The sequence below is a fragment of the Bacillus infantis genome, assembly GCF_008180445.1.
In the GTDB taxonomy this organism is placed as follows: Bacteria; Bacillota; Bacilli; order Bacillales; family Cytobacillaceae; genus Bacillus_AB; species Bacillus_AB infantis_B.
On the sequence record NZ_VTER01000012.1, the window covers coordinates 57,672 to 114,466 of the forward strand.

Sequence of the window (56,795 nt, forward strand, 5' to 3'; positions counted from 1 at the left end):
GGATCACATAAATGAGTTTGTCCAGGATTTGGCCGGCAAGCTCGACAGCATCTGCCTCGCCGGACACGAAAATCGTTTCTCCCCGTGTGACGACAGACACATTCAGTTCCTGTTCAATTATTTTCAGGTTGGCATCCGAATTCCCGATCAGTGCTATTGCTTCATTAGGATCTTCCAGATGAACATTCATGGTTTTTAAGTCTTCTGTCATTCTGTGTCTCCTTGGATAATGGATTGTCCTTCTGCAATATTCTCAATAATTTGGAAATGTATTGCTATAAATACTTTACCATTCTCTACGGATTGGTGCAAAATATTTTCTCCCTTGATCTTAGCATCCTCACTCAGGCTGTTTTTTATATCTTTTCTGGCCAAATCTTTTGCCACTTCAAAGGCTTCCTCATTGGAGTAAATCCTTGTAACGGTTTCACTTTCCCGCATGGTCCTGCTTGTAAAGCCGAGAGGGAGAGTCCATTTCAGGAATTTGATGTCCTTTCTGTTCTCTTCTATCTCATATTCACTGAATTCCGGTTTGCCAAACCCCCAGACAGGAATTGAAAAATTTCCTATGTCAAAATAATATTTCCTTTTTTCTTCTCCGCTGAACACCTGGAGGGTGCTCTTAAGCGGAAGTTTCACCTCGGATTTATACCAGGTTTCCCCCCAGATTTCCCCTTTTGCCGGTACTGTCTGTGTTTGGCCATCCTGGCCGATGATGCCTGAAACCAGAAGCTGGCCAGGGATGACATGGTCATTTAAGCTGACAACAGGCTTGCCTTCTTCCACGAACATGTCCAAAATCACAGCCTTCTTTTTGGCAACCAGGTGTCTTGGGCTCAAAAGCTCCGGCTTATCCGGCTCGTTTTTCTCCACCACCTGGAAGTGGTAGGTTGTCCCCTTGAGCTCCACACCTACCCAGGTGATTTCATCCACTTCGTTGGATAGCTCACGCTGGATTCCTTCTACATTTTTGACAAAAAACTGAAGTTTGCCTTTGTGGATGCCCATTTCATCAAGCTGCCTGCGGATTTTATATTCAGTAGCAGGATCTGCCCCTTTGATTTCAATTCCCCATACCATATTGGACAAAAGGATCAGAATAACTAGGAAAGAGGCGGCACCAAAAAGAAAACCGCTGTTTTTGAGGCTTCTTTTCATCAGAAAGGGCAGGCCTGCACGATGAAGGAATTCAATCCTGCATCCGCTCTTCCTTACTGACGCACGGAGCCGCTTCACGTCAGTCAGCTTTATTTTAAAGGTAACCGCTTGCTCTCCATGCCTTTTTACCTGCCAGACCATGATGCCGTTCCTGGTCAGTGAGTTGATCAGCCGTTCAATGCCGGAGCCCGCAGCCTTTACAGTGATGATTCCAGAATAAAAAGCAATCCATTGATTCTTCATTTTCCTTCCCTCCGGATCCTCTTTTTCAGCCAGCCCAGCGGTTCAAAAGAATCACCCGCATGGCGGCTGGCCATTACTCGTCTATATACTGCACCTGGTCGATTTTGCCTTCCAGCAGTATCTCTTCAGGGAGTATGGTCTTAATGACAAAAGTGCTTCCTTTGATGAGCAGCTGCCCTTGCTTGAGCAGAAGCCTCAGCTCTTTATCACTAAAAGCAATCAGTCCGCGGTGGTTCTCAATATATATATGAATTTGCCCAATCATGGTTATCCGGGGTAAATCCATCATGACATCTTGAGGAAGCTCCATTTGGTTGGTCATCCAGCTGCGAATGTATTGTCCCCACTTTTTAGCCATAAAAAAAAGAACCCCCTTTCATCTCATATGTATGAGATGGAAGGAGGTTCTAGCACTCTTTTTATTCGTTAATGCCATCCGTTCAGCGTCTGTGCAGCCTGCGCGGGTTCTTTGACCGGGGCGGGCCGAGGATTTCTGACCAGATTATTGCGTCCGCCAGCTTTTCCCGGTTTACAGCAGCCCGTCCTGCAGGTTCAGCTTTGATGCTCTTCTCAGGTTTTCCAGCAGCATTGCGCGCATTCTGAACCCTTCTTTCCAGCAGATCCTGCCTTTCAGAAAGCCTCCTTGCGCGTTCTTCTGCCTGCACTTTTCTTTCCTGATAGTAAGACTCCATGCTTTCGAGCGTTTGCCGTCCTGCTTCCTGAACCGGTACAGCCTGTTTTTCCTCCGGCTCATACCCGGCATCGGCATACGGTCCCGGTTCAGGCTCCACATTCCCCGGCTGCTGTACCGGGCCGGTATTGCCGCCGCGTTTCGCCTTGCTGAAAAGCGAGGAGATGATGCCGATCAGTACAACAAGAATAAATGGGTTTTCCAATAAGAATCCCAAGGAGAATCCTCCTTTCCCGGCATATACCCGGCTAGTTAGTCTTTATTTTTCCCATCCATGCCAGGATCTGTCGTTCTTCCAATTGAACCCCTCATATCCGTATCAGCGGATATATTCTGGATGTTCATATAATCCATCACTCCGAGATTCCCTGAACGGAGAGCTTCTGACATGGCAAGAGGGACTTTGGCTTCTGCTTCGACAACCTTCGCCCTCATTTCTTCTACTTTTGCTTTCATTTCCTGCTCCTGGGCAACGGCCATTGCACGCCTTTCTTCAGCCTTAGCCTGGGCGATCTTCTTATCTGCTTCCGCCTGCTCAGTCTGAAGCTCGGCACCGATATTCTTGCCGATGTCAACATCCGCAATATCAATGGACAGGATTTCGAATGCTGTGCCGGCATCAAGGCCCTTGGACAGGACAGTCTGAGAAATCATGTCAGGATTTTCAAGTACTTTCTTATGATTATTCGAAGAACCGATGGTCGAAACGATACCCTCGCCTACACGGGCTACGATTGTTTCTTCCCCGGCCCCCCCTACCAGACGCTCAATATTTGCCCGGACCGTAATCCGTGCTTTTGCTTTGACTTCTATTCCATCCATTGCCACACCGGCAATGAACGGTGTTTCAATCACCTTAGGGTTGACGCTCATCTGTACGGCTTCCAGAACGTCACGTCCCGCAAGGTCGATAGCAGCGGTTCTCTCAAAGCTCAACTCAATATTGGCCCTGTGTGCGGCTATCAGCGCGTTGACAACCCTATCCACATTACCACCGGCCAGGTAATGGCTCTCAAGCTGATTTGTTGTAACATCCAGACCCGCTTTATGGGCTTTAATCAAAGGATTGATGACCCTATTCGGGATGACCCGGCGGAGCCTCATTCCAATCAATGTGAAGATGCTGACCCTGACGCCTGCCGCCAGGGCGGAAATCCAGAGTGCCACTGGCACGAAAGTAAACAGCACCGCCAGCAGGATAACTGCCAGAACCACGGCTACTAAAATAAATACAGTTCCTTCTCCTAACATTTTGTTCCTCCTTAAAATCTATTTGTCTTCCCTGTTTTCACGGGAGTCCATTCATTGATCAGCTTTTTTTTCCATATCAAGCATTTCTCTCACAACAATCCGGGAGCCTTCTGCTTTTACGACCCTTATCCTGGCCCCCTTCTGGATAAAGCCGCCTTCGCTGACAACATCGATTCTTTCATCCTCGAGCACAGCCGTCCCGGCCGGCCTTAAGGCGGTCAGAGCATAGCCTTCAAGACCGATAAGCTCGGCACGTGTCTTGTTTGAGATATACCCTTTCTCAGTGCTTGTCGAATCGCTCAATATAATTTTCCTGAAGAATTTCATTTTTTTACCAAACACCTTTATCATTAAGATGGATACCAAAATGGAAATGCCAATGGCAATTAAAATGGAAACGGCCGTATGGACAACGTTATCAGTTGCAAGAAACAAGCTTCCAACAACCGAAACAAGGCCTATTGCCCCGGCAATCCCTCCTGGAAGGAAAAACTCCAGTATGATCAGCCCCAGGCCGACCAAAAACAAAACGATGGACTCATATCCTGCCAGGCCTGCAACCATATGGCCGTAAAAAAACAGCAGGAGGGCAGCAAGCCCCATCGATCCCGGGATGCCGAATCCCGGCGAGTAAAGCTCAAGCACAAGTCCCAGGCTGCCGACAGACAAGAGAATCGGCACAACAACCGGGTGGGTGATAAAACGGGCTATTTTCTCTGCAAAGCTTTCATCCAGGCTCCTGATCTCCGCCCCTGAGTAGCCAAGAGTGTCCAGCAGTTCATCAAGAGATGAAACTGTGCCTTCAGAATAACCTGCCTGCTCTGCCTGCTCAGATGTCAAAGTGAGAAGCTTCCCTTTTGGGGCGCCATATTCCGGCAGATCAACCGACTCATCCGCCATGGCCAGTGCTATCTCCGGATCCCTGCCAGACTGGTTAGCAGCACTCTTCATTGCGCTCAGCCAATAGGATTCCGCTTTCTTTCCTGCGGTGTTCCCTGATTGATCGATAATGGCGGCAGAGCCCATGACAGCACCCGGCACCATATATATTTCATCCATATTCAAAGAGATATAGGCACCGGCCGACAGGGCCTGATTATTGACAAAGGACACCGTCTTCAATTCTGTTTCCGCAAGCAGCTTGCCTATTTTCCCGGCAGCATCCACTGCGCCCCCAGGTGTATCCATTTCAAAAATAATGGCAGAAGCCCCATTCTCTTCAGCGGTGCTGACAGCCCTGTTCAGAAATGCATAAAGGCCTTTTTCCACTGTTTCTTCGATGGGAACAACGTATACCACTTCATTATCAGCATTCCCTTTTTCGGGAATAAGCATAATCAGCAGGATGCCCAAAAACGCCAGCAGAGTGACTGCCCTTCTGAGAGCCACCATTTTCTCCTCCTTTCACAAACAAAAGTTAATCTTCTTTTACTTACGTTTAAAAAAGAAAAAAGATTCATTTTCAGCACATTTTCTGTTTTCGGCCTTATTTTTTCCTATGTAATAGTCTTTAACAGCGGCACACCTTCCATACGTACCCTGAAATTTATTGCAGTATGCCGTTTATATGCATAAAAAGACCGCAGGCAGATTGCTTGCGGTCTTTTGGCATACTTTTTCATGAAAGGTGTTGTTGTACAAGTTTATTTACAAGTGAGCCGTCCGCTTTGCCTTTTACTTTAGGCATAATGGCAGACATCACTTTTCCCATATCGGCTTTTCCTGATGCTCCAGTTTCTTCGATTGTCTCCTGGACAATCTTTGATACTTCATCCTCGGACAGCTGCTTGGGCATATATAGCTCGACGAATACCAATTCGTTCCGCAATTTTTCAACAAGGTCTTCACGACCTGCTTTTTCAAATTCATGGAGGGAGTCCTTGCGTTGTTTCACTTCGCGAGAAAGGACAGTTAACTCCTGCTCTTCGTTAAGCTCTCCGCCAAGCTTGATGGCTTCATTCTGCAGAGATGCTTTAATCATCCGAATGACAGTGAGTTTATCTTTTTCTTTGTTTTTCATCGCTTGTTTCATATCATCATTTAAACGCTCGAGAAGACTCATAGTTGATACACCCTCTCTTAGAACTTACGTTTTCTAGCAGCTTCGGACTTCTTCTTGCGCTTTACACTAGGTTTTTCGTAGAATTCGCGCTTTCTCGCCTCTTGTAAAGTACCTGTTTTAGATACAGAACGTTTGAAGCGACGAAGAGCATCTTCAAGCGATTCGTTCTTTTTAACGACTGTTTTAGACATTCTCTTTCCCTCCCTCCGAGCACAACACACTTACATCAGAAACATAGATTTCCATGTACCTTGCAATTATAATATAACAGTGATACAAGGTCAACTGTAATTCATCACGGGCAGGTACAGTTTTTTTTTTGCATGCTCTGTCCTTTCATTTAATTTACCATAGAAGCGGTAAAAATAAACCCTTTTCGCAAGGCATGTCCAGTCCCGTTCCTTCATAGAGTTTAATTGAAGGAGTGAGAACGCATGCTGCTGATTATCCTGTTTTTATTCTTGATTATTTTTTTCATATACGGAATGGCACTGTTAAGATCAGGGCTATACGGACTTTCCGGTGATTCATTCAAGCGGAAGATTGCCGCTTATACCCATTTCCCCTGGCAGGGGATGCTGGCAGGAATGCTGATTACTGCTGTCCTGCAAAGCAGCTCTGCTGTTATGGTATTGACTATCGGCCTTATTTCCGCCCGGATCCTGACCTTCCCCCAATCGATCGGCATCATCTTGGGGACAAATATTGGAACAACATTTACAACAGAATTCATCACCTTCAATATCGAGTCTCTCATCATCCCCCTGGCAGCAGCCGGGTCGTGCCTCATCTTATTTGGCAGAAAGGCACTGAAGCATATTGGCATGGGAATCCTTGGCATCTCCATTGTGCTTTCCTCGATGAAGGGCTTTGAATTTATGGCTTCCCCGCTGCAGGGTGTCCCTTTGCTGACCGGTATTCTCGGGGTCATGGAGAACAGCCATCTGACCGGTGCGGCAGTTGGCATAGTGCTGACAGCCATCATCCAATCCAGCACTGCGGCTGTGGGGATCATCATGGGGTTTCTGAACGGCAGGATCATTGAATTGGATACAGGCATAGCCTTTATGCTCGGAGCCAATATCGGGACATGCCTCACTGCCTATCTTGCATCCATTGGCGCAGGGAAGGAGGCGCGCCTCACTGCCTTTGCACATATCTGGCTGAATATAGCGGGAGCGGCCCTTTTCCTCCCTTTCATAGGCTCCCTTTCCTCATTCGGCGAATGGGCAGCCGCCGAGCCGGATGTCCAGCTTGCACATGTGAGTGTATTATTCAATGTGCTGACTTCTTTAATGGTACTTCCATTTGCTGAACATTTTGGAAGGTTAATTATGAAGATCCATGATAAATAAAAAAAACAGGCCAGCAATTGATGCTGTCCTGTCTCTTCCATAAGGTAATCAGTAATCTGAATCGCTCGTTAACCCATTAACGATCGCCACACCGGAGCTTGCACCGATTCTTGTAGCTCCTGCTTCGATCATTTGCTGGGCATCTTCGGTGCTGCGGACACCGCCTGATGCTTTAACACCGATTTCAGGACCGACTGTTTTTCTCATCAGCCTGATATCTTCAATGGTTGCGCCTCCGGTAGAAAAACCAGTAGAAGTTTTGACAAAATCTGTGCCTGCTTTTACAGCCAGCTCACATGCCAGGACCTTCTCATCCTCTGTAAGGAGGGATGTTTCAATAATGACCTTTGTAAGTGCCTTCCCTTTTGCCGCCTCAACGACTGCACGGATATCCGATTCTACAAGATCACTGCTGCCGCTCTTTAAAGCGCCGATATTAATAACCATATCTACTTCAGTTGCGCCGTTTTCAATGGCATTTTTAGTTTCAAATGCTTTTACCTCAGATGTTGACGCCCCCAGCGGGAAGCCGATGACTGTGCAGACATCTACGCCTGAGCCCTCCAGCAGTTCACTCGCGTAGCTGACCCACGCAGGGTTAACACAGACAGACGCGAAACTGTATTCTTTAGCTTCTGAACATAGTACCTCAATCTGTTCTTTTGTCGCATCTGCTTTCAATAATGTATGATCGATCATTTTTGCTACATTAGTTGCCATATCAATGGTTCTCCTTTCAACAAACAAGTTGTCCGTACCTCTACATCATACCATTGTCTTTCCGAAAAATGTAGCTGAAATTATGGGTTTTAATCGTTTTTTGCAATCGTTTTCTTCATTCCTGTCTATTTTTTCTAAATTAAAGGGGAAATATGTAGCCCGAAGTGTACTCAGGCCGATTTTTAACATAAAAAAGAATGGGGATACTCCCCATTCTTTTTTATCACATATTTAGACAGCCGCCTCTTCGTATACAGCATCCTCGTCAACGACCCGGACAAACTGTCCTTCATTAAAAGGATAGCCTGCCTTGGATATCTTGACTTTCACGATTTTCCCTACCATCTCTTCTGATGCAGGGAATACGACTTTCAGGTAGTTGTCAGTATACCCGACATAAAGGCCGCTCTCAGGATCTTCCTTGTAAATTTCCTCTGGAATGACTTCAAGCACCTCATTTTCAAACTGTGATGCATATTCCTTTGCCAGCTGGTCGGAAAGGGAAATAAGGCGGTGCACCCGCTCATTCTTGATTTCCTCATCAATCTGGTCTTCCATCCGGGCTGCAGGTGTCCCGGTCCTTTTTGAGTAAGGGAACACATGCAGCTCAGAAAATTTATGCTCTTTAATGAAATTGTAGGTTTCCATAAACTCTTCTTCAGTTTCACCAGGGAAGCCGACAATAACGTCAGAAGTGACGGCAAGGCCGGGAAGCGCCTCTTTTAGGCGGTCAAGGCGCTCTGCAAAGAATTCCATTGTGTACTTTCTTCTCATTCTCTTAAGTACAGTATTAGAGCCTGACTGCAGAGGTATGTGCAGATGCCTTACGACCACTTCAGACTTGTCCATCACCTCAATCACTTCATCAGTGATCTGGCTTGCTTCGATAGAGGAAATGCGCAGACGCTTCAGGCCTTTTACCTGTGCCTCGAGATCCCTTAGCAGCATGGCAAGATTGTAATCCTTCATGTCTTCTCCATAGCCGCCTGTGTGGATGCCGGTCAGGACAATTTCCTTATAGCCTGCATCGACAAGCTGCTGCGCCTGGCGGATGACTTCCTGCGGATCGCGGGATCTCATCAAGCCCCGCGCCCACGGGATGATGCAGAATGTACAGAAGTTATTGCAGCCTTCCTGAATCTTCAGGGAAGCGCGGGTCCTGTCCGTAAAGGCAGGAACATCCAGTTCTTCGTAAACACGGTTTTTCATAATATTTCCGACAGCATTGATCGGCTGTCGTTCTTGTTTATACTGTTCGATATACTCCAGCATTTTGACCCTGTTCTGTGTACCCACGACGATATCCACACCAGGTATGGCCATGATTTCTGCAGGCGAGGTCTGGGCGTAGCAGCCTGTTACACAGATCACGGCATCAGGGTTCTTCCTGATCGCCCTTCTGATGACCTGGCGGCTTTTTTTATCACCTGTGTTCGTTACTGTACAGGTATTGATTATATATACATCGGAAGCAGATTCAAAATCTGTCCGTTCGTAGCCTTCTTGCTTAAACAATTGCCAGATTGCTTCTGTTTCATAATGATTCACTTTACAGCCAAGTGTATGAAAAGCAACTGTTGCCATTGTATTCACCTCATTAGTTCAAAATGATAAGAAACAGCCGCAAGCGCATATAGCGGCGCTGTTTCAGTACGCAATATCCTCGGGCCAAGTCCGCATGACACAAAACCATTGTCCTTTAAGAGTGCAACTTCCTTTTCCGAGAGGCCGCCTTCCGGACCAAACACCATGAGAAGGGACTGCCCTCTTTCCATGCCCGATAAAAGTGATGCAAAAGCAGAGCTTTCCCCATCTTTGGCATCTTCTTCATAGGCAATCACTTTATGGTCATAGCCCTTGCCCAGGTCTATCAGCTCTTTCATGCTCACAGGCTGGAGCACATCCGGCTGCATATCTCTATGCGACTGCTCGGCCGCTTCCTTGGCGATTTTCTGCCAGCGTTCTGTTTTCTTTCCCGCTTTCTTCTCATCCCATTTTACAATCGAACGGGCTGCAGTAAAAGGGATAAACACTGAAGCTCCAAGCTCTGTCCCTTTTTGGATGATCAGCTCGAGCTTATCCCCTTTAGGCAATCCGCTCGCTATTGCAGCCTTCACCGGAAGCTCTGAGCTCGCTTCCTTCCATTGTACTACTTCTGCAATCACTTGTTCATCGGTAATTTCTGCAATCCGGCATACCGCACTCCTGCCCCCGCGGACCGCACAGATGATGCTGTCCCCTTCCTTCATGCGCATGACCCTTGTGATATGGCGGAAGTCGTCGCCTGCTATGCTGAATCTGCCATCCTTATCCCGATCTGTGAAATATCGCTGCATGGCTGCACCTGCCTACCTTTCATATTTGCAAATGCCCTACGGCTGCAAATCCGCCAAACGGAAAAAAGGGACTTTGAAGGACATGGGTGTATCCCAGCTTCAAGTACTCCCGTTTTTCCCGCCCAGTCAGATATTTGTCTTATTTATTCTTGGCAATGATGGCGACCCAGTCTTCCATCTGCAGGATTTCTTCAATTTCGAACCCGGCCTCGATGATTGCCTCTTTGACCTGCTGCTTTTTCTGCTGAATGATGCCAGATGCAATGAAGCGTCCGCCTTTTTTCACTGTTTTGGCCACATCATCTGTAAAGCGCAGGATGACTTCGGCCAGAATATTGGCAACTACGACATCGGCCCCTTCCTGCACTCCGTTCAACAGGTTGTTCTGCGAAACACTTACAGTCTCATGCACCTTATTCAGCTTAATGTTAAGCCTTGCAGACTTAACAGCCACTTCGTCAAGATCAAGTGCTTCCACTTTTTCCGCCCCGAGCATGGCAGCAGCAATGCTGAGCACACCTGAACCGGTTCCGACGTCAACGACTCTGTCCCCTTTTGCCACCGTACGCTCCAGCGCTTGGATGCACATGACTGTCGTCGGATGTGTCCCGGTGCCAAAAGCCATGCCCGGATCAAGCTCGATAATCAATTCATCGCTGCTTACAGGCGTATAGTCCTCCCAGGTCGGCACAATGGTGAACCGTTCAGATATTTTAACAGGATTATAATATTTTTTCCAGGCAGTGGCCCATTCCTCTTCGTTCACTTCACTGATCGTCACTTTATTGAGCCCGATATCAATATTGTAAAGGATAAGGCCGTTGATGGCTTCCTTAATTTCATCAACCGTCTCGCCCAGGAAGCTGTTGACCGGAAGATAGGCTTTCACAATAACGCCTTCCTCTGGGTAATCTTGCGGATTGAGCTGGTAGATTTCACCGAATTGATCTTCTCTGTCTTTAATCAAATCAAACGGATCCTCAATGACTACTCCGCTTGCTCCGGCTTCATGCAAAATGTTTGAAATCGGTTCAATCGCCTCATTTGTTGTATGAATGCTGATTTCTGACCATTTCATTCTCTACCAACTCCCATTCCTTTATTCACCCTTAAAGGCTCTTTTCACCTTTGCGAAAAAGCTTTCTTCCTGTTCACCCTGCGGCACTTGGCCGCTCACTTCGCCAAACTCCTGCAGAAGCTGTTTCTGTTTTTCTGTCAGTTTTGTCGGCGTGACAATCCGCACAAGTATGTGCTGGTCGCCATTTCCATAGCCCCTCACATTCGGCACGCCTTTTCCCTTCAGGCGGAAGCGGGTGCCTGTCTGAGTCCCGGCAGGAACCTTCAGTTTCACTTTTCCATGAAGGGTCGGCACCTCGATTTCATCACCAAGTGCTGCCTGGACAAAAGTGATTGGCATTTCACAGTAAATATCGTCAGCTTCACGTTCAAAGAATTCATGGCCCCTGACATGGAATACTACATACAGATCTCCTGGAGGACCGCCGTTTATGCCTGGTTCCCCTTGTCCGGTCACGCGCAGCTGCTGTCCGTCATCAATGCCGGCCGGAATTTTTACATGGATTTTCTTTCGCTTGGTCACTTTGCCTGTGCCGCCGCAAGTTTGGCATTTTTCTTTGATTTCTTTGCCTGTTCCGCTGCAGTACTGGCAGACCCTTCTGTTGACAATCTTGCCGAACGGCGTATTCTGCTCAACATTCAGCTGGCCGGAGCCATGGCAATGCCGGCAGGTTTCAGGCTTAGTGCCAGGCTTGGCCCCTGAACCGTCGCAAGTCTCGCATGTTTCTTCCCTCGGTATTTCAATATCAGTTTCTTTTCCGAATACCGCTTCTTCAAAAGAAAGGGACATTGTATATTGAAGATCGGCCCCCTGCCTTGGTGCATTCGGGTCCCTTCTCCTTCCGCCGCCTCCGAAGAAAGTACTGAAGATATCCTCGAAGCCGCCGAAGCCGCCTCCGAAATCTCCTCCTCCAAAGCCCTGGTTGGGATCTGTATGGCCAAACTGGTCATAGTGGGCGCGTTTCTGATCATCACTCAAAACTTCGTACGCTTCTTTTACTTCCTTGAATTTCTCATCTGCATCCGCTTCTTTATTAATATCAGGATGATATTTTTTTGAAAGCTTGCGGTAGGATTTCTTTATTTCATCCTTGCTGGCACTTTTGCTGACCCCCAGGACCTCATAATAATCCCGTTTGCTCATGAATTTCACACTCCCCGGTCATTTCACATAAAGATTATTGTATCACTCTATAAAGAAAAAGTGCAATAGTTAAACTAAAAGCGCAGGCGGCTTGTTCAGGCCCGACAAGCTTAAGACAAGCAGAGCGGAAGGTTGTTCTTTAACCTTCTGATCTGCTTGGCTTAAGACCTCGAGGGCCTAGCCGCCGGAGCTGGATAAACTAAAAGCGGAGGGCGCTTGCCCTAATATGGAACGCAGGCTAATCACCTGCCTATTCACTGCTCCAGATAAAGAAAAAAAGCCAAAGCCAAGCGGAACCTGACTTTGACTTTTATATCCTGCTGCCTGCTATTATTTTTTGTCGTTGTCGTTTACTTCTTCGAATTCTGCGTCCACGACATTGTCATCTCCGCCTTGGCCTTCAGCACCCTGAGCTGCCTGAGCCTGCTTCGCTGCTTCTTCGTAGAGCTTCATAGAAAGATTCTGGACGATTTCCTGAAGGGCATCCTTCGCAGTGCGGATCTCTTCCAGCTCATTCTTTTCGATTGCTGCCTTCAGTGCATCCTTAGCTTCGTTCGCTTGCGCAACTTCCGCTTCATCCACCTTGCCTTCAAGATCTTTCAAAGTCTTTTCAGTCGTGAAGACTAGCTGGTCTGCCTCATTGCGAAGCTCCACTTCTTCTTTGCGCTTTTTATCTGCTTCTGCATTTTCTTCTGCTGCCCTGACCATTTGCTGGATTTCATCGTCAGAAAGGCCTGTGGAAGATTTGATTGTAATTGTCTGCTCTTTGTTTGTTCCAAGATCTTTGGCGCGTACATTGACGATGCCGTTTTTGTCAATATCGAAGGATACTTCGATTTGAGGTATGCCGCGCGGTGCCGGCGGGATATCAGTCAATTGGAAGCGGCCAAGAGTTTTATTGTCAGCTGACATTGGGCGTTCACCCTGAAGCACATGAATGTCAACAGCAGTCTGGCTGTCAGCCGCTGTAGAGAATACCTGGGACTTGGAAGTCGGGATTGTTGTGTTGCGCTCGATCAGCTTCGTGAACACTCCGCCCATTGTTTCGATTCCAAGTGATAATGGCGTTACATCCAACAGGACTACATCTTTAACATCTCCGGAAATGACTCCGCCCTGGATCGCTGCGCCCATAGCAACAACTTCATCAGGATTCACGCCTCTATGAGGGTCTTTTCCGACTTCCTTCTTGATTGCTTCCTGAACGGCAGGAATACGGGTTGAACCGCCGACAAGGATGACCTTATCGATTTCTGATGGAGAAAGGCCGGCATCTTTGAGCGCCTGGCGCGTAGGTCCCATTGTACGTTCTACAAGCCCCGCTGACAGTTCATCAAACTTCGCTCTGGAGAGTGTAACCTCCAGGTGAAGAGGACCTGCATCCCCTGCAGTGATGAACGGAAGGGAGATTTGTGTAGAAGTGACGCCAGACAAGTCTTTTTTCGCTTTTTCAGCTGCATCTTTCAAGCGCTGAAGCGCCATTTTGTCTTTTGAAAGGTCGATGCCGTTTTCTTTTTTGAACTGTTCTACTAGATAATCAATGACTGCCTGGTCGAAGTCATCCCCTCCAAGACGGTTGTCGCCGGCAGTTGATTTAACTTCAAAAACGCCGTCGCCAAGCTCGAGGATGGATACATCAAATGTACCGCCGCCAAGGTCATAAACAAGGATTGTCTGGTCTTCGTCCATTTTGTCAAGACCGTATGCAAGAGCCGCTGCTGTAGGCTCGTTGATGATGCGCTCTACTTCCAGGCCGGCAATCCTGCCTGCATCTTTTGTAGCCTGGCGTTCAGCATCATTGAAATAAGCCGGAACTGTGATAACAGCTTTCTCAACCTTTTCACCAAGATAATCTTCTGCATAGCCTTTAAGATACTGAAGGATGATAGCAGACATTTCCTGCGGTGTATATTCCTTGCCTTCTGCTTCCACTTTATGATCTGTACCCATATGGCGTTTAACAGAAATGATCGTATTTGGATTTGTAATGGATTGGCGCTTAGCTACCTCGCCAACCTGGCGTTCGCCGTTTTTGAATGCGACAACTGATGGAGTTGTGCGGTTTCCTTCCGGATTCGGAATTACTTTAGGCTCTCCGCCTTCTAGAACGGATACACATGAGTTTGTAGTACCCAAGTCAATGCCAATGATTTTGCTCATGTTCCTTACCTCCCGATATTATGTAGTTTTATTATTGGTTTACTTTTACCATTGCCGGACGGATGACCCTGTCCTTTAGTATATAGCCTTTTTGGAATTCTTCCACAACTGTGTTGGATGCAAAGTTTTCGTCTTCAACCTGCATGACAGCCTGGTGCAGATGCGGATCAAACTCTTTTCCGACAGCCTCGATTGCTTCGGCGCCTTCTTTTTTGATCGCCTCCGCAAGACTCCGGTACACCATTTCCATTCCCTGCTGGAGCGTTTTGGCCTGCTCATTGTCAGTTTCCATTTTCAGCGCTCTTTCGAAATTGTCAAGGGCTGGAAGAAGTTCAGTGATCAGTTTTTGTGCTCTATATTTTTCAGCCGCCTCCTGATCAAGCTTTGCCCGGCGCCTGGAATTATCAAAGTCTGCCTGAAGACGGAGATAGCGGTTTTCTGCTTCCCACAATTTGGCCTCAAGCTCTGCAATCTTTTCATGTGCAGCCTTCAGTTCTTCGGAGTCTTCCTGGCCCATAGATGACTCTTCACCATTTTCACCAGTTTCAGATGGTGAAGCTGATTCTCCAAATACTGCTTCGATCGGCTCATTGCTTCCTTCTGCAGCGGCTGCTTCTTGTTCTTCTTCCTTTAAAAAGTCCTTATTGTCTGCCAACTAGTTCACCTCCCTTAAAGGTTAAGCATGCCTGGCGTGACTTGCATGCCATAGGACGCTGATTGGATATAAATATTTACACGCAATGAAAGGGATGGAAGACAGCTTCCACCCATCATCAATATTACCTGCGTCAGCTCTTTTGATACAGCTTCGTCAGGACGTCAGTGAGGTCTGCGCTGATAATCTGCAGCAGGCTGATCACCCTTGAATACTCCATCCTCGTCGGCCCAAGGACCGCGATGGTCCCCAGCTGCTCTGCACCCATTGAATAGGTGGCAGTAATGAGGCTGCAGTTTTCCATGGCCGAGTTCTCATTCTCTCTGCCGATTTTAATATTGATTCCTGATTTATCTTTGCGTATTAAATCATAGATGCTTTCTTCCTGCTCAATCATATTCATCAGATTCCTGATTTTATTGATATCATGGAATTCCGGCTGGCTGAGCATATTCGTTTTGCCGCCGAAAAAGAGTTTTTCATTGGCTGACAGCTTTAATATGTCAGCAAAAGAATAGAGCAGGAGATCATAGTGATTGACATGCTGCCTGAGCAGCACAGCCACTTCTTTATAGATTTTATCGTTGAGATTATCTATAGGCACACCGGCCAGCCGCTCATTCAGGATATTGACCAGTTTTTCTATTTCCCCAGGATGGATATTCTCGGGTATGCTGAACATTTTGTTTTCCACATGCCCTGTATCAGTCACAATGATGGCTATGGCCGTATCCTTGTTCAGAGGAACAATCTGAATTTTTCTCAGTTTGTTTTCTTTAACAGCTGGACCAAGGACAATTGACGTATAGCTCGTCAATTCTGACATGATTCTGGCAGATTTCTGCACAATCTTTTCGAGCTCATAAATCCGCTCTGCAAAGAGGGACTTAATGGTGAATATATCCTGCTGGTTCAGCTTCTGGGGTGACAATAGATGGTCAACATAATAGCGATAGCCTTTTTCAGAAGGAACCCTTCCGGATGAGGTGTGTGTTTTCTCGATAAAACCCAATTCTTCTAAATCAGCCATTTCGTTTCGGATAGTGGCCGAACTGAAAGAAATTTCTTCTTTTTTCGACAGGCTCCTTGAACCGACTGGCTGGGCAGACCGAATGAAATCATCAACAATCACCTGGAAAATCAATAATTGACGATCTGTTAACACGTTTATCACCTCTGTTAGCACTCTTCGTTAGCGAGTGCTAAATCTAATAATAAATTATCAAATTTATAGGCGCGATGTCAATCATTAGATTACACCGATGAAGGATTGAAATACTTCGTTCCCAAGAAGGCGCCCTTTTCGCGTCAGCCGGATCGACTTCCCGCCAGCTTCTATCAGCTCTAATGTCTGAAGCCTTTCCAGCTCGCTCCTGAACAGCAAAAGCGGATCTTCTTCAAATTTCTCCATAAAGCGGGAAACTTCTACACCTTCCGTCTTTCTTAGCCCCAGGAACATTTCCTCTTCCATCTTTTCAGCTTTTGTCACAATATGCGATTCCATGACAGGAAGTTTGTTTTCCGACAAGGGCTCCATATATTTTTTCAGGGGCCCGTAATTGGCATTCCGGCTCCCGCCTGTATAGCCATGGGCCCCGGCTCCAAAACCGTAATACTCTTCATTATTCCAGTATGTCAGGTTATGCCTGCTTTCAAAACCGGGAAGCGCAAAATTGCTGATTTCATATTGCTTAAAGCCCTCAAGATCCATCCTTTCCATAAGAAGCTCATACATCGCTGCTTCTGCATCTTCACCCGGTGAAGGAAGCTTCCCTTTTCGCATAAGATTATAAAAAACCGTCTTCGGTTCAATGATCAGTGAGTAGCCGGAATAGTGCTGGATATCCAGTGTAAAGGCGGTATCCAGCGTTTCCTTGAATTCAGCGATGGTCTGGCCCGGCAAGCTGTATATAAGGTCCACGCTGATGCTGCTGAACCCTGTTTTTTTCGCAAGTTCAATTGATGAAAATACATCCTTGGCCCTGTGTGTTCTGCCGATCCTCTTCAGCAATTCTTCATTGAAGGTCTGGACTCCAAAGCTCAGCCTGTTCACCCCTGCATCATAAAGCGCCTTCAGCTTGTCTTCAGAAAGATCGCCCGGGTTTGCTTCGAAGGTGAATTCCGCCCCTTCTTCAAGAGGCATATGCTTTCTGATTGATGTGCACAGCATCTCGAGCTGGCGTGCATCCAAGGCAGTCGGGGTGCCTCCGCCAACAAATATTGAACCGAAAGGGCTTGAGGGACGATCCTGAAGCGTCAATTCCATTTCTCTTTCAAGTGCCTGCAGATATTCATCGACCGGCTGGCCTTTAAGAAACACTTTATTAAAATCACAATAATGGCATATATGTTCACAAAACGGTATATGGATATAAGCCGCATTTATCATACGTGTCGTCACAACCTTTAATAATTTGCTCATCGGCAGATCTTTTTTTCAATGAAAAAGAGGTTAGAGCTGCTTGTATGCAAGCATATCTAACCTCCGGCAACAAATCAAACCTGGAGCCTGTTACTTTTTGGGAGTCGTATCGTCCATTTTCAGGACTGCCATGAATGCTTCCTGCGGAACTTCGACAGAGCCGACCTGCTTCATGCGCTTTTTCCCTTCCTTCTGCTTTTCAAGCAGCTTTCTTTTCCGGGAAATATCTCCGCCGTAACATTTCGCCAATACGTTCTTCCTCATCGCTTTAATCGTTGAACGCGCAACGATCTTTTGCCCGATTGCAGCCTGGATCGGCACCTCAAACTGCTGGCGGGGAATCAGGTCCTTCAGTTTCTCTACAATCACTTTTCCGCGTTCATACGCAAAATCTCTATGAACAATAAAGCTGAGCGCATCGACTTTTTCAGCGTTAAGCAGAATGTCCATTTTGACAAGCTTGGATTCTTTATATCCAATCAGCTCATAATCGAATGAGGCATAGCCTTTTGTGCTGGATTTAAGCTGATCGAAAAAGTCATAGACAATTTCAGAAAGCGGAATTTCGTACACAATGCTGACCCGGGTCTCATCCATATATTGCATATCAATGAAAATACCGCGTTTTTCCTGGCAGAGCTCCATGATTGCACCGACATAATCATTTGGCGCCATCATCGTCGCCTTTACATAAGGCTCTTCGACACGGTCAATTTTTTGTGCGTCAGGCATATCTGATGGATTGTCCACTTTCAGCGAAGTGCCGTCAGTCATGACAACATCGTAGATAACGCTTGGTGCAGTTGTGATCAAATCTATCTTGAATTCCCGCTCAATGCGTTCCTGGATGATTTCCATATGAAGCAGTCCAAGGAATCCGCACCGGAAACCGAAGCCCAATGCCTGGGATGTCTCCGGCTCAAACTGAAGCGCAGAATCGTTGAGTTCCAGCTTTTCAAGCGCTTCGCGCAAATCATTGAATCTGGCGCTGTCAATCGGGTACAGGCCGCAGTATACCATCGGATTCAGCTTCCGGTAGCCTGGCAGGGGTTCTGTAGCTCCATTTTTCGCGCTTGTGATCGTATCGCCGACACGTGTATCGCCGACATTCTTAATTGCTGCTGTCAGGAAACCTACATCACCTACAGAAAGCTCAGGCAGCGGAGTTGATTTCGGCGTGAAAACGCCTACCTCCGTGACTTCGAATTCYTTGCCGGTYGCCATCATCTTCACTTTGTCGCCGACCTTCACTGTTCCTTCAACAACACGGATATAGGCAACAACACCTCTGTATGCATCATAAAGGCTGTCAAAGATCAGCGCCTTCAGCGGGGCATCTGGATCTCCCTGCGGAGCTGGAACCTTTTCAACGACCTGTTCCAGAATCTCCTCAATTCCGATCCCTGCTTTTGCAGATGCCAATACAGCCTCACTGGCATCAAGCCCGATGACGTCCTCGATTTCACCGCGCACCCGCTCAGGATCTGCGCTTGGAAGGTCGATTTTGTTGATGACAGGTACAATTTCAAGGTCATTATCAATGGCAAGGTACACATTTGCCAGAGTTTGGGCTTCAATGCCTTGTGCAGCATCGACAACAAGCACTGCGCCTTCACATGCAGCAAGGCTTCGGGACACTTCATAAGTAAAGTCGACGTGCCCTGGGGTGTCAATCAGATGGAAGGTGTAAATCTCTCCATCTTTTGCTTTATATTTTAATTGCACAGAATTCAATTTTATTGTAATCCCGCGTTCTCTTTCCAGGTCCATGGAATCGAGCAGCTGATCCTTCATTTCCCGCGCCGTCAAGGCATTCGTTCTTTCCAGGATCCTGTCAGCCAGCGTGGATTTCCCATGGTCGATATGGGCAATGATTGAAAAATTCCGGGTTCTGGATTGTCTTTCTAGTCTGTCTTCTCTATTCATAGCGTTCACTCCTACTATACTCGCGCATATACACTATTTTTGATTATATCAGCAGGGGTTTGAACATTCAAGGAAAAGCGGAAGCACTGAGAAGGCCCCTAAAATAAAACAGCCATCTCCAGGATGGCCGATTGTTCTCTATTATTTTATCAGATCTGCCACTTTCTTTATGGCGCTGTCTGCGGCCTTTGATAGCCCTTCGGCAAGATCCCTGCCGGCAGAGGAAAAGAAATTATATGCCTTCATTTCCTCCAGCTTTTCTCTTTTCTTTTCCAGGTCATGTGAAGATACGTCCTGGCCGAGTATGGAGGCCTCCAGCTCCCCTGTGCTGCCTTCGCTGATGGAGAAAGCAGGATTCAGGCCTTTCTCATCATAGCCTCTCATAGCCCTCGTCCCCTCATTGGCATGCTGCATGCCAAAAAGGACGGAAATGAACATCAATGCTGCAGCAAGGAAAGCTTTTACCGTAAACTTTTTCATTGCAATCACCTATTTCATTCTTTATCGGGAGGGATTTATATCAGCTGCCAGGGTATTTCCCATGGCTTCTCTTGAATGGTCCTATGACTGTGAATAATCCAGCCTTTTCTGCTTAAGGAAGCCTGGGCCCTGGGTATCAGACTTATCCACTTTGGCGCCATTGCCCTTTGCCTCCAGGGCTGATTTCATGCGGTCTCCCACTCTGCGCTTGCCTTCAGAAATCCAGACTACATGCCCGGGCGGTTATCAGTTGGTTTCGCTGTTTTCATAGGTCCGCCTCTTCAGCTTAAGTCTAGTAAATCTTATGACTATGCTAGAGTAGATAGAACCTCAAGAATGCTACCTCGTATAAAAACCGGAATTTTCCTGGTTGATCCTGCTATGGAGGGCAGCGTTCAGCCCATTGGCTACCAGATTGGACATATCCTCCATAAACACATCCACCTCTTTCGGTGTTACCATCAGATTATGGCCGATAGGAGAAAGCACCTCATAAATCAGCTTTCTCTTTTCTTCATCTGGAAGTGTGCCGACTATGCCAAGGAAAGTCTGCCGCTGCTGTTCTTCTGGCAGGTCTTCCTCTGTGAGCTTCTTTCTTTTCCCGAAATTCATGCCTGCAGGGGCGAGCGCCCGGGAGGGTCTGTCACCTTCTTTAAGCTCCCTGCCGAAATGCTTAAGAATGAAATCAATTGTATCGCTTGTGATGCTGACTGCGTCCACTACGGTCGGCACCCCAATTGCAATCACCGGAATCCCGAGAGTTTCTTTGCTGAGCTCCTTCCGCTTGTTGCCTACCCCTGAACCCGGATGGATGCCTGTATCAGAAATTTGGATGGTAGAGTTCACCCTTTCAATTGAGCGGGCGGCCAGGGCGTCAACTGCAAGCACAAAGTCCGGCTTCGTCTTCTCCACTACCCCAAAGATGATATCGCTTGTCTCAATCCCGGTCAGCCCCATAACGCCAGGGGCAAGGGCACTTACAGGCCTGTAGCCCTCCTCAACATTTTCCGGCTGAAGCTGATAAAGGTGGCGTGTGACCAAAATATTCTCACAAACCTGTGGTCCCAGTGCATCGGGAGTGACATTCCAGTTTCCGAGGCCGACGACAAGGCAGCTTGCATCTTTCTTAATCCCCATCCCCTCAATGAAGCGGGCCAATTCGCTTGAAAACACATTTTCGACCTTCTGCTGAAGCTCTGTGTCCTGCTGCCTGATACCCTGAACCTCAATGGTTAGATACTTGCCTTCTTTCTTCCCGAGGGATTTGGCGCCCTCTGATGTCACCTCAACATAAGAAATCTTGAGGTCATCTTCTTCTTTTTCTTTAATTATGACCCCTTCAAGCTGAGAGAGATTCTCTTCTTTCCCAAGGTTTTTTGAGCGTTCATCCATTACTATCTCCCTGGCTTCAATGGCAAGGTCGGTTCTTATTGAATATCTGCTAAGATCTAATGGTTCTTTCACATTGCTGCCCTCTTTTCTTCAATCCGGCCTGGGCCGGTGCTTTTTCCTAGCTTTGCCCAAACCATGCCAATTCATTCAGAAGCTGTCCCGCCTGAAGCCCCTAAAATGAGCAAACTGCTTTTGGGTCCTTCCCAGCAAAAAGAATTGATTTTAAACTACAGTATTGCATTATTGGCATGCCTTTGATAAAATAGCACTTGTTCTTAATTATTGTTAATGAATGATATGAAAGTCGAGTTAATATAATCTCGATTGCTTTTTTCTAGGAGGTGAATGGAATGCCAAACATTAAATCTGCTATTAAACGCGTAAAAACAAGCGAAGCCCGCAATGCTCAGAACGTGACTGTAAAGTCTTCAATGCGTACTGCTGTCAAGAAAGCGGAAGCTGCAATCGTTAACGAAGATACAGCTGCTGCTAAGACTTCATATGCTAACGCAGTTAGCCAGCTTGATAAAGCTGCTGCAAAAGGCCTTATCCACAAAAACGCTGCTGCACGCAAGCAATCTCGTCTTGCTAAAAAACTAAACTCTTTGAACGCGTAATCGTTTAAAGATTCCCGGCTATCTTTCAGATAGCCTTTTCTTATGCCGAAAAACAGTAAAAATGGCCCTTTTGGACCATTTTTATTTTTGTCTATTTATGGAGGGCATGGTCGTGGAGCCTGAACAGAAACATTTCAATGAGCATTTCCTTGTTCATGCCGCCGGTTTTCATATCATAATCCGCTTCTGCCAGAAGCTTCATGATGCGGGACAGTTCTTCATCTCCGAAAAGCTGGGCCTGCCCGGCTGCAAGCTTGACCCTGAATGGATGGACCTTTAAGTATCCAGCCGTCTGCTGCTGGCCGTATCCCCTTCTCGACAGCTCCTTCACCTGGTAGATCAGCCTGAATTGGCCGGTCAGAATGGAAAGAATTTTAATCGGCTCTTCATTCTGCTTTAAAAGATCATAATAAATCCGCAGGGCCTCGTCTATTTTTCTGTGGACCACCTTGTCGACTAGGGTGAAAATATTCTGCTCAAGCGACCTGGCAACCAGCTTGTCGACTGCCTTGGCATCAATCAGCTTTTCCTCGTCGGCATATAAGGCCAATTTATCAATTTCACCTGTCAGCATAAAGAGGTTGGTACCTGCCAGAGTCAGCATAAGCTGCACGGCATCCTCCTCAATCTGGACGCCGTTCTGGGCAGCCCTTTCCCTGATCCAGACTTTCAGCTCCTGCTCCCCCAGCTTTTTGGCCTCAAGGACACTTGCTTTTTTCTTCAGTTCCTTCGTAATCTTTTTTCGATCATCCAGCTTTTCATAGGGTGCCGCAAACACAATGATTGAATATGGAGACGGCTCTTTTAAATAGGATTCCAGCTTGGCCAGATTATGCTCAGTCTTCCCCTTTGTCTTTTCGGAAGTCAGAAAAGACGGGTTGTGAAGAAAGATGAGCCTCCTATCCCCCATGAAAGGGAAGGTCTCTGCATCCTCAAGTGCCGCTTCTATAGGTGTTTCCTCCAGATCATATGTAGACAGATTAAAATCGCTCTCGTCTTCAGCCAGCACATTGTTGATAAGCAGCTGTTTTGTTTCATTAATCAAAAAGCCTTCTGTTCCGTATAATAAATATACCGGGGTAAATTGTTTGTTGTTTATTTGCTTCCACACATCTAAAACCAATTGTCTCGCTCCGTTCAATACTTTTTTTCCTACTCCTATCCTAAAGAAGACCGGGCGATTTGACAAGCATTCAAAGGAACCGGGCTCGCCGATGCCCGGTTCCCCATCTATATTGAACGTCGCCAGCCAAGGCCTAGGATACTTGATTGGCGGCGGTGCGAAAACATTGTGATGTTATTTTCTGCTGCGCGAAATCAAACTATTTGTGACAACTCCTTCTAGTCCAGGAAAACGCACACAGGAATTGTGGATTTTTTTTTATATATCGCTTATACTAAAAATGATATAGGAGGGGTAGACTGTGAACGAATTTGAAAAGAACGTCCAAAGCAAACGCAACGATGCTGTTGATTCCGGCGTAGGGTTTGCCGTATCTTTCGGCTTTTTCGCATTATTGTTTGTTATTGCAACAGTCATTAAATTCATCGGAGCGTAAAAACAGCTACATAGCGTAAATTTATGGAGACTGCATACACATGCAGTCTCTTTTCATTTCTGCTTATGAAGCCTGCGGTGAATGGGAAGGGCTTTCTTAATCTTATATTATGGGAGCTTGAGGGAAAACGTTCCTGCCTTTTCGGTAAATGTGTAGGTAATTGCCCCATGAAGATCAGTTCTCAGGATTTTTATTTTCTCGGAACTCAATCTTGAAAGTACTTCTTGATGAGGGTGCCCGTACCGATTGTTCCTCCCGGCAGAGATGACGGCCGCTTTAGGCGCAATATGCCGAAGAAACTGGCTCGAACTGGAGGAATTGCTTCCATGGTGCCCCGCTTTGAGTATATCAGCCTTTAAATGAGGATATTTTTGGATGATCCAGCTCTCTCCCTCCTCCTCAAGATCGCCTGTAAAAAGCCAGCGCAATCCTCCGGCTTTTGCCATGATGACAAGAGAACCATCGTTTTTGCTTCCATATTCCCTGCCCTGGATGGGGGAGATGATTTGGAAGCTGCTGCTGCCAGCCTGCCATCCGCTCCCTGATTCAGCATAGACCACTGGTATGGACATTTCCTCCGCCCGCTGGATCAGCAAATTTTCAAGTTCCCCGCCCTCACCCCCTTCAGGGAAGACGATTTCATTGATTTGAATCTCATTCAGCACACCAGCTGCCCCCCCCTATATGATCAGCATCCCCATGGGTCAGGATCAGTCTGTCCAGCCGGGAAATCCCTCTGCTCTTCAAAAATGGGACCACAATATCCTTCCCTGGATCAAACATATCTTTTCTTTTTTCCCATTCTTCGGTCTCAAACTGAAGCCTGCCGCCAGTATCAATTAAATAATCTCCCTTGCCATAGGGCAGGGAAACCAAAATACTGTCACCCTGCCCTACATCCAGAAAGGTGATTTCCCCTTTTGGAGAGAATTTTTGCTCCAAAGGCTGAAAAGAGAAAAGCAAAAGCATACCTGCGGCCATTTTAAGGGTAAAGTGCTCTTTCTTCCTTTCCCAGATGATCAATAATGCTGGTACTCCTGTTATATACAGGGCCAAAGCAGGCCCGGATGGCTTCCCCAGCACCAATACAGCGCCAGGCAATGATCCGAGCTTTCCGGCGGCCAAATTGGCCATGCAGGCGCTCCACTCAAGCGCCTGCAGGATCAGCCCGGCATTCCCCCCTGAAAGTATATGCAAAAGGAATCCGAGCAGGATGCCAGGCAAGAGGATAAATGAAAAAAAGGGGATGTACAGAAGGTTGGCGAAGAGAGCGAATAACGATATCTCATAAAAGAAGAAGAGAATGATCGGGGCGGATGCAAGCTGGGCAACCAATGAAACAGCCACGCTTTGGGATATCCAGTGGTTCAGATTTTTAAAGATTGAGGGAGCTGAAATAATAAGGGCAAAGCTGACACAAAAAGACAGCTGAAATCCGGGTTCGTAGACTATAAAAGGAGAGATGAACAGGCAAGCGGCAAAAACAGAGCTTACAGCATCTATCGGCTGAAGCTTCTTCTTTCCTCTAGCAGCCAGCGAATAGATCAGCATACACATCAACATCAGTACAGCCCTGGTGACAGAAGGAGCCCCGCCGGTCAGGACGGCGTAAACCGGCAAGAACAGCAGCAGCAGGAACTTCATCCTTTCACTGGGGACGCCTGCTCTTTTTCCTATATAGAGGATCATGGCTGCCAGGAGGCCGACATGAAGGCCGGATATCGCCAGAAGATGGACGATGCCGAGCTTCTGGTAGTCCTCCAGCAGACTGGTGTCCATCAGGCCCCTTTCTCCAAAAACAAGTGCGGCTGCCAGCGGTGCAAGGCTCCCGGGGAACTCCGTTTCAATATAAGTGATCCCTGACTGCCTCAGCCTCTTTATTTTTGCAACAGGATGGCTTGACGTGCCGGAACACCGGCTGAGCATCAGAGAATCTGCTTCAAGAATCCAGAACGTCTGCTTTCTTTCCAGATAAAGCCTGTAGTCAAATCCATTCGGATTAGCTGCCTGCATGGGCTTTTCGAGAATGCCATCCACGCGGCATACCAGCCCTGGAACCAGATTGTTCCGCAGCAGCTGCTTTTCTTTCTCTGAATCCAGCTTATAGGCAAGGATGAGCTTTTCCCCCGTCTTTCTGTCGCGTGAGTTTACAGAAAGGCTGTTTCCATCAATCTTCATTTCTGACAGCTCCAGCTGGAATGTTTTCTCGGCTCCGCTTAATACACTGTGATTTCCCTTTTCTGCTAAATAGCCTCTGCAGGCAAATATCAGCAGCGTAATAAATAAAAGAAGAATCAACATTTTTGAAAATCGTTTTACTAGTGTAAATGCACAGATAAGGAATACGGTAAATAGCGATAATGCTATGTTCCCTTCCAGCACGGTCACCAGTCCGGCCAGGGCAGCAGCAGCAAAATAAAAAGAATTCCCCTTCACTGATACCTCCTGTCCAGTTACTTAGCTGTAAAGCCAGCCCCGGTTCCAAATAGCTCCCCGGCTTCTGCCTGTAGTTTATCAATCCGCTCACGGTCTGTCCCGTTTTGCTTCATCTCTTCCAACAGGTTTTTAATATATTCAGCCTTTTCCGCACGGTTAAATTCGAGGGAAATTTCTTTGTGCATTACCTGCTCCACCCTGACGCCTGCCTGTTCAAACAGCTCGATCGCATACGGATGGTTTTTGTAGGCTTCCGCGTAATACACTGTTGCAATGCCAGCCTGTATGATAGCCTTGCAGCATTGGAGGCATGGGAAATGCGTGACATAAATATCCGCTCCTGCAGTGGGCACACCGAATTTGGCGCATTGCAGGATGCTGTTCATCTCAGCATGTATAGTCCTGACGCAATGATTATCGATAACATAGCAGCCGTGGTCGATGCAATGGTCTCCCCCTGCGATTGAACCGTTGTATCCGCCAGCAATGATGCGTTTGTCGCGGACAATCGTAGCCCCGACTGCCAGCCTTGTACATGTGCTCCTTAAAGCCAGCAAATGGCTTTGAGCCATAAAATATTGGTCCCATGATAAACGCTGTTCCATTTTTCTCCTCCTGAAATCTCTTTGTCATAGAATAATCTCCTGGTACAAGTTTAATCTCTTTTTCAAAAGCACGTCAATGAGGCTCATTTCAATTTTATATAAGATTTAAGCTTTTCAAAGGTTTTTTCACCTATCCCGCTAATCTGCATCAAGTCCTCAAGCGACTGGAACGGACCTTCCGTTTCCCTGTATTCAATGATGGCAGCGGCTTTTGATGGGCCGATCCCCGGAATATCCTGAAGCTCCTCACTTCCCGCACTGTTGATATTTACCATTCCATCTTCTCCCGAGGCTTCACTGATAGCCTGGGCTGGTTCAGTTGCACCTGATAATTCCTCCCCTTCCTCCGGTACGTAAATAACCATTTCATCCCCCACTCTCTGGGCAAAGTTTATCCGGGTCTCATCTGCTTTTTCTGTCAGCCCCCCTGCCTTCTGAATAAGATCGGCCACACGCTCTCCGTCAGCTGCTTCATATAAACCCGGCTTCCTCACACTCCCCTTCACATCGACTTTAATGACAGGCGGAGCAGCTTCTTTTTCTTTTTCCCCTTCCTCTTCCTCCCTCAGGCCAGGCAATGACTCAAGCTCCTCCTGCATCTGCAGACTTTCAAGCGGGTCCACATCCCCGCTGTTTCCCTGAAGAAAAAAATAAAACAGCAAAATTAATAAGAAAGCCGCACCAATCCCAGCAAGCGGGCGGCGCTTGATCCAATCCAGCATGATCGGCATCCCCTTTCAAGGTATATTTGAGTTTTCGATTTCATATCGTTATATGAGATATCTTGCTGTCAAAGGAGGGTTATTTATGAATGTCGGATTTATCGGTACAGGGAATATGGGGAAAATTCTTATCCAGGCCATGCTTGATGCCAAAGCCGTTCCTCCCTCCTCTGTGACGATTACAAACAGAACTTTGGAGAAAGCGGCAGAGATACAGAAGGAATATAGCGGCCTGAACCTTGCGGAGGGAGCAGCCAAAACGGCTGCCAATTCGGATTTGATTTTCATTTGTGTGAAGCCTCATGATTTTGCGGATGTGATCCAGGAAATCCGGCCATATTTAAGTGATGAGGATTGCGTGATTTCAATAACAAGCCCTATCAGCGCAGAACAGCTCGAATCTTTTGTCCCCTGTTCAGCAGCACGGGTGATTCCAAGCATCACCAATAGGGCACACGCCGGTGTGGCTCTTGTTACTTACGGGGAGCATTTCAGGGATGAATGGAAGCAGAAGCTCATGCCGCTTATCGAGGCCATTGCCAAGCCTGTGGAAATAGAAGAAGAAATAACAAGGGTATCATCTGACATTGTAAGCTGCGGACCTGCATTTTTCAGTTATCTGACACAGCAATTCATTAATGCCGCCGTTGCGGAAACAAAAATAAACCGGGAGACTGCCACCGTTCTTGCCAGCGAAATGCTGATCGGGATGGGAGAGCTGCTGAAAAAGGGGCATTATACCCTTCCTGCCCTTCAGCGGAAGGTCTGTGTCAAAGGAGGAATAACCGGTGAAGGAATAAAGGTGCTGGAGAAGGAATTAGGTGATGTTTTTCGGCATGTGTTCCAGGCCACACATTCTAAATTCGAGGAAGATCTTACACAGGTCAAAAAACAGTTCACTGTCCATTAACATTCTCTGCTGCCTTTCAAAATTCCTTCTGCTGACGCTGACTTTTTTTGAACAGCCTTCCGGGAATATGAAGAAAAGCAAAAGCCGCCCCCATTGGGAGCGGCTTTTGCTAGTTTTTGCGGCAAATGAAAAAGATTCTTTCCGACTCTTGCGCCGGAAGCTCGGTCTCAAAGTCCGCTGTTATTTCCAGCAGGGTAAAGCCTGCTTTTAAAAGCCAGTCTTTATAGATATCAATAGGATAAGTGCGCTGCAGATGCAGCTCGTCATATCTGTCATATTTCATGAGCGAAGGGTCCAGCTGAAAGAAAGTCAATTCATGCTCAACACTGAAAGGATGCTCCCCAGGGAAGCATTCCCATATATAAGAGATTTCATCTTCATTCAGGGCAAAGGTCTGATCCCTGAAGATATGCTCCATCTTATAGACTGAATGAACATCGAAAATGAACAAACCGCCTTCCTTCAGGTGCCTTCCCACACTTTCGAATGTCTGCTCAACTTCTTTTTCGCTCTGAAGATAGTTCAGGGAGTCACAAAAGATCCCTGCAATATCATACTCGCCAAGCCCCTCGAGTTCTGACATGTCCTGCTGATAGAAAGAAATGGCTGCTCCCTGCTCCATCGCTTTTGCCTGGGCGACAGCGAGCATATCCTCCGATAAATCAACTCCGGTTACATCGTATCCGGCTTGTGCGAGACGGACAGAAAGCTCCCCGGTGCCACAGGCAAGATCAAGAAGGCGCTTCCCTGCAATACCATACTTCTCCGTACTGCTTTTTACTGTTTCCACCCAGCCTTCATAAGGCACATCCTTCATCAGTGCATCATAAAGGTAGGCGAACTTCCCATAGGTCATTGTCCAAGCACGCTCTGGACATCCACTGAAGGTGCATCGCCCCACAGGCGTTCTAAGTTATAATAGCTTCTTTCATCCTTATGGAAAACATGGGCTACAACATCCCCAAGGTCAACGAGTATCCATCTCGCCTCATCGAATCCTTCCATCCGGTTGACTGTATAGCCAAGCTCTTCGCTCTTTTCTTTCATTTCACGGGCGATTGCCTGGACCTGCTTATCAGAATTACCGTGGCAAATCAGAAAATAATCCGAAATGAGGGAAATCCCTTTCATATTCAATACCACAATTTCTTCTGCTCGTTTATCATCGGCTGCTTTTACAGCCATATCTAATAAGGCGCGTTCACTCATTTAATCAGTCTCCTTTTTCATTACAAGATCATTATACGACAGAAAAGTCAGCGGAAACACCGGCTGATTCTTCTTCATTAAAAACGTGATAGTATTCTGCATTGCTTTTATTAAGGCTGAATCAAGATCTGCTTCAGCCATTTTCCGGACTTCATCCACACCCGGAAAATGCCGGCCGGGTTCAATATAGTCGGCGAGATAAATGATTTTATCAAGTAAGGGCATTTGCGGCCTTCCTGACGTATGATACCGGATTGCATCCAGGATTTCAGGATCGGTTACCCCTGCCTCCGTTTCTGCAAGGTAGGCACCAGCAGGGGCATGCCAAAGCTCGCTGTTGTACATAAGGAGCTCCTCAGGCATTTTTTGCTCTATGATAATCCTCTTCATTTCATCCTTCGGGCGGAACTTGGCATAATCATGGAGAATAGCTGCCGTTTCAGCCTTCTTGATATCAGCCCCAAAGGTGCGGGCAAGGCCTATTGCCGTTTCCATCACACCGATTGTATGCTGGTAGCGGTGTTCTGTTAACTGTTTCTTTACTATTTTTAGATAAAATTCACGATCCATACAAACGATTCTCCTCAATATACTTCCTGACGCTTTCCGGCATAAGATAGCGCACGGTATCTCCCTGGCTGAGCCTTTCCCTTATCATGCTCGATGAAACATCCATCTGCGGCACATCAACCGGGACAACCGGATAGTCAGTACGGCTGCTATAGGAAGGCCTGCCGACGCCGGCAAAGACGGCAAGCTCAAGGAGGTCATTTATTTTATGCCACTTCGGCAGATACTCAATCATATCAGCCCCGATGATAAAATAGAATACGGTATCCTTATTCTGCTCTTTAAGCAGCTTCATTGTATCATAAGTGTAGGATGGCCCCCCGCGTTCCATTTCAATCGTCTGGATTTCAAAGCGAGGGTGCCCCTCAATTGCAAGCTCCAGCATTTCTACCCTTGCTTGATCAGATGCAGCCCAAGACTTCTTTTTATGCGGGGGATCCTGGTTTGGCATAAACCAGACTTTGTCCAATGAAAGGGAATGGAGCACCTCATTTGCAATCAGCAGATGGCCATGATGGGGAGGGTTGAATGTACCTCCAAGAATGCCGATTCTCTTCACCTGCAGTCCTCCTTTTGCCGCCTCTTGGCTGCAAACATGCCTTCATTATGGCAGCTGGATTTGTTTGTTTTCTTTTGATTCTTTATAAAGGACGATCATATTGCCGATGATCTGCACCAGCTCTGCTTTAGTCCCTTTGACGAGCTTCTCAGCCACTTCGTCTTTATCTTCATCACAGTTCTGCAGGATGCTTACTTTAAGCAATTCCCTTGCTTCCAGCGCTTCCCCGATCTGTGCGATCATATTTTCGTTCACTCCGCCTTTTCCAACCTGAAAAATCGGGTTCAAGTGATGTGCCTTTGAGCGCAATAATCTTTTTTGTTTTCCTGTTAACATGTTTGTCCTCCCAGTTGTGTAATAACGCCTGCTTCCATCCTGTCTGTATCCGGAAAGGTTCCAGTCCACCTTTCAAAGGCCAGCGCCCCCTGGCAGACAAACATTTTCAGGCCATTCTGGATGGATGCACCTTTGTTTTTAGCTTCCCGCAAAAATTTGGTTTCAAGCGGGTTATATATAATATCGCTGACAAAAGCACTGGCCTTCAGGTTATAAAGTCCAAAGGGCAATGCATTTACGTCGGGCAGCATGCCGATCGGTGTTGTCTGGATGATGATATCATACTCACCCAGTTTTTCTTCTGCCTGCTGGTAGCCGAAAGCATCGGTTCTGACAGGAAAGGGGCATTTATCCGCAAGAGCTTCCGCCTTTGCGGCTGTCCGATTGCAGATATCTATTGCCTGAACGCCTTTTTGTGCGAGCGTATAGTAGATTGCCTTTGCCGCTCCGCCTGCTCCGGCAATCAGGATTTTTTTCCGGCTGAAATCAGGCACCTCAGAAGCGAGGCCTCTTACATAGCCCTCCCCATCCGTGTTGTACCCAATCAATTTCCCATCTTTATTGAGGACAGTATTCACCGCCCCGATTGCCTCTGCCAGCTGATCGATTTCATCCAGGAATGGCATGATTTCTGTTTTATGGGGTACAGTGACATTAAACCCTGCAATCCCGATTGCCTTGAGCCCCTTCACTGCATCCCCTAAATCTTCCCGGCTGACTTTTAGCGGAACATAGCAGGCATCCAGTCCATATATACCAAACAGATCATTATGCATCGCCGGCGACATTGAGTGGCCAATCGGATCGCCGATTACAGCAAAGAGCTTTTTCAAGTCCCTCTCCCCTTTCTGTTAAATCAGGGATTTCCTTACCATCGCCTGCACTCCTCTAGGTACATAAGCGGCAACCTTCGTTCCCGGCTCACTTACTGTAACCCAGCCCAAACCAGAAATCACAATATCGGTTTTCCCTTCTTTGACAGTGAATTCATGCCTGACAAGCTCAGGGAATTCATCCATCTGTTCAGGGCGGGGCGGCGTCAGCATTTCCCCTGCGTGCTTCTCATACAGTTCATCTGCATTTTCAAGCTTTGTGCGATGGATATTAATTTCGTTGGATACGTGGCAAATGAATGCCTGTCTGCTTCCGCTGATAAAATCCAAGCGCGCCAGGCCGCCAAAAAATAAGGTCTGCCCTTCATTCAGCTGATATACCTTTGGCTTGATTTCCTTTTTGGGCATAATCACCTTAAAGTCACGCTTATCGACAAAGTGTGCCATCTGATGATGGTTGATGATGCCCGGTGTATCAACAAGAGCTTTGCCATCCTCTAAAGGTATCTCGATAATATCCAAAGTTGTCCCAGGAAAATGTGAAGTGGTGATGATATCCCCTTCTCCCGTTACCTCCTTAAGGATCCGGTTGATAAAGGTTGATTTGCCGACATTTGTACAGCCGACTACATATACGTCCTTGCCTTCCCTGTACTCATCTATCGCAGAAGCCACCTCCTGGATCGACTGCCCTTTCGCAGCACTGACAAGGAACACATCTTCCGGCCGGAGCCCCAGATTTTTCGACTCCTGCTTCATCCAGTTGATCAATTTATTCCGCTTCACTGATTTTGGAAGCAGATCTGCTTTATTGCCGACCAAAAGAACCTTGTTGTTCCCTGTAAAACGATGCAGCCCCGGAAGCCAGCTTCCATTGAAATCGAAGATATCGACAATCTTGACGATCAGCGCATCGCTTCTTCCGATTTCATTCAGGATTTTAAGAAAATCATCATCAGTCAAGCTGACATCCTGGACCTCATTATAATGCTTGAGGCGGAAACAGCGCTGGCAGACAATCGCCTCTTTCTCTAGTGCTGATTTTGGCGCGTAGCCGAGCTCCTCGGGATTTTCTGTCTGGACCTTCACTCCGCAGCCTATACATACAAATTGTTCACTCACACATTAATCCTCCCATTGAATCTTGCCTTTTTTTCTGAACCAATTTAGAATCCGCCTTTCGACTTTGCGGTTAAATCTTGTTACAAATCCGTCCGTCTGGGCAACCGGGACGACAAGGATCGTATGGAACCCGCTCCTGTTGCCGCCAAGAACATCAGTCAGCAGCTGGTCACCTATGACTACAGTTTCTTCTTTTTTCAGGCCCATTTCACCCAAGGCCCTGTTAAATGCCCTTGTCATCGGCTTGCGCGCCTGGAAGATGAACGGAATGCCCAGGGGCTCAGAAAAGGCCTTTACACGGTTTTCTTTATTATTCGAAACAATGGTCACCTTAATATTCTGATGCTTCATTTCCTCAAACCATTTGATAAGCTTCGGGGTCGCAAGAGGCCTGTCCCACTCAACAAGCGTATTGTCCAGGTCAGTGATGATCCCCTTTACTCCCTTTGCCTTAAGGCTTTCGGGTGTTATTTCAAATATATTCTTAACATGCTGATCAGGCAAAAAATGCTTTAACATTGAAAACACCTCATTATTTTCATCCATTTTTGCAATGTATCCATCATACCCAATTATAGCCGCCAGTTCAAAATAAATCTTGAAAAGAGCAATCCTTTTTTAAAGGCTGTGTTAGTGTACCTTGGTGATTTTGGGCTCATTCGTGTGAAACTCTGTTTCACACGCATTTCAGCACAGCCATTTTAAAAGATTCCTGGCAGGCAGTAGATAGATTCTCAGCTTTATTCCAAAAGATAACCAAATATTTTTCGACAAAATCCAAAGCGCTTCCAGCATGTGGATAACTTTATTCACAAAACCCACTATGTTTTATATAATATTTTCCCATTTATAAACAAAATAATCACAGGTTATCCACCGGTCTATGTGGATAATCAGAACGGTTGTTCCTGCCGTTTATTTCTGATAGAGTAAGGGTACAACAAAACATCTTACATTATATGTATATAAATATGCTTTTTAGAACCGTTATTTTACCGGACAGGAGGTACGGATTTAAATGCGCAAGCTGTCGGACGAACTGCTGATTGAATCTTATTTTAAAGCCAGGGAGCTGAACCTCAGCCCGGACTTCATCCGCCTGATTGAAACAGAAATCCACAGGCGTTCATTGACACATAAGATAAGGGTTTCCTCTTAAACAACAATGATACATACACATTCCAGACAGAATGAAAGAACAGAGGGTGAGCCCGGAGCTCACCCTTTTGCTTTGCTCTCTTATATCAGGAATCACTGCTGCACAAATTCCCCTATTGCTTCCCCGACCTTGATATGCGCTGGAAGCTGAAGATTGTCCGCAGGCTTGAAGGTGCCTGCTTCAAATAGAAGGACCACGGTCGACCCAAAGGAGAAATAAGCCATTTCTTTTCCTTTTTCAAGCTGCTCTCCTTCATGTGTCGCTTCAATAGTATTGACAAACATCGCGCCAACCTTAACAATGGCCAGATGGCCAAAAGCGTGGGCTACCTCCGTAACAGTACGAAAATTTTTGGATAGGGGGGCCTTACCATATTTCAGTCCATGCTTATTGACTGGATAGGATTTGCCGCCCAGGGTCCATTGCCCTTCTACAGTCCCTGTCACCGGGCTATGAATGCGGTGATAATGGCTCGGGCTTAAGTAAAAAATCATATAATGCCCATTTCTGTATTTCCTCAGGGCATCCTGATTGCCAAGCATTTCTTCAATGGAATAGACCTTTCCTTTTACGGTGATCATGTGGTCATCCTGAATGATCCCAATATCTTCGATCACTGCATCAACCGGACTGCTTGCAGCAGCCGGACTGGCGTCCGCCGGGCGCAGCCCCCCCTTCAGCTGCCGGATGAAGAAGTCGTGAAGTGTAGGATATTCGTCGATGGACTTGTCCATTTCTTCCACATTAATATTGTAGGCATTTAAAAATGGCCGAATCATGATGCGGCTCTTTTTCGAGCGTGCAAACCTGCGCAGAAGTGCAGACGTTCCTTTGCCGTTAGTAAGTTCAATGAACATTCGATATATTGGACGAATCAAGTTTTCAGCCTCCAGTGTTTGAGAATGCTCTTTACGTACATGCATAAAAGACTTAAAATAAAATATTATTATATAACAAATCGAAAATAAGTTGTATCCTTTCCGGCTTATAAGGAGTGAAGAGATTGTTCTTATTGGAGGTTTTTGACAGCACGGTCAAAAAATTAAAGACCCAGACAGCGAATGCTTTAACCCTTCTGAATCTTTCGCTCGGGGGTTTTGCCATCATTTACAGCCTTAATGGCAGCCTGAATCTCAGCCTTCTGCTCATTTTTATCGCGGCGCTTGCCGACCGCTTTGACGGCATGCTGGCCAGAAAGCTGAATATCGAATCAGAGCTAGGCAAACAGCTAGATTCCATGAGTGATATTATATCATTTGGCGTGGCACCGGCGTTACTCATTTATCAATCTATTCTGTTTGATTTCGGGGCTCCCGGCTCCTTTTTTACCGTCTTTTATATAGCATGCGGTGCTTTCAGGCTGGCCCGCTTCAATATTTCAGAGAATACCGGCTATTTTACCGGGCTGCCGATTACCGCGGCAGGCTGCCTGGCCACACTCAGTTTTCTGGCTGTCCCATACTTTCCGCAGCATTTTTATTTATACCTCATGATGCTCCTTTCCCTTCTGATGATCAGCCCATTCAGGCTGAGGAAAATGTAAAAGCTAAATTGCATTTAAAAAACCGCACAGAATATGTGCGGTTTTCTTTGTTATCACTTTTCAGTCAGGTTCAGGAATTCTTCTACATCGTCCATACACAGCTTTACAGCTTTTTCCCAGAAATCAGGCTTAGTCAAATCTGCATTCAAATGCTTCATCGCCAGATCCTCGACTGTCATGGCAGCTGTATCTTTAAGCAGGCTGATATACTTTTCTTCATACCCCTTGCCTTCTTCCAGTGCAATAGCATAAATGCCAAGGGAGAAAAGATATCCGAATGTATAAGGGAAATTATAGAACGGAACCCCGGTGATATAGAAGTGAAGCTTAGATGACCAGAATGACGGATGATACTCATCCAGAGCATTAGCGTAGGCTTCTTTCTGAGCATTGAGCATCAGTTCATTAAGGCGCCCGCCGCTTACCATGCCATTTTTGCGCTCATTGTAAAAGCTGGTTTCGAAAAGGAAACGGGCATGGATATTCATCAGGAGTGCCACAGAACGCTGAATTTTGTCCTCCAGCAGGGCCAGCTTTTCCTCTTCTGTGGCCGCATTTTTAACAGCTGCGTCAGCCACGATCATTTCAGCAAAGGTAGAAGCCGTCTCCGCGACATTCATGCTGTAATTCCTGTTAAGCGGATGCAGATCTTTCATGGCATAAGTATGGAAGCCGTGGCCCAGTTCATGTGCAAGCGTGGACACGTTTGAAGGCGTCCCGGAATAGGTCATGAAAATCCTGGACTGGCTGCTTTCAGGGAAATAAGTATGGAAACCTCCTGGACGCTTGCCTGGACGGTCCTCAGCCTCGATCCACTTATTTTCGAATGCCATTTTTGAGAATGAGGTCATTTCCTCGCCAAATTTAGAGAAATGATCCAGAATGAATTCTGCTCCCTCCTGATAAGGCACCTTAGTCTCTGTAGAACCAAGCGGAGCATCAAGATCATACCAGCTGAGCTTTTCAAGCCCTAGCAGGCTTGCTTTTCGGTTCAAAAATTTCACCAGCGGCTGTTTGTTTTTGGAGATAACACCCCACATCGCATCCAGTGTTTCTTTTTTCATCCTGTTGATTTCAAGCGGCTCTTTCAGAACATCATCCCAGCCGCGCATTTTGTAAACATTCAGCCTGAAGCCGGCAAGATGGTTAAGTGTCTTCGCCAGATAATCCTGTTCTTTGTCCCAGGCATTTTCCCACTCTTTAAATACATTCTTCCGGACATTTCTTTCCGGGCTTGAAAATTTATTGGCTGCCTGGCCTACAGACAACAGCTGTTCCTGGCCTTTATCACTGAAAGGAATCCTGATTTTCCCGACGATTACATCATACATCTGTCCCCAGCTGTGGTAACCGTCAATACCGAGTGCATTGATGAGGGATTCCTCCTGCTTGGAAAGCTTTTCGGCTGCCCTTTCCCGGCGCTCTGTCAGGACGAACTCTAGCTCTGATAATCCATCCGCCTGAAGCAGCTGCTTCCAGTCCTCATCAGAAAAACCGGCCAGCTTTTCGTCAAAATCAGTCAGCGCATTCTGAAAGCCTGCACTTAGTACTGTGACTGCAGCACGTAGCTCATTGGCTTTGCTGTCGGCCATATTCTGCGCTTCAAGGCAGCTTACAAATGCTCCTGCCTGGCGCAGTTTCTTGGTGGTTCCTTCAAATTTTTCGATCAAGTTCAGCAGGGTCTGCTGATCCTGCTCTGCCGATGATGGCTGCCAGCCTTCTGTCAACATGATAAATTCATCGATCAGCTGTTTTGTTTGATCTATATGTACGGCGAAATCCTTGGAGGAGCTTCCCCCTTCGAAAAAAACATCCAAATCCCAAACTTCTGAATATAAAGCTGTTGCCATTGTAAGTCCCCCCTTATGTATTCTAGTCTATTATAAGTTTATTTTTCCGAAATTTCTATCAATATGCACGATTATAAGGGAAGGCCGGCCCACCTTCCCCACTGCTGCTAGCAGTTGCCATAATAGGTCCATCCCCCGAACACGATCAGCAGGATCAAGAGTACGACAATCAGCGCATACCATGCACCGCCTGCCCTGTAATAGGGCACTGGCGGAGGCGGCGGGTAGTACGGATATGGATAATGCACTGCTCTCTTACCTCCCTTCAGACTAAAGCTTCCAGATGAAAATATTCAGACTCTCTGATGTTATTTTATGCTGTACAAACGCCCCTGTTTGGGCAAACATGCCGGTTTCCTCTAAAAAGAGCACAAATTTGTAGCAATTCATGGCCGGGTGAATACCCTGCATTATAGCTCACTGGAACGGGGGTATTCCATGAAGATCATTTCCATCTGCCGGAGATGCAAAGGAACAGGCCGGGCTTCTGCTTGCAGGCTGTTCAAGAAAACCTGCTCCCTTTGCGGAGGATCCGGAAAAATAAAAATCACCATCTCAGATCGGCAAAAAAGCACTGGGCACTCATAAAGTTTTTCCTTCCTATAGAGATACAAATTTTCAAATGGACAAGCATATGGCATCTTTAGGCTCTTTTATGTCTTTTCTGATATAATATTGTCAGCGCACAGGCTTATTAAGAAGCCTGTGCGCTGACTATACATAGCTGGAGTGGATACAATGAAGTTGAGAATAGCATTAATTCTCCTGTTTTCCTTCACCGTTCTCATTATGCTGACAGGATGCACCCCTGAAAAAGAGGAGCAAAACAGCAGCGAGGAGAAGGAACAGCCCGTGACAGAGGAAGCTTATGACATTAAAAAGGCAGAAAAACAGCAGATCAGCAATATTTATGGCCTTGGCTATCCTGGTAATGATGACGCGCTTTATACAGCAGAAGAAGATGGCCTGAAGTTCTATAAAGACGGACAATGGCTTGAGCAAAATAAAAACAAGCATATGTATACGGGCTTCCAGGCAGTCGAAAACGGATTTATATCAAGCGGAAAGCCTGCAGAAGGAGCTGGACTGAGAAGCCCGCTCGGCATAATCAGGAGTGATGACAAAGGAGCTACCCTGTCACAGATCAAGTTCTACGGCAAAGACCAGTTTTATTTCCTGGCGGCAGGCTTCGGCGGAGAAACCTTATACGTCATCAGCCAGGAGCCTGAATCAGAGCTTGGTGCCGGTGTTTTCCGTTCCACTGATAAAGGAGAGAACTGGGAGCCGGCGGAATTGGAAGGCATGGAGTCTGATACTCTAGGTATGATAGCTGTCCATCCTTCAAAGGAAGGCATGATGGCCATGTCTACCCGCTCAGGTATCTTCCTGTCCAATGATTTCGGAAAGACGGTCCAAAGAGTCTCAGATCCTGTCATGACCACTGCACTGGCATTTACAGAGGACAGCCTGATCTATTCTTCAGTGGAAAATGAAAAAATCCTCTTAAAAAGCATTGACCTTGCCAGTTTGGATACTGAGGGGCTTGATATCCCTTTTCTGAGTTATGACAATCCGATTACTTATATTGCCGCCAATTATAAGAAAGCCGGCACCATCTCTTTTTCCACCTATTTATATGATATATACGAATCTGCTGATTCCGGAGATCATTGGAACCTGCTGCTGAAGAACGGAAGAATTAAATAAAGAAGAGCACTATCTCCAGTGCCCTTCCTGTTAAGCAGGGATTATTTATCCCCGCTTTTTCTTTTTTCTTTTTCTGCCCGGTAAAATTCGTGGAACATTTTCATGAGCGCCCGCTTCTCAATCCTGGATACATAGCTCCTCGAAATCCCGAGCTCCTTGGCAATTTCCCTCTGGGTCTTTTCTTTTTTTAAATCAAGCCCGAATCTGCCGATGATGACTTCTTTCTCCCGGTCATCCAGCACATCAATATACTCCTTAACCTTCTCCAGTTCCATATTCAGCTGAATCGTGTTAATAACATCCTCTGACTCAGACTTCAGCACATCAATCAGGGAGATTTCATTTCCTTCTTTATCCTGGCCGATCGGATCATGGAGAGAAACATCCTTCTTTGTTTTCTTAAGGGCCCTGAGATGCATGAGGATTTCATTTTCGATACAGCGTGCGGCATAGGTTGCAAGCTTTGTGCCTTTCCCTTCCGAATAGCTTTCGATCGCCTTGATCAGGCCGATGGTGCCTATAGAAATGAGATCTTCTGAATCCTCTCCCGTGTTTTCAAATTTTTTCACAATATGCGCCACAAGCCGCAGATTATGTTCAATCAGCATATTGCGTGCATGGGCATCGCCTTCCGCCATTAGCCGCAGATACTTTCTCTCGTCGGCAGCTGAGAGCGGCTGGGGAAAAGCATTGTTTTTTACATAAGAGACAAGGAAAAAAATCTCCTTTACCAAATAGCCAAGTGCTGTTGCAATTCCTGACATAAATGCACCCCCGCTTTCTAGGACTATTGCCTATAACTAATTCCTATGAAAGCGCAAGCCATGTTTTGTCTGTCCCACATATATTTTTCCAAACAATCATGCCGGGCAGTGCTGCCCGGCCAGCTGTACAGCATTAGACAAAACAGCTTAATCTCTATAAAATATAAGGACATGATATGAAAGAGGTTAAGTTATGTCACCGCAAAAATTAATCATTTTACTGGTTCTTATCATAGTCTTATTATCAACCGCAGCGGAGTTTATCTTTGAAGGGATTTCTGCGAGGGGGCTGTTTCTGCTGGCAGCGACGGCCGGATTGACGTTTTATCTGTGGAAGCGTCCGGAGAGAGAGAAATAAGGTTAAGCGGGGATTTTTTCCGGATGAAGCAGAATATTGGTTCTTGCCCACTCCGCTGGAACCACTATTTTCGAATTAAAGCAGAATAGTGGTTCGACCTCACTCCGCTGGAACCACTATTTTCGAATTAAAGCAGAATAGTGGTCCTACCTCACTCCGCTGGAACCACTATTTCCGAATTTAAGCAAAATTGTGGTCCTACCTCACTCCGCTGGAACCACTATTTCCGAATTAAGGCAGAATAGTGGTCCTACCTCACTCCGCTGAAACCACTATTTCCGAATTAAGGCAGAATAGTGGTCCTACCTCACTCTGCTGAATCCGCTATTTCCGGAATAAAGCAAAATTGTAATCCCGGCTCACAATTCCCAATTCTCTGCTCAAAAAAAAGCACAAGCAGGTCCCAGGGTTACCCCCCAGTCCCGCTTGTGCTTCTTTTCTGTCACTCCGCCCCTACCTCGGCTGAGATGATCAGGCCGGCTGCACAGCAGACTACCAATCCCATTACAATCATGAACATGGTCAGCACTCCCTATGATTTGTCATTTCCTGACTTGAATGTACCATATGGAAGCTTCATGACAGCGCCCTTGTTGTGAAAGTTTTGTTAACCTTGTTTTTTGGCGGCCTTTTTCCTAAACGGCAGTGTCAGCAGCAATACGTTCAAAAGCATCATTCATTCCTCCCAACCGAACAGTTAGGTGGAGTCCTTCTCCACCCAAAAGATTGCTTGACGGCCCTGCATTAAATAAATCATCTAAAATTCCACCTTTCGCGAAGTATTTTTTTTCATTACAGATTAAAATGGACGGTACATTGAATATTGGCGATCTTTGTTTTGGTCATGGATCTTTTTGGCTTGCTCCTGCATCATAATTTCTTCTGCAGTCATCGTTCGCTTTCTGATCGTAATGGATAAAAATAAAATATTGAGTGTCATCATGTCTCACCTCCCTTGTCATATCCTGCGGGCACGCAAAAAGGCCGCAGAGGACTATCCCCTGCGGCCTTCGAATGGACATAAAAAGCCGCAGGGCACGATTCACCCTGCGGCACGGATATGCTAATTAATGCTATGCATTGAAATTAAGCGTTCCATTCCTTAAAGGCTGAATACGTGTTAAATTTAGTTGTTTTTGATTTCATCACAATTACATTGATCATTTCGTTCAGCCTCCTTTTCTAGAAATATTCGCTTACATTGGTAAGTATATCCACTTTTAATCCATTTGTAAACCTAAAATCTGCCTATTTTTCAATTTTTATTTTATTTCTTATCAGGCAGCTGTATAAAAGTTTGGAAAATAGCCGCTGGAATGGATCATGCCAATTTTTAAAAAGAAGGCTTTGTTAAACATTGTTGTTGATTTTGGGCTCATTTCAGCTGTGCTGAAATGAGCCCAAAATCAACAAGCTATACTAACACAGCAAATAGAACAGGGTTCAGAGCATATCGCCCCGAACCCTGCTATCTATAAATCTTTATTTTTTCATCAAAAATTCTTCGCCTTCATCCATCTCGCTGAGCCTGCTGCGCAGCTTTTTGGAAACAGAGAAGAAATATATAGAACCAAGCAGAAACACCATTGAAGCAGCAGCCATGATATTAAGGCTGAAAGCTTCCTTCGCTTCCTGCGGAATGATCACACCCAAATAGAAAAACGCGCCGACTGCCAGTAAAGCAATTGCAAACCTCTTATAATCTGTCATTTTCTGATAAAGCTGTTTTGCTTGGGTTTTCAATGCGTTCACCTACTTTTCTAAGCTATGCATCTACCATAACATAGTTCTGGCAGCTATTCGATGTAAATATCTGTTAAATCACTGTCTGATAAAAAGGAGAGCCCTCTTAAGGCTCTCCGCTGTTTTACTTTTCCAGTGCGTTTTTCAAGTCTTCAATCAGGTCTTCACTATCTTCAAGTCCGACAGAAATACGCACAAGCCCGTCTGTTATGCCTAGTTCAGCACGGCGCTCCGCAGGGATGGATGCATGCGTCATCCTGGCCGGCACTGAAATCAGGCTTTCTACTGCCCCTAGGCTCTCTGCCAGGGTAAAGTACTTTACCTTGCTGAGGAGCCTGTCGGCATTCTCTTCGCTGCCGACATCAAATGATACCATGCCGCCAAAGCCCTGCGCCTGTTTTTTGGCCACATCATGGTTTGGATGCGATTCAATGCCAGGATAGTAAACCTTGCTTACAGCAGGGTGTTTCTGCAGGAATCCAACAATTGCTTTTGTGTTTTCTTCTGTTTCTTCCATGCGCACCCCAAGTGTCTTGATCCCGCGCATCAGCAGCCAGCTGTCCTGCGGGCCGAGCACCCCTCCTGTGGAGTTCTGGACAAAATGCAGATCTTCTGCCAGCTTGCTGCTGTTAACGACTACAAGGCCGGCTACTACGTCACTGTGGCCGCCGATATATTTGGTGGCGCTGTGAAGGACAATATCCGCCCCAAGACTGATCGGTGTCTGCCAGTATGGAGTTGAGAATGTATTATCGACGATGGTCAGCAGGCCATGCTTCTTTGCAGCTGCTGCAGCCCCTTCAATGTCTGTGATTTTAAGAAGAGGGTTTGTCGGCGTTTCAAGATAGACAGCCTTTGTATTGGGCTTGATTTCAGCTTCAATGTTGTCAAGATTGCTTGTATCTACAAATGATGACTCTATCCCAAAACGGTTAAGTACTTTGGACATAACGCGGTAGGTGCCTCCGTATACGTCATCTGTCATGATGACATGGTCACCGCTGTCGAACAGCATCATAACGGCTGTAATGGCTGCCATGCCGGAACCGAAGGCAAATCCTGCCTCGCCTCCTTCAAGGTCCTTGATCAGCTCTTCAAGCGCATGCCTTGTCGGGTTTCCTGTCCTGGAATATTCAAAGCCTTTATGTCCGCCGACACCTTCCTGCTTATACGTGCTGACCTGATATATTGGAATATTGACGGCCCCAGTATGCGGGTCTCCTGCAATACCGCCATGTATGAGTTTTGTTTTTCTTTTCATATTAAATGCCTCCTTCGTAAATCTTCTTGCTCAAATAGCGTTCACTGCTGTCAGGGAATATCATGACGATATTCGTTCCCGGCCCCGCATCCCGTGCTTCGGCCAGCGCTGCATGGAGGGCTGCGCCTGAAGAGCTGCCGACCAGGAGACCTTCTTTTTCTGCCGCCTCCTTTACACGCCTGAATGCATCTTCATCAAGGACAGTATGGATGCTGCTGAAATAGGCTTCATCCATATAATCCGGCAGAAATTCCATGCCGATGCCCTCCGTTTTATGCGGTCCTGATTCCCCGCCGTTCAAAATAGATCCCTCGGGCTCCACAATGACGGTTTTGATATCAGGATTTTGTTCTCTTAAGTATCTTGCCGTTCCCATGAAAGTTCCGCCAGTGCCTGCTCCTGCCACAAATATATCAACATCGCCGGCCATCTGCTCCCACATCTCGGGGCCAAGTGTCTTATAGTAGGTTTCAGGGTTGGCCGGATTGCCAAACTGCCTTGGACAGTAGGAGCCCGGAATTTCCTTCAATAGTTCATCAGCCTTTGCGATTGCGCCTTTCATACCGAGCTCAGTCGGGGTGTTGATGACCTCAGCTCCCAGAGCCCGCATCAAGTCCTGCTTTTCCAGGCTGAATTTTTCAGGCACGACTACTTTTACGCTGATGCCTTTATTCAGGGCTGCCAATGCAAGGCCTATGCCGGTGTTGCCTGCTGTAGGTTCAATCACCGTACCGCCTTTTTGCAGCTTTCCGCTTTCAAATGCTTCATTCAGAAGCTCCATCCCGAGACGGTCCTTCACACTGCCTCCAGGATTCATGAACTCCAGCTTGGCAAACAGCCTGACTCCTTCAGGCACATCGAAATGCTGAAGCTCTATGATCGGTGTATTTCCGATAAGCTCATGGACACTTTTAAAAACTTTCAAAGAGTCTCTCTCCCTTTTTTTCGCCTTCCTTATGCTTTCTCTTTAAGCGAAGAAACGATTTTCATAACGAGATTTGCCGAATGCAGGGCCGCTTTCTCCAGGAACTGGTCGAAAGAAACATCTGATTCCTTGCCGGCTATATCTGATAAAGAACGGATGACCACAAATGGGGTTCCGAATTGGTGTGAAACCTGTGCAATTGCTGCGGCCTCCATTTCGACAGCCTGCAGGTCCGTAAATTTCGTCCTGATTGCTTCTACGCGCTCATGATCACTCATAAAGGAATCGCCAGTAGCAATCAGGCCCCTTACAGTTTGTATATCGCTGATTTCGCTGGCACAGTCCTCGGCGATCCTGATAAGATCCTGATCTGCCTCGAATGCTGCAGGCAGCTGGGGCACCTGTCCGTATTCGTAGCCGAACGCCGTAACATCGACATCATGGTGGCGGACTTCCGTGGAAATGACCACATCTCCGACATTAAGCTCAGGATTGAAGCCGCCGGCTGATCCTGTATTGATAATATAGTCGGGCTTGAAGCGTTCGAGAAGAATGGCACTGGACATTGCCGCATTTACTTTGCCGATCCCGGAGCGAAGGAGGATCACTTCGGCTCCATCCATTTTTCCTGAAGTGAATTCACAGCCGGCAATCGTTTCTGCTGCTGCCTCTGAAATACTTTCCCTTAATAGAGTCACTTCTTCTTCCATTGCTCCAATGATTGCTATTTTCATGATAGAACCTCTTCCTTAAATTTTTTCACCTTCCATCAGCCAGACAAAGTCATTGCAGCGGGAAAAACTTGCCTTAAAACCATTCTGTTCCAATATCCCTCTAAGGACCGGGATGGTTGTGTAATATTCACGCTGCAGATCCTCTGCCAGATTGTGGAAGCCTTGTTCTTCTGCATCTGATATCGCTTTCTTATAGGCTTCTTCAGACTCATACATTGTATCCGCAAAAACTATTTTACCACCTATCGCAAGCAGGTGGCTATATGATGCAACCGCTTCGTTCTTTTCTGCATCGGTCAAATGGTGGAAAGCATAAGTAGACACAATCGTATTGACCGGATCCTTATCAGGATAGGACAGGAAATCTCCCTCTACGATAGACGCCCGCTCCCCAAGCTTTTCCCCCGCAATCTTCCTCATGGCAGGAGAAGGCTCAGCGCCAGTTACCCGGAGCCCTTTTTCCAGGAGCTTTGCCGTCAGATTGCCAGTCCCCGGGCCGAACTCCAGTACATGGCCCGATGCGCGGCCGGCTACTGCATCCAGGATCCCTTCATAATTTCTGAAAACCTCTTTATATTCAAGATCATGTCCGGTCACACTGTCATCGTATGAATCCGCCCATTGTTCAAACAGCTCAATAAATTCTTTCCCCATTTTTTTCACTCCTGTTTTTGTATACTCACAAATCCTATAAGTATACTATGAATTAAAAAGTGACTTGTTCTCAATTTATCACAGACTATTTTTTAATTCAACAGAAATCATCCAAGAAATTTCTGCACAATCCAGTCTCAAAACCGGGCCGGGTTGTACAAAATCTGCAGAACTTCCTGTAAAATAAGGAGGACAAAGCATGAAGGGAAGATTCTCATGAACTTTCAATTTGATATGATTGAAGATAAGGTTGAATTTTTTGAGGCGCAGAATTTAAAGGACCTGGAGAAGAAAATAAACGATCAGATTGAAGTAAACAAAGCTATCCTGCTGACTGTCCACCATGTCTCCCATAGAATGCATGTGGATGAGAACGGAAGGACTTACTTTACTGCAGTCGTTCTCTTTAAATCTAAACATAAATAAAAACCGGCCCGCCGGCAATCTGTTTATACAGATCATCCGGCGGGCCGGTTCTACTTTAGGCTGTTTTCGTATAGTTTGCTGCTTTCGGAAAAAGACTTTCTCTTTGAAAAAAGAGAGCAGCCCTTTTCTTATCATGATATTTCATTAGTGCCTTATTTTATTGGATGCTGTTCAGCTCTTCCATTTTAACAGGCTTCCATCCTTGTCCGTCCACCCATTCAATGTAGACGCGGTATTTTTCCTGCTGGTCTTTGGTGGAGACGGTCCCTACCGATTGATTTGGGCCGTTATTCCCTAAGAACCAGATGGTCATATTGCTCTCTGGTATTCCAGTGGCATAGGTGATGGCCTGAACCATTTCATTCCAGTCCACGCCTTCATAGACGGCTGTATGTTCGCCTGTCTGGGAAGTGCCGACCGGCTGCCATGATGGATTGACAATGGTCTTTTCGACATCAGGAGCACTGCCGCCGTCGGTGACCTCAGCATCTTCTTCTATATCCTGGTCTCCTTCTGCTTCTTCCCCATTATCCTCATCCGGATTTTCAGCATCTCCGCCATCCTGGGCAGAATCCTCAGCCTGGTCTGTTTCTTCTTCCTGGCCTGCTGTTTCATCAGATGTATTATTATCATTATCCTTATCATTATTTTCTGGATCGGCTTTTTCAGACGCCGGTGCCTGCTCGGCTGCTTCATCATCATTGCCACCAAGGAATATCGCGGCAGATACAATAATGATCAATAAAAGCACAACCCCGATCAGCGTATTTAGAATAATATTGGTTTTTCTTCTTTTAGCCCTTTTCCCTGAGCGGGATGACCCGTTTGATTCTTCGAAATTGCCATTCACGTGTTTTTCTCCTCCCCATATATATGGTTGTCAACATTCTACCATGAGTGCCGGCAAAACATGAAGGAATTTGATGTTAGAAAAACTTGCCGGCTGCGGGCATCTTCTATTGCATTTCTTCATCAAACCCATGGACAGCTTTAACCATATCTGCAAAAAGCGGATTGACTCCCCCTTCGTTCTCTTTGACTCCAAGATTGACTGCGACAAGTGCGTATTTGGGTTTTTCGTAAGGGAAGTATCCCGCAAACCATTTATTATGCAGCTGCTTTCCATCATCGAACTGTCCAGTCTCCGCAGTTCCTGATTTGCCGGCCACTGAATATGGAAGCTCTTTGAACCATCTTCCGGTTCCTTCTTCATTGACAACAACTTCTCTCAAAAGCTTCTGCAGTTTCATGGCCGTATAAGGGGATATTTTGCCGCCCCCTAAATCTTTGGACGGAAATTTCAGCAGCGAGGTTTCATTTTTATATTCAATTTCAGAGGCAACACGGATGCTTTCTTTTTTTCCGCCTTTGGCAATGGTGGCCATCATATTCGCCACCGCAAGCGGAGTGGCCCTCACTTCATGCTGTCCGATGCCGGTCAAGGCGACAAAATTGCTGTCCTTCTTGGCATCCTCTGAGTAAAACACCCGGCCTTCATCCTCCCCCGCGAGCTGATGGAAATCAGTGAAGTGATAGATATCCCCTTCCCAGCCTGACTTTCCTGTAAGAGACAGCTTTCCGGCATAATCCTCCAGTATGGCAGGATCTATCTCTTTCAGTTCCTTGGCAATGGTTGCAAATGTATTATTGCAGCTCCTGGCAAAGCTGTCTGTAAAATTCAGCATTCCATGCTGGTAAACCGTGTCCGGTTCGCCATTGATTTTCCGGCTGCAGTCAAACTGCCTTTCGGGGCTGTCCAGATTATAATCAATGGCTGCAGCTGCCACCACCGTTTTAAAAACGGATCCGATGATCTGCTGTTTAATCATTGCGTTCACCATGCCCCCGTCTTTATAAGGAGCCGTTTTATTGATCTGCGGCCTGGACACCATGGCAAGGACGGTATTCTTCTCTATATCCAGTAATACAATCCCGCCATTTCGGATTCCATGCACATCTGCCAGCCGTTCTGCTTCCTCCTGGAGGGCGGCATCCAGAGTGGTTTTGATGTTGACAGGATAAAAAGGGTTTGCAGGCTCGACATATTTGACGTTTATCCCAAACAGCGGGCCGCCTGCCGCATCCACATGGTATACGAGTTTGGATTCACCGTCAGGCATCAGAAACTCATCAAAGCTTTCTTCAAGACCAGAAACGCCAATCACGGTATCTTCGGGAAGGTTTTTGCCGGGATAGCGCTTTTGCACCGCCTCTTTATTCTGTCCGGTGATGCCGATCAGCTGTTCTGCCAGATTATTGGCAAGGCTGTATTTCTTTTCAACGGCAAATACACCCGGTATCTTCAGAGAGTTGATTTGTTCTGCCTGTGCATCGGTCAATTCAAGAGGCTTCGGCTTGCCATAGGCAAACGGCTCTTTTGCTCCTTTGATGCTATATAAAAGGGCCGTTTCCGATATGCCTGTGATGGAGGCAACCTTTTGCGAATCCCAATCCATATTTTTCAAAAATGGAAATAAAACCAGCACAGGTATTTCCTGATGTGTCAGGGGCTCGCCGTTCCTGTCCAGGAAAGAGCCTCTGCCGCTGTCGATCACCATCTCCTGGGAACGCTGCCTGACGCTGGCATCCAGAAGATTGATATTATGAGCAGAAAAGTGTTCTGCTGAAACAAGCTGGATCTGGATGAGCCGCCCGATCAGCAGCACAATCCCCAGCATGAATATACTTATGACAATGATGGCCCTTTTTTTCCACATAAAAAAACACCTCGTCAAAAGTGTTGACGAGGTGTGCCCATTTCAAACCATATTTATGAAAAAGACTGGATCCTTATTTAATGCTTGTGATGCGGACGCTCATATCCCCGCCCGGCGTCTGGACTGTCACTTCATCCCCGACCCTTTTGCCCATCAGGCTTTTTGCGATTGGAGAATCATTGGAAATCTTGCCTTCAAATGGATCTGCCTCTGCACTTCCGACGATTGTGTAAGATTCTTCTTCGCCATCAGGAAGTTCAACAAATGTGACAGAGCGTCCAAGTGTTACTGTATCGCCGCTTGCTTCATCTTCTTCAATGATCTTTGCATTGCGGATCATATTTTCAAGGGTCGTGATGCGCCCTTCTACAAATGCCTGCTCTTCTTTCGCTGAGTCATATTCAGAGTTCTCGGAAAGGTCGCCGAAGCTGCGGGCGATTTTAATACGCTCTACAACATCTTTACGCTTTACCGTTTTTAAATGCTCCAGTTCCTGCTCAAGCTTTTCTTTTCCAGCCTGTGTCATTGGGAATACTTTTTCTGTAGCCAATATCCTTCACTCCTTCTAGAATCACAACCCCCATTTAGATTGTGCATTGGTAAGTATGTAAGCATCTGCTTTATTCGCAAATGCACAGGAGCGCGTCCTTTTGACAAAGGGCGCGCATGCTTTCTGTTCATTAGACTTATCTTAACATTTTTTCTATGCTATTGTTTCATAAAAATGACTTTTGTTCAAGAATTGTATGAATTTTTGTTACCATCAGGTCAATGGCCACATGGTTATGGCCGCCTTCCGGGATGATGATATCTGCGTATCTCTTCGTCGGCTCGATGAATTGGTTGTGCATCGGGCGCACAACATTGACGTATTGCTCAATGACTGAATCCATCGATCTGCCCCGTTCCTTAATATCCCTGAAAAGGCGCCTGATGATGCGCAAATCTGCATCCGTATCCACAAAAAGCTTCATATCCATGAGGCTGCGGAGCCTTTCATCCTCCAGTACAAGTATGCCTTCGAGGATGATGACATCCTTTGGCTCCACATGGATGACGTCAGTGGACCTTGTATGCATGGCATAATCATAGACAGGCTTCTCGATGGGTTCATAGCTCTGCAGCTTTTCGATATGCTCGATCAGAAGGTCATTATCAAATGCAAGCGGATGATCATAATTAGTTTTCAGCCTTTCTTCAAACGGAAGATGGGTCTGGTCTTTATAATAATAATCCTGCTCAAGCATTAAGATGGAATGACCCTTAAAGCTTTCATAAATCGCTTTTGTCACACTTGTCTTTCCAGAGCCGGATCCGCCGGCAACACCAATAACAACAGGTTTGCGATTCATTATGTTAAAACTCCTTCCGCATCATGTTGTTAGGGTATACCGGCTTGTCCAGTTTAAACTGGACGATTTGCAGCGGGTGGCGGGCAGCATCCAGTTCGTTGCCCTTTTCATCCCAGATTTTATCGACCACCTGTGTAAAGTTCTCGATTTCCGGACCGAAAAACTCAACTTCCTGCCCCGGTGCAAATTTATTGCGCTGCTGAAGTGTGACGATCTGTGTTTCTTCATCATATCCAAGGACCAGGCCGGCAAAATCATTGGTCGTCTTTTTGCTATGATTTCCAAACATCTGCTCTTTATACCCTGGAACCCCTTCAAAGAAGGCAGGCGCTGTTTCCCTGTTCGCGCACTTGTCCAATTCCACCAGCCATTCCTGTCTGATCACAAAATTATCGGGATCCGCACAATAAGCATCAATGACCTTGCGATAAACACTGACAACTGTAGCTACATAGTGGATCGACTTCATGCGGCCTTCAATCTTGAGGCTGTCGATGCCCAATTCAATCATTTGCGGGATGGATTCTATCAGCTTCAGATCCTTCGGGCTCATGGCAAAAGGTGCATCCTGCTCCTGAAATAATGGCACTTCCTCAGATCCTTCGAGCTTGTAAAGATCATAATCCCAGCGGCATGACTGGCAGCAGCCTCCACGGTTGGAATCCCTTGCTGTCATATGGTTGCTCAGGGTGCAGCGGCCTGAATAGGCGATGCACATGGCGCCATGGATGAATGTTTCAATCTCGATATCCACTTTTTCCTTCATTTCACGGATTTCTTCGGCGCTTGTTTCCCTTGCAAGCACAACCCGCTCAAGCCCTTCTTCTTTCCAGAACTGGACAGCCTTCCAATTTGACAGCGACTGCTGGGTGCTCAGATGAACCTCGATTTCCGGGGCAACCCTGCGGCAGGTTTCAATGATCAGCGGATCGGCTACAATGATTCCAGCCACTCCCGCTTCCTTGAGGCCGAGAAGATAGTCCTCAAGCCCGTCAATATTTTCGTTATGGGCAAAGATATTGGTCGTTACGTAGATTTTTGCACCATAGCTCTTCGCGAACTCTACGCCTTCCTTCATTTCCTCAAATGTAAAATTGCCGGCATTTGACCGGAGCCCATACTCCTGGCCGCCGATGAAAACGGCATCTGCGCCATAGTGTACGGCAATTTTCAGCTTTTCCAGGTTCCCGGCCGGAGCAAGAAGCTCAGGCTTTTTCACGATTACCCTTTTGCCGTTCACTATTTGCGAGATATTATCTTTAATTGCGTTCACGATAAAACCTCCTGATTATAAGTCAAAATAGGCTTAATAGTTGAATTAATATACGGTTTCTTTAAAGAAAAAGCCTGTATCCAGCGGCCTGCTATCAGGCTGGATTTCTTCCGCTGCGTTCAGCAGGTCATCTTTCACTTCATCGTATTCTTCCAGATTTTCTGTGCACAAATCGATCGCTTTGCGGTATAGCTTTGTCAATTCCAGGATATATTCTGCTGATTTCAGGATACCGTCAATCTTGAATGAATCCACACCGGCTTCGACCATATCCTGGAGCTCATCGATAATGCAGATATCATTGGGGCTCATGATATGGGTCCCGTTTGCGTCTTCAAAAATCGGATATTTATTTTCCCGTTCTTTATCATGAAGGAACATATTCTGCTCTTTCGCCCGGTTTTCGACCTTCATCGCTTTTCCCTGGTATTCATAATAGTTCCCGAGAAGGGAGCGCTTAGATTGGAACATGGCTGTCATGCCGTGCACCTGGACCTCGATTTCAACGTCTGCGTTTTCCTTGATTTCAATAATGGAATCCATATTGATTTCACGGGCAAGGACAGAGCGCTTGGCGCCTTTTCTTCCCCAGTAGTTGCATGTATACCAGTTTGTGGCAGTTGTTTCTGTATTCCAGTGGAGCTTCATGCCAGGCGCTGCCTCACGGGCTGCCATCAATACAGCCGGGTCTCCGAAAATGACTGCGTCCGCCCCGGCATCCTGCACAAAACGAATATAATCGCCAAGCTCGTCCACTGTTTCATTATGGAAAATGGCGTTCATGGCCACATACACTTTTTTGCCTTTTGAATGGGCCAATGTGATTGCTTCTGCTACTTGTTCCCTGCTGAATTCGCCGGCCAGCCTCAGGCCGTATCTCTGCTCGCCAACTACAAAAGCGTCTGCCCCTGCTTCCGCAAGCGGGATGATATCTTCTGTACAAATTGGAGTAACAAGCAATTCAGGTTTTTTCATTATGGTCACCTCTTTTTACTGATTGCAATGCCGTCGCCGACCGGAAGGATGACAGTATCATAATCCGGATGGTTCATCAGCCATGCGTTGAACTCGCTGATTTTCTTCACAAGACTGCGAATGCGCTTATTCTCAATTTCACTTTCACAGACAAGCCCTTTGAACAGGACATTGTCCGTTATGATCAAGCCGCCATCTGATAGCTGGCGCGCATATATCTCAAAAAAATTTTTATACTGGCCTTTTGCCGCATCGATGAATACTGCATCGTAGGAGCCATATTTTAATGTTTCTCCCTCGAGCTCAAGGGCGTCTCCCGCAAGCAGGGTGATCTGGTCCTCCCGGTCTGCAGCCCTGAAATATCCGCGGGCCGTTTCAATCCGCTCTTCATCCCTTTCAATTGTCACAATATGTGCATCAGGGATCGCGAACGACATACGGAGAGCAGAGTATCCTATTGCTGCACCAACTTCCAGTATCCGCTCCGGCTTTTGAATCCTGAGCAGCTGGAGAAGCGCTTCTATTCCCGGCAATTCCATGATGGGTACACCATTCTCTTTTGCATACTCCTCCATCTCAAGGAAAAGTCCCGGCCGTTCAGGAATCAGTCCCTCTATATATCCATGTACTTTATCTGTCAGCAAGCAGTCTTCCCCTCCATCCTTTAGACGCCTGCGGCCTCCGTTTCAGGCATGAAAAAATAGCGCACAACAGAGCGGATGTCTTGCAAAGCCTTTAGGAAGGCCGTACAGAAAAGGGCTTAAGTGAAGCCAATCCATGCTTGTCTGTGGTTCACGCTATCACACATGCGTATGAAGGATGCACAGGCATACTGTGCAGAAAGATAATAATCGCTATATAGGCAGCTGCCGGCAGTTCCGCTGCAGCCTGCCTGGCTGAATGAATCAGCTAATAAACAGTCTGTATAAAACACTTGAACTATTTTACCATAAACAAAAAGGGAATGCGAGTGTTTCCGCATTCCCTTTTTCTGGCCCCGCCCTGATTCTAAGCCAATCAGGACAAAAGGTTAAAGAACAACCTTCCGCCCTGCTTGTCTTATGCTTGAGGCCCACAGGATGTGGGTCATGCAGACGTTGCCACAGGACGTGGCGTTATTAGTCTGCGTTCCTCTATCGAGCAAGGCTTTTCCGCTTTTCTATTTTGTCCAGCTCCAAAGCCTAGCCCCTCGAGTCATAAGCCAATCAGGCCAAAAGGTTAAAGAACAACCTTCCGTCCTGCTTGTCTTATGCTTGTCGGGGCTGAGCAAGGCTTTTCCGCTTTTCTATTTTATATGTTCTGCTTTCTTCTCATTATGCTCGTCAAGCGTGTTGGAGAATAGGACTTCTCCCTCCGGGGTGGCAAGGAAGTACAGGAAATCCGTGTCTTCCGGGTTAAGGGCCGCTTCGATTGACATGGTGCCCGCGTTGGCGATCGGGCCAGGGGTCAATCCGGTATTTTTATAGGTATTGTACGGTGAGTCCACTTCAAGGTCCTTATAAAGGACTCTCGATTTGTGCTCGCCCTTTGCATAAAGGACTGTCGGGTCAGTCTGCAGAGGCATGCCCGTTTCAATCCTGTTGTAGAATACGCTGGCGATTTTATTCCGGTCCACCTGCTGGGTAGCCTCTTCCTCGATGAGGGAAGCCATGGTCAGAAGCTGGTGCGGAGTCATATTCTGCTCTTCTGCCTGGGGGCTGTACTGGGCCAGCACCTCTCTTGTCTTATCGAGCATAACTTTTACAATCTCTTCCATTGTTGGATTTTCTTTATAAAATGGGTATGTTGCAGGGAAGAGATATCCTTCCAGCGGATATTTAATATTTTCGTTCAGAATTTCTTCTGTCAGCACCTCTGGATATTGTTCCATCAATGTGCTGATGAATTCCTTATCATTAAGCTTGGCAAAAACATCTTCTTGCTTCTGCCCGGTCTTTTCCGCAATGATACCGGATATCTGGTCAAGCTGATTGCCTTCAGGGATAGCCAGCTTAAACACGGCTTCCTGCACGACCTTTCCAGTCTTCAAGCTTTCAATAATTTCAGGGATCGTCATCGACGGATTCAGAGGATAATCCCCTGCCATGAATCCGGATTCGTTTTTAAGCTTAACATAATATTTGAAGACGCGGGCATCCTTGATGAGCCCTTTATCCTCCAGCAGGCGCGCAATTTCGCCAACGGAAGACCCGATCGGCACTTCAACGGGAATCTTCTTCTTATTGCCCGGATCAGTTGGCTCAAGAGCGGACTTTATGTAAAAGTAGCCTCCTCCGGCAACCAGGCCGACTGTAAGCACAAGGACAGCCGCTATGATCAGCACAATCCTGCGGACTACCTTTGCCTCACTCTGACGCTCCAGCATCTTTTGCCGAATCAGGTCTTTTTTAGAATTCTTTTCTTCAGCAGACATCTAATCCCCCTCAGTGTACAGGATTCTAAGGCTGTTTGGCCTGTTCCTTTATATAATCTCGCATTATTATACTATACTTTCAAAATCAGCGTGCGAAATTTAGCGAAAAACCAAAAATTTTCCACTCTTTTCCTTAAAATAACCCTGTTTTCCTTAAGACAGAAAAACCGGCCCCTCTCAGGACCGGTCCAATTCTTATTCTTCGCCTTCTTCTTCATCAAGGAAGGTATTGAGCATTTCCTCAATCATATCCCACTCTTCATCTGTTTCAACCGGCAGCAGGTCGCCTTCTTCACTTTCCCCGGGAACATAAGCAGAAGCATGGATCTCGATGTCATCCTGATCATCTTCATCTGCTCCTACAGGATAGTATAATACGTAAGACTTGCCAAATTCCTCAGAGTCGAATGTGAAGAGCACCTCACATAATTGTTCGTTGCCGTCTTCATCTACGATTGTAATGTTCTTTTCTCCGTGTTCCATTATGCCACCTCATCATTTCCGGCTGTCCAGATATCCTTGGAGGATCATGCTGGCAGCCATTTTATCGATTACTTTTTTCCTTTTTTTCCTGCTTACATCAGCTTCAAGCAGAACGCGTTCTGCTGCCATTGTAGTCAGGCGTTCATCCCAAAGGACGACAGGGAGCCCGAAGAGCCTTTCAAGCTCGCCGGCAAAAAACTGGCTTGCTTCTCCCCGGAAACCAATCGTCCCGTTCATGTTCTTCGGGAGGCCCACCACAATGGTGCTGACATCGTACTCTTTAATTATTTTACCTAATTGATCAAAACCAAACTCTTTTTCTTCTTCATTAATGCGGATGGTCTCCAATCCCTGCGCAGTCCAGCCAAGCTCATCGCTCAGCGCTACGCCTACAGTCTTGGAACCCACATCCAGCCCCATGCTTCTCATAATAGTCTATCCCTCTCGCTGCTGCTTTAAATACGATTTGACCAATTCTTCAATTATCTCGTCCCGTTCAAGTTTCCGGATGATATTTCGTGCATCTTTATGGCGCGGGATGTATGCAGGATCTCCTGAAAGAAGGTACCCGACAATCTGGTTAATGGGGTTGTACCCTTTTTCTTGAAGTGCTTCATAGACTTGCAGAAGAACATCATTGACATCATGTTCAAATGGCTCCTCAGGAAAATTGAATCTCATTGTCTTATCAAATGAGCTCATCACATTACACCTCGCTTTTCTGCATTGCGGCCGGAACCGGCACAGCTCATGAAGCTTGTACCGGCTTTTCGGCCCCGCACAGCAAATGTTAATAGTTACCTACATTCTACACTACTTTCAAACGATATCAAACGGATTTTACCCATTCTTCCACAAATTGAAGCGCACTTTCCAGTTTTTCAGGATCTTTTCCGCCTGCCTGTGCCATATCCGGACGGCCGCCGCCTCCTCCGCCGCAGCGTGCTGCCACCTCTTTGATGACTTTTCCGGCATGATAGCCTTTTTCGATATAGTCCTTTGTCACAGCTGCGATGAGATTCACTTTCCCTTCATTCACACTGCCAAGCACGACAACTGCCGAACCGAGCTTCTGCTTCAGGTCATCCGCCATATTGCGGAGGTTGTTCATATCTGCTGCCTGAACCTTTGCGGCCAGATACGTGATCCCATTCTCTTCCTTGGCTTTTGAAACAAGGCTTCCAGCTTCAATATTGCCCAATTTGGCCGAAAGGGATTCATTTTCGCGCTGAAGCTGCCTCATTTCGCCGAGAAGTGCATCCACCCTGGAAGCCACATCCCTCGGGCTCGATTTCAGTGAAGCTGCGGCTTCGGTCAGGATATTGACCTGTTCTTTAAGAAGCTTGTAAGCTGCTTCGCCAGTCGCTGCTTCAATCCTTCTTGTTCCTGCGCCAATTCCGCTTTCAGAGATAATCTTGAACAAACCAATGGCCGACGTATTGCGGACATGGCATCCGCCGCAGAGCTCAAGGCTGTAATCGCCCACTTGGACCACTCTGACAACATCTCCGTATTTCTCTCCGAATAATGCCATTGCCCCCATTGCCTTCGCTTCATCGATCCCTTTGTTTTCTATGGCGACATTCAGGCTGCTCCAGATCTTTTCATTGACGATTTCTTCGATTTTTTCCAGTTCATCTTCCTTCACTTGCCCGAAATGGGAGAAGTCAAAGCGAAGTCGTTCCGGACCAACAAGTGAGCCAGCCTGGTTTACATGCGTGCCAAGCACATCCTTGAGAGCCTGGTGCAATAGATGGGTAGCTGTATGGTTCTTAATCACTTTGTTGCGGGAATCCGGATTGACTTCCGCCGTGACGCCGGCTCCGGTTTCCAGAATGCCGCTTTCCACGACTGCACTATGCAGGTTCTGGCCGTTCGGCGCTTTTTGGACATCTTTGATGATGACTT

General features: G+C 46.6%; 64 protein-coding genes (2 of these 64 cut by a window edge). 9 read left to right on the forward strand and 55 right to left on the reverse strand.

Going from position 1 to position 56,795, the window contains the following annotated elements; translation table 11 throughout:
- From FZD51_RS20800 to rpsU, 8 genes are all read right to left on the reverse strand, one after another.
- Positions 1-211: the start of a PhoH family protein gene (locus FZD51_RS20800; RefSeq protein WP_009791396.1), read on the reverse strand. Its footprint begins 752 nt before the window's first position; only the first 211 of its 963 coding nucleotides appear in the window; it begins with the start codon at positions 209-211; its stop codon lies beyond the left edge, outside the window.
- The gene (yqfD, locus tag FZD51_RS20805) at positions 208-1,401 is read right to left on the reverse strand and encodes a sporulation protein YqfD (protein WP_148976509.1); all 1,194 of its coding nucleotides are present in this window, start codon (positions 1,399-1,401) and stop codon (positions 208-210) included. The genes FZD51_RS20800 and yqfD overlap by 4 nt, the downstream gene beginning before the upstream one ends.
- A 73-nt stretch (positions 1,402-1,474) precedes the next feature.
- Entirely contained in the window at positions 1,475-1,759 is a 285-nt protein-coding gene (yqfC, locus tag FZD51_RS20810; protein ID WP_022544206.1) for a sporulation protein YqfC, read from the reverse strand.
- A gap of 82 nt (positions 1,760-1,841) precedes the next feature.
- A complete protein-coding gene (locus tag FZD51_RS20815; RefSeq protein ID WP_148976510.1) occupies positions 1,842-2,309 on the reverse strand; it encodes a hypothetical protein in 468 nt (155 codons plus the stop codon).
- A gap of 35 nt (positions 2,310-2,344) precedes the next feature.
- A complete protein-coding gene (floA, locus tag FZD51_RS20820) occupies positions 2,345-3,343 on the reverse strand; it encodes a flotillin-like protein FloA (protein ID WP_148976511.1) in 999 nt (332 codons plus the stop codon).
- A 51-nt stretch (positions 3,344-3,394) separates the two neighbouring features.
- Positions 3,395-4,735, reverse strand: a complete 1,341-nt coding sequence (locus FZD51_RS20825; RefSeq protein WP_148976512.1) for an NfeD family protein — start codon at positions 4,733-4,735, stop codon at positions 3,395-3,397.
- A 226-nt stretch (positions 4,736-4,961) separates the two neighbouring features.
- Positions 4,962-5,405 carry a GatB/YqeY domain-containing protein gene (locus tag FZD51_RS20830; RefSeq protein ID WP_148976513.1) on the reverse strand — a complete coding sequence of 148 codons (444 nt, stop codon included), beginning with the start codon at positions 5,403-5,405 and terminating at the stop codon, positions 4,962-4,964.
- A 17-nt stretch (positions 5,406-5,422) separates the two neighbouring features.
- Positions 5,423-5,596, reverse strand: a complete 174-nt coding sequence (rpsU, locus tag FZD51_RS20835; RefSeq protein ID WP_009791389.1) for a 30S ribosomal protein S21 — start codon at positions 5,594-5,596, stop codon at positions 5,423-5,425.
- Positions 5,597-5,839: 243 nt separating this feature from the next.
- Here rpsU and FZD51_RS20840 point away from each other — a divergent pair, with 243 nt between their 5' ends.
- Positions 5,840-6,760 (forward strand): Na/Pi symporter, encoded by a 921-nt coding sequence (locus FZD51_RS20840; RefSeq protein ID WP_148976514.1) that lies wholly within the window; start codon positions 5,840-5,842, stop codon positions 6,758-6,760.
- Positions 6,761-6,808: 48 nt separating this feature from the next.
- On the opposite strand, the gene deoC is transcribed toward FZD51_RS20840, so the two are convergent.
- The 12 genes from deoC to gpr form a co-directional block, all read right to left on the reverse strand.
- A complete protein-coding gene (gene deoC / locus FZD51_RS20845; protein WP_148976515.1) occupies positions 6,809-7,480 on the reverse strand; it encodes a deoxyribose-phosphate aldolase in 672 nt (223 codons plus the stop codon).
- Positions 7,481-7,711: 231 nt separating this feature from the next.
- On the reverse strand, positions 7,712-9,064 hold the full coding sequence (mtaB, locus tag FZD51_RS20850; RefSeq protein ID WP_148976516.1) for a tRNA (N(6)-L-threonylcarbamoyladenosine(37)-C(2))-methylthiotransferase MtaB: 1,353 nt from the start codon (positions 9,062-9,064) through the stop codon (positions 7,712-7,714).
- 5 nt (positions 9,065-9,069) lie between these two features.
- Positions 9,070-9,816 (reverse strand): 16S rRNA (uracil(1498)-N(3))-methyltransferase, encoded by a 747-nt coding sequence (locus tag FZD51_RS20855; protein ID WP_148976517.1) that lies wholly within the window; start codon positions 9,814-9,816, stop codon positions 9,070-9,072.
- Positions 9,817-9,955: 139 nt separating this feature from the next.
- Positions 9,956-10,894 carry a 50S ribosomal protein L11 methyltransferase gene (gene prmA, locus FZD51_RS20860; RefSeq protein ID WP_148976518.1) on the reverse strand — a complete coding sequence of 313 codons (939 nt, stop codon included), beginning with the start codon at positions 10,892-10,894 and terminating at the stop codon, positions 9,956-9,958.
- Between the two features lie 21 nt (positions 10,895-10,915).
- On the reverse strand, positions 10,916-12,037 hold the full coding sequence (gene dnaJ / locus FZD51_RS20865; protein WP_094767031.1) for a molecular chaperone DnaJ: 1,122 nt from the start codon (positions 12,035-12,037) through the stop codon (positions 10,916-10,918).
- A 330-nt stretch (positions 12,038-12,367) separates the two neighbouring features.
- Positions 12,368-14,197 carry a molecular chaperone DnaK gene (gene dnaK, locus FZD51_RS20870; protein ID WP_148976519.1) on the reverse strand — a complete coding sequence of 610 codons (1,830 nt, stop codon included), beginning with the start codon at positions 14,195-14,197 and terminating at the stop codon, positions 12,368-12,370.
- A 31-nt stretch (positions 14,198-14,228) separates the two neighbouring features.
- A complete protein-coding gene (gene grpE, locus FZD51_RS20875) occupies positions 14,229-14,852 on the reverse strand; it encodes a nucleotide exchange factor GrpE (protein ID WP_148976520.1) in 624 nt (207 codons plus the stop codon).
- A gap of 133 nt (positions 14,853-14,985) precedes the next feature.
- Complete coding sequence (gene hrcA, locus FZD51_RS20880; RefSeq protein WP_009796262.1) at positions 14,986-16,017, reverse strand: heat-inducible transcriptional repressor HrcA; 1,032 nt, start codon at positions 16,015-16,017, stop codon at positions 14,986-14,988.
- Positions 16,018-16,101: 84 nt separating this feature from the next.
- Positions 16,102-17,241, reverse strand: a complete 1,140-nt coding sequence (gene hemW, locus FZD51_RS20885) for a radical SAM family heme chaperone HemW (protein ID WP_148976563.1) — start codon at positions 17,239-17,241, stop codon at positions 16,102-16,104.
- A gap of 123 nt (positions 17,242-17,364) precedes the next feature.
- Positions 17,365-19,200, reverse strand: a complete 1,836-nt coding sequence (gene lepA, locus FZD51_RS20890) for a translation elongation factor 4 (protein WP_148976521.1) — start codon at positions 19,198-19,200, stop codon at positions 17,365-17,367.
- A 141-nt stretch (positions 19,201-19,341) separates the two neighbouring features.
- Positions 19,342-19,680 carry a YqxA family protein gene (locus FZD51_RS20895; RefSeq protein WP_148976522.1) on the reverse strand — a complete coding sequence of 113 codons (339 nt, stop codon included), beginning with the start codon at positions 19,678-19,680 and terminating at the stop codon, positions 19,342-19,344.
- A gap of 339 nt (positions 19,681-20,019) precedes the next feature.
- The gene (gene gpr / locus FZD51_RS20900; protein ID WP_148976523.1) at positions 20,020-21,144 is read right to left on the reverse strand and encodes a GPR endopeptidase; all 1,125 of its coding nucleotides are present in this window, start codon (positions 21,142-21,144) and stop codon (positions 20,020-20,022) included.
- Positions 21,145-21,422: 278 nt separating this feature from the next.
- Between gpr and rpsT the strand changes: the two genes are divergently transcribed.
- A complete protein-coding gene (gene rpsT / locus FZD51_RS20905; protein WP_148976524.1) occupies positions 21,423-21,689 on the forward strand; it encodes a 30S ribosomal protein S20 in 267 nt (88 codons plus the stop codon).
- Between the two features lie 91 nt (positions 21,690-21,780).
- On the opposite strand, the gene holA is transcribed toward rpsT, so the two are convergent.
- Positions 21,781-22,812: a DNA polymerase III subunit delta gene (gene holA / locus FZD51_RS20910; RefSeq protein WP_148976564.1), complete on the reverse strand. Its 1,032-nt coding sequence runs from the start codon at positions 22,810-22,812 to the stop codon at positions 21,781-21,783.
- Between the two features lie 301 nt (positions 22,813-23,113).
- Between holA and FZD51_RS20915 the strand changes: the two genes are divergently transcribed.
- Entirely contained in the window at positions 23,114-23,248 is a 135-nt protein-coding gene (locus FZD51_RS20915; protein WP_009796271.1) for a YqzM family protein, read from the forward strand.
- Positions 23,249-23,355: 107 nt separating this feature from the next.
- Here the strand turns inward: FZD51_RS20915 and FZD51_RS20920 are convergent, their stop codons facing one another.
- From FZD51_RS20920 to FZD51_RS20935, 4 genes are all read right to left on the reverse strand, one after another.
- Complete coding sequence (locus FZD51_RS20920; RefSeq protein WP_148976525.1) at positions 23,356-23,913, reverse strand: ComEC/Rec2 family competence protein; 558 nt, start codon at positions 23,911-23,913, stop codon at positions 23,356-23,358.
- Positions 23,903-25,684, reverse strand: coding sequence for a DNA internalization-related competence protein ComEC/Rec2 (locus FZD51_RS20925; RefSeq protein ID WP_148976526.1), 1,782 nt, complete (start codon positions 25,682-25,684; stop codon positions 23,903-23,905). Before FZD51_RS20925 ends, FZD51_RS20920 begins: the two co-directional genes overlap by 11 nt.
- 17 nt (positions 25,685-25,701) lie before the next feature.
- Positions 25,702-26,289 carry a ComE operon protein 2 gene (locus FZD51_RS20930; protein WP_148976527.1) on the reverse strand — a complete coding sequence of 196 codons (588 nt, stop codon included), beginning with the start codon at positions 26,287-26,289 and terminating at the stop codon, positions 25,702-25,704.
- 83 nt (positions 26,290-26,372) lie between these two features.
- Positions 26,373-27,011 carry a helix-hairpin-helix domain-containing protein gene (locus tag FZD51_RS20935; RefSeq protein WP_148976528.1) on the reverse strand — a complete coding sequence of 213 codons (639 nt, stop codon included), beginning with the start codon at positions 27,009-27,011 and terminating at the stop codon, positions 26,373-26,375.
- Between the two features lie 85 nt (positions 27,012-27,096).
- Here FZD51_RS20935 and comER point away from each other — a divergent pair, with 85 nt between their 5' ends.
- Positions 27,097-27,921 (forward strand): late competence protein ComER, encoded by an 825-nt coding sequence (comER, locus tag FZD51_RS20940; protein ID WP_148976529.1) that lies wholly within the window; start codon positions 27,097-27,099, stop codon positions 27,919-27,921.
- Positions 27,922-28,030: 109 nt separating this feature from the next.
- Here the strand turns inward: comER and FZD51_RS20945 are convergent, their stop codons facing one another.
- The 8 genes from FZD51_RS20945 to FZD51_RS20980 are packed head-to-tail and all read right to left on the reverse strand — an operon-like array spanning position 28,031 to position 33,069.
- On the reverse strand, positions 28,031-28,777 hold the full coding sequence (locus FZD51_RS20945) for a class I SAM-dependent DNA methyltransferase (protein WP_148976530.1): 747 nt from the start codon (positions 28,775-28,777) through the stop codon (positions 28,031-28,033).
- Entirely contained in the window at positions 28,774-29,130 is a 357-nt protein-coding gene (gene rsfS / locus FZD51_RS20950; protein ID WP_094767023.1) for a ribosome silencing factor, read from the reverse strand. The genes FZD51_RS20945 and rsfS overlap by 4 nt, the downstream gene beginning before the upstream one ends.
- Positions 29,131-29,700, reverse strand: coding sequence for a bis(5'-nucleosyl)-tetraphosphatase (symmetrical) YqeK (yqeK, locus tag FZD51_RS20955; RefSeq protein WP_148976531.1), 570 nt, complete (start codon positions 29,698-29,700; stop codon positions 29,131-29,133). It abuts the gene before it with no gap.
- A complete protein-coding gene (locus FZD51_RS20960) occupies positions 29,690-30,259 on the reverse strand; it encodes a nicotinate-nucleotide adenylyltransferase (protein ID WP_148976532.1) in 570 nt (189 codons plus the stop codon). The genes yqeK and FZD51_RS20960 overlap by 11 nt, the downstream gene beginning before the upstream one ends.
- A gap of 45 nt (positions 30,260-30,304) precedes the next feature.
- On the reverse strand, positions 30,305-30,595 hold the full coding sequence (yhbY, locus tag FZD51_RS20965; RefSeq protein WP_148976533.1) for a ribosome assembly RNA-binding protein YhbY: 291 nt from the start codon (positions 30,593-30,595) through the stop codon (positions 30,305-30,307).
- A complete protein-coding gene (gene aroE, locus FZD51_RS20970) occupies positions 30,589-31,428 on the reverse strand; it encodes a shikimate dehydrogenase (protein ID WP_148976534.1) in 840 nt (279 codons plus the stop codon). The genes yhbY and aroE overlap by 7 nt, the downstream gene beginning before the upstream one ends.
- A gap of 18 nt (positions 31,429-31,446) precedes the next feature.
- Positions 31,447-32,550 (reverse strand): ribosome biogenesis GTPase YqeH, encoded by a 1,104-nt coding sequence (gene yqeH, locus FZD51_RS20975; protein WP_148976535.1) that lies wholly within the window; start codon positions 32,548-32,550, stop codon positions 31,447-31,449.
- Between the two features lie 3 nt (positions 32,551-32,553).
- Entirely contained in the window at positions 32,554-33,069 is a 516-nt protein-coding gene (locus FZD51_RS20980; RefSeq protein ID WP_101550594.1) for a YqeG family HAD IIIA-type phosphatase, read from the reverse strand.
- Between the two features lie 499 nt (positions 33,070-33,568).
- Here FZD51_RS20980 and FZD51_RS20985 point away from each other — a divergent pair, with 499 nt between their 5' ends.
- Positions 33,569-33,709 carry a sporulation histidine kinase inhibitor Sda gene (locus FZD51_RS20985; protein WP_009796240.1) on the forward strand — a complete coding sequence of 47 codons (141 nt, stop codon included), beginning with the start codon at positions 33,569-33,571 and terminating at the stop codon, positions 33,707-33,709.
- 92 nt (positions 33,710-33,801) lie between these two features.
- Here the strand turns inward: FZD51_RS20985 and FZD51_RS20990 are convergent, their stop codons facing one another.
- Positions 33,802-34,632 carry a phosphatidylserine decarboxylase gene (locus FZD51_RS20990; RefSeq protein ID WP_420886288.1) on the reverse strand — a complete coding sequence of 277 codons (831 nt, stop codon included), beginning with the start codon at positions 34,630-34,632 and terminating at the stop codon, positions 33,802-33,804.
- Positions 34,633-34,712: 80 nt separating this feature from the next.
- On the opposite strand from FZD51_RS20990, the gene pssA reads away from it, so the two are divergent.
- Complete coding sequence (gene pssA, locus FZD51_RS20995) at positions 34,713-35,252, forward strand: CDP-diacylglycerol--serine O-phosphatidyltransferase (RefSeq protein ID WP_148976537.1); 540 nt, start codon at positions 34,713-34,715, stop codon at positions 35,250-35,252.
- A gap of 53 nt (positions 35,253-35,305) precedes the next feature.
- Here the strand turns inward: pssA and FZD51_RS21000 are convergent, their stop codons facing one another.
- Together FZD51_RS21000 and FZD51_RS26300 are read right to left on the reverse strand one after the other, a co-directional pair.
- The gene (locus FZD51_RS21000; protein WP_148976538.1) at positions 35,306-37,102 is read right to left on the reverse strand and encodes a M3 family oligoendopeptidase; all 1,797 of its coding nucleotides are present in this window, start codon (positions 37,100-37,102) and stop codon (positions 35,306-35,308) included.
- Positions 37,103-37,209: 107 nt separating this feature from the next.
- The gene (locus tag FZD51_RS26300) at positions 37,210-37,350 is read right to left on the reverse strand and encodes a hypothetical protein (protein WP_187445847.1); all 141 of its coding nucleotides are present in this window, start codon (positions 37,348-37,350) and stop codon (positions 37,210-37,212) included.
- 490 nt (positions 37,351-37,840) lie between these two features.
- On the opposite strand from FZD51_RS26300, the gene FZD51_RS21005 reads away from it, so the two are divergent.
- Complete coding sequence (locus tag FZD51_RS21005) at positions 37,841-38,809, forward strand: F510_1955 family glycosylhydrolase (RefSeq protein ID WP_148976539.1); 969 nt, start codon at positions 37,841-37,843, stop codon at positions 38,807-38,809.
- A gap of 41 nt (positions 38,810-38,850) precedes the next feature.
- Here the strand turns inward: FZD51_RS21005 and sigK are convergent, their stop codons facing one another.
- The gene (sigK, locus tag FZD51_RS21010) at positions 38,851-39,573 is read right to left on the reverse strand and encodes an RNA polymerase sporulation sigma factor SigK (RefSeq protein ID WP_094767010.1); all 723 of its coding nucleotides are present in this window, start codon (positions 39,571-39,573) and stop codon (positions 38,851-38,853) included.
- 193 nt (positions 39,574-39,766) lie between these two features.
- Between sigK and FZD51_RS26305 the strand changes: the two genes are divergently transcribed.
- Complete coding sequence (locus FZD51_RS26305; RefSeq protein ID WP_009796249.1) at positions 39,767-39,931, forward strand: hypothetical protein; 165 nt, start codon at positions 39,767-39,769, stop codon at positions 39,929-39,931.
- A gap of 799 nt (positions 39,932-40,730) precedes the next feature.
- On the opposite strand, the gene FZD51_RS21015 is transcribed toward FZD51_RS26305, so the two are convergent.
- From FZD51_RS21015 to FZD51_RS21040, 6 genes are all read right to left on the reverse strand, one after another.
- A complete protein-coding gene (locus FZD51_RS21015) occupies positions 40,731-40,874 on the reverse strand; it encodes a YrzI family small protein (protein ID WP_262381039.1) in 144 nt (47 codons plus the stop codon).
- Positions 40,875-41,413: 539 nt separating this feature from the next.
- Positions 41,414-41,674, reverse strand: coding sequence for a YrhC family protein (locus FZD51_RS21020; RefSeq protein ID WP_148976540.1), 261 nt, complete (start codon positions 41,672-41,674; stop codon positions 41,414-41,416).
- A gap of 124 nt (positions 41,675-41,798) precedes the next feature.
- On the reverse strand, positions 41,799-42,935 hold the full coding sequence (locus FZD51_RS21025) for a bifunctional cystathionine gamma-lyase/homocysteine desulfhydrase (RefSeq protein WP_148976541.1): 1,137 nt from the start codon (positions 42,933-42,935) through the stop codon (positions 41,799-41,801).
- 1 nt (position 42,936) lies between these two features.
- Positions 42,937-43,860 carry a PLP-dependent cysteine synthase family protein gene (locus FZD51_RS21030; protein WP_148976542.1) on the reverse strand — a complete coding sequence of 308 codons (924 nt, stop codon included), beginning with the start codon at positions 43,858-43,860 and terminating at the stop codon, positions 42,937-42,939.
- Between the two features lie 29 nt (positions 43,861-43,889).
- Complete coding sequence (gene mtnN, locus FZD51_RS21035; RefSeq protein WP_148976543.1) at positions 43,890-44,594, reverse strand: 5'-methylthioadenosine/S-adenosylhomocysteine nucleosidase; 705 nt, start codon at positions 44,592-44,594, stop codon at positions 43,890-43,892.
- 15 nt (positions 44,595-44,609) lie between these two features.
- Entirely contained in the window at positions 44,610-45,248 is a 639-nt protein-coding gene (locus tag FZD51_RS21040; RefSeq protein ID WP_148976544.1) for a class I SAM-dependent methyltransferase, read from the reverse strand.
- A 216-nt stretch (positions 45,249-45,464) separates the two neighbouring features.
- Here FZD51_RS21040 and FZD51_RS21045 point away from each other — a divergent pair, with 216 nt between their 5' ends.
- Positions 45,465-45,674, forward strand: coding sequence for a YrzA family protein (locus FZD51_RS21045; RefSeq protein WP_148976545.1), 210 nt, complete (start codon positions 45,465-45,467; stop codon positions 45,672-45,674).
- Between the two features lie 157 nt (positions 45,675-45,831).
- On the opposite strand, the gene FZD51_RS21050 is transcribed toward FZD51_RS21045, so the two are convergent.
- The 12 genes from FZD51_RS21050 to alaS form a co-directional block, all read right to left on the reverse strand.
- Complete coding sequence (locus FZD51_RS21050; protein ID WP_148976546.1) at positions 45,832-46,524, reverse strand: DUF1510 family protein; 693 nt, start codon at positions 46,522-46,524, stop codon at positions 45,832-45,834.
- Positions 46,525-46,630: 106 nt separating this feature from the next.
- Complete coding sequence (locus tag FZD51_RS21055) at positions 46,631-48,391, reverse strand: peptidoglycan D,D-transpeptidase FtsI family protein (protein WP_148976547.1); 1,761 nt, start codon at positions 48,389-48,391, stop codon at positions 46,631-46,633.
- 73 nt (positions 48,392-48,464) lie between these two features.
- On the reverse strand, positions 48,465-48,941 hold the full coding sequence (gene greA / locus FZD51_RS21060; RefSeq protein ID WP_009791707.1) for a transcription elongation factor GreA: 477 nt from the start codon (positions 48,939-48,941) through the stop codon (positions 48,465-48,467).
- A gap of 166 nt (positions 48,942-49,107) precedes the next feature.
- Complete coding sequence (gene udk / locus FZD51_RS21065) at positions 49,108-49,743, reverse strand: uridine kinase (protein WP_009791706.1); 636 nt, start codon at positions 49,741-49,743, stop codon at positions 49,108-49,110.
- A gap of 4 nt (positions 49,744-49,747) precedes the next feature.
- A complete protein-coding gene (locus FZD51_RS21070; RefSeq protein ID WP_148976548.1) occupies positions 49,748-51,016 on the reverse strand; it encodes a peptidase U32 family protein in 1,269 nt (422 codons plus the stop codon).
- A 45-nt stretch (positions 51,017-51,061) separates the two neighbouring features.
- Positions 51,062-51,991 (reverse strand): peptidase U32 family protein, encoded by a 930-nt coding sequence (locus FZD51_RS21075; protein ID WP_148976549.1) that lies wholly within the window; start codon positions 51,989-51,991, stop codon positions 51,062-51,064.
- Between the two features lie 5 nt (positions 51,992-51,996).
- Positions 51,997-52,635, reverse strand: coding sequence for an O-methyltransferase (locus tag FZD51_RS21080; RefSeq protein ID WP_148976550.1), 639 nt, complete (start codon positions 52,633-52,635; stop codon positions 51,997-51,999).
- Between the two features lie 641 nt (positions 52,636-53,276).
- Complete coding sequence (mltG, locus tag FZD51_RS21085; protein ID WP_148976551.1) at positions 53,277-54,404, reverse strand: endolytic transglycosylase MltG; 1,128 nt, start codon at positions 54,402-54,404, stop codon at positions 53,277-53,279.
- Between the two features lie 195 nt (positions 54,405-54,599).
- A complete protein-coding gene (locus FZD51_RS21090; protein ID WP_009791701.1) occupies positions 54,600-54,887 on the reverse strand; it encodes a DUF1292 domain-containing protein in 288 nt (95 codons plus the stop codon).
- A gap of 12 nt (positions 54,888-54,899) precedes the next feature.
- Positions 54,900-55,316, reverse strand: coding sequence for a Holliday junction resolvase RuvX (gene ruvX / locus FZD51_RS21095; protein ID WP_148976552.1), 417 nt, complete (start codon positions 55,314-55,316; stop codon positions 54,900-54,902).
- Between the two features lie 6 nt (positions 55,317-55,322).
- On the reverse strand, positions 55,323-55,589 hold the full coding sequence (locus FZD51_RS21100; RefSeq protein ID WP_009796225.1) for an IreB family regulatory phosphoprotein: 267 nt from the start codon (positions 55,587-55,589) through the stop codon (positions 55,323-55,325).
- A 127-nt stretch (positions 55,590-55,716) separates the two neighbouring features.
- Positions 55,717-56,795: the final stretch of an alanine--tRNA ligase gene (gene alaS, locus FZD51_RS21105; RefSeq protein ID WP_148976553.1), read on the reverse strand. 1,555 nt of this gene lie beyond the right edge of the window; the window shows 1,079 of its 2,634 coding nt (coding positions 1,556-2,634); its start codon lies off the right edge, out of view — the gene reads right to left on this strand; the stop codon is at positions 55,717-55,719.

What these genes read in the sequence shown, in the direction of transcription:
- mtnN (WP_148976543.1), bottom strand. Translation starts at nt 44,594, where the DNA reads ATGAAAATAGCAATCATTGGAGCAATGGAAGAAGAAGTGACTCTATTA.
- mltG (WP_148976551.1), bottom strand. Translation starts at nt 54,404, where the DNA reads ATGTCTGCTGAAGAAAAGAATTCTAAAAAAGACCTGATTCGGCAAAAG.
- yqfC (WP_022544206.1), bottom strand. Translation starts at nt 1,759, where the DNA reads ATGGCTAAAAAGTGGGGACAATACATTCGCAGCTGGATGACCAACCAA.
- dnaJ (WP_094767031.1), bottom strand. Translation starts at nt 12,037, where the DNA reads ATGAGCAAACGGGATTATTATGAGGTCCTGGGGGTCAGCAAAAGTGCC.
- udk (WP_009791706.1), bottom strand. Translation starts at nt 49,743, where the DNA reads ATGAATCGCAAACCTGTTGTTATTGGTGTTGCCGGCGGATCCGGCTCT.
- floA (WP_148976511.1), bottom strand. Translation starts at nt 3,343, where the DNA reads ATGTTAGGAGAAGGAACTGTATTTATTTTAGTAGCCGTGGTTCTGGCA.
- FZD51_RS20895 (WP_148976522.1), bottom strand. Translation starts at nt 19,680, where the DNA reads ATGAAAAAGTTTACGGTAAAAGCTTTCCTTGCTGCAGCATTGATGTTC.
- FZD51_RS21015 (WP_262381039.1), bottom strand. Translation starts at nt 40,874, where the DNA reads ATGATGACACTCAATATTTTATTTTTATCCATTACGATCAGAAAGCGA.
- FZD51_RS21000 (WP_148976538.1), bottom strand. Translation starts at nt 37,102, where the DNA reads ATGGCAACAGCTTTATATTCAGAAGTTTGGGATTTGGATGTTTTTTTC.
- FZD51_RS21100 (WP_009796225.1), bottom strand. Translation starts at nt 55,589, where the DNA reads ATGAGCTCATTTGATAAGACAATGAGATTCAATTTTCCTGAGGAGCCA.
- yhbY (WP_148976533.1), bottom strand. Translation starts at nt 30,595, where the DNA reads ATGTTAACAGGAAAACAAAAAAGATTATTGCGCTCAAAGGCACATCAC.
- deoC (WP_148976515.1), bottom strand. Translation starts at nt 7,480, where the DNA reads ATGGCAACTAATGTAGCAAAAATGATCGATCATACATTATTGAAAGCA.
- comER (WP_148976529.1), top strand. Translation starts at nt 27,097, where the DNA reads ATGAATGTCGGATTTATCGGTACAGGGAATATGGGGAAAATTCTTATC.
- hemW (WP_148976563.1), bottom strand. Translation starts at nt 17,241, where the DNA reads ATGATAAATGCGGCTTATATCCATATACCGTTTTGTGAACATATATGC.
- FZD51_RS20935 (WP_148976528.1), bottom strand. Translation starts at nt 27,011, where the DNA reads ATGCTGGATTGGATCAAGCGCCGCCCGCTTGCTGGGATTGGTGCGGCT.
- FZD51_RS20980 (WP_101550594.1), bottom strand. Translation starts at nt 33,069, where the DNA reads ATGTTAAAGCATTTTTTGCCTGATCAGCATGTTAAGAATATATTTGAA.
- FZD51_RS20840 (WP_148976514.1), top strand. Translation starts at nt 5,840, where the DNA reads ATGCTGCTGATTATCCTGTTTTTATTCTTGATTATTTTTTTCATATAC.
- yqfD (WP_148976509.1), bottom strand. Translation starts at nt 1,401, where the DNA reads ATGAAGAATCAATGGATTGCTTTTTATTCTGGAATCATCACTGTAAAG.
- FZD51_RS21040 (WP_148976544.1), bottom strand. Translation starts at nt 45,248, where the DNA reads ATGGGGAAAGAATTTATTGAGCTGTTTGAACAATGGGCGGATTCATAC.
- rsfS (WP_094767023.1), bottom strand. Translation starts at nt 29,130, where the DNA reads ATGAGTGAACGCGCCTTATTAGATATGGCTGTAAAAGCAGCCGATGAT.
- mtaB (WP_148976516.1), bottom strand. Translation starts at nt 9,064, where the DNA reads ATGGCAACAGTTGCTTTTCATACACTTGGCTGTAAAGTGAATCATTAT.
- FZD51_RS21005 (WP_148976539.1), top strand. Translation starts at nt 37,841, where the DNA reads ATGAAGTTGAGAATAGCATTAATTCTCCTGTTTTCCTTCACCGTTCTC.
- yqeK (WP_148976531.1), bottom strand. Translation starts at nt 29,700, where the DNA reads ATGGATCGTGAATTTTATCTAAAAATAGTAAAGAAACAGTTAACAGAA.
- prmA (WP_148976518.1), bottom strand. Translation starts at nt 10,894, where the DNA reads ATGAAATGGTCAGAAATCAGCATTCATACAACAAATGAGGCGATTGAA.
- rpsT (WP_148976524.1), top strand. Translation starts at nt 21,423, where the DNA reads ATGCCAAACATTAAATCTGCTATTAAACGCGTAAAAACAAGCGAAGCC.
- FZD51_RS21025 (WP_148976541.1), bottom strand. Translation starts at nt 42,935, where the DNA reads ATGAAAAGAAAAACAAAACTCATACATGGCGGTATTGCAGGAGACCCG.
- dnaK (WP_148976519.1), bottom strand. Translation starts at nt 14,197, where the DNA reads ATGAGCAAAATCATTGGCATTGACTTGGGTACTACAAACTCATGTGTA.
- FZD51_RS20825 (WP_148976512.1), bottom strand. Translation starts at nt 4,735, where the DNA reads ATGGTGGCTCTCAGAAGGGCAGTCACTCTGCTGGCGTTTTTGGGCATC.
- FZD51_RS20830 (WP_148976513.1), bottom strand. Translation starts at nt 5,405, where the DNA reads ATGAGTCTTCTCGAGCGTTTAAATGATGATATGAAACAAGCGATGAAA.
- FZD51_RS21045 (WP_148976545.1), top strand. Translation starts at nt 45,465, where the DNA reads ATGAACTTTCAATTTGATATGATTGAAGATAAGGTTGAATTTTTTGAG.
- FZD51_RS20945 (WP_148976530.1), bottom strand. Translation starts at nt 28,777, where the DNA reads ATGACCTATGGGAAGTTCGCCTACCTTTATGATGCACTGATGAAGGAT.
- FZD51_RS20855 (WP_148976517.1), bottom strand. Translation starts at nt 9,816, where the DNA reads ATGCAGCGATATTTCACAGATCGGGATAAGGATGGCAGATTCAGCATA.
- FZD51_RS20985 (WP_009796240.1), top strand. Translation starts at nt 33,569, where the DNA reads ATGCGCAAGCTGTCGGACGAACTGCTGATTGAATCTTATTTTAAAGCC.
- FZD51_RS21055 (WP_148976547.1), bottom strand. Translation starts at nt 48,391, where the DNA reads ATGTGGAAAAAAAGGGCCATCATTGTCATAAGTATATTCATGCTGGGG.
- ruvX (WP_148976552.1), bottom strand. Translation starts at nt 55,316, where the DNA reads ATGAGAAGCATGGGGCTGGATGTGGGTTCCAAGACTGTAGGCGTAGCG.
- FZD51_RS21075 (WP_148976549.1), bottom strand. Translation starts at nt 51,991, where the DNA reads ATGAAAAAACCTGAATTGCTTGTTACTCCAATTTGTACAGAAGATATC.
- FZD51_RS20990 (WP_420886288.1), bottom strand. Translation starts at nt 34,632, where the DNA reads ATGCATGTACGTAAAGAGCATTCTCAAACACTGGAGGCTGAAAACTTG.
- FZD51_RS26305 (WP_009796249.1), top strand. Translation starts at nt 39,767, where the DNA reads ATGTCACCGCAAAAATTAATCATTTTACTGGTTCTTATCATAGTCTTA.
- FZD51_RS20930 (WP_148976527.1), bottom strand. Translation starts at nt 26,289, where the DNA reads ATGGAACAGCGTTTATCATGGGACCAATATTTTATGGCTCAAAGCCAT.
- FZD51_RS21090 (WP_009791701.1), bottom strand. Translation starts at nt 54,887, where the DNA reads ATGGAACACGGAGAAAAGAACATTACAATCGTAGATGAAGACGGCAAC.
- rpsU (WP_009791389.1), bottom strand. Translation starts at nt 5,596, where the DNA reads ATGTCTAAAACAGTCGTTAAAAAGAACGAATCGCTTGAAGATGCTCTT.
- sigK (WP_094767010.1), bottom strand. Translation starts at nt 39,573, where the DNA reads ATGTCAGGAATTGCAACAGCACTTGGCTATTTGGTAAAGGAGATTTTT.